The sequence below is a fragment of the Ruegeria sp. J8 genome, assembly GCF_056531925.1.
The window spans coordinates 400,812-456,274 of sequence record NZ_JBQFMR010000003.1 but is presented as its reverse complement, the minus strand read 5'-3'; the positions used below and the strand labels follow the sequence as shown (position 1 = coordinate 456,274).

At 59.9% G+C, this 55,463-nt stretch carries 62 protein-coding genes (1 of these 62 only partly in view); 25 read left to right on the top strand and 37 right to left on the bottom strand.

Annotated features, from left to right (window positions below):
- From ACR0L1_RS08935 to lpdA, 6 genes are all read left to right on the top strand, one after another.
- A protein-coding gene (locus tag ACR0L1_RS08935; RefSeq protein WP_480858324.1) for a 2-oxoglutarate dehydrogenase E1 component crosses the window boundary here: on the top strand, window positions 1-987 show its final stretch. The gene continues 1,971 nt to the left of window position 1, outside the view; 987 of the gene's 2,958 nt are visible here — the last part of the coding sequence; its start codon lies beyond the left edge, outside the window; it ends in the stop codon at window positions 985-987.
- A gap of 2 nt (window positions 988-989) precedes the next feature.
- Window positions 990-2,498, top strand: a complete 1,509-nt coding sequence (gene odhB / locus ACR0L1_RS08930) for a 2-oxoglutarate dehydrogenase complex dihydrolipoyllysine-residue succinyltransferase (protein WP_480858322.1) — start codon at window positions 990-992, stop codon at window positions 2,496-2,498.
- Between the two features lie 2 nt (window positions 2,499-2,500).
- Window positions 2,501-2,770, top strand: coding sequence for a hypothetical protein (locus tag ACR0L1_RS08925; RefSeq protein ID WP_170784916.1), 270 nt, complete (start codon window positions 2,501-2,503; stop codon window positions 2,768-2,770).
- Window positions 2,771-2,898: 128 nt separating this feature from the next.
- Entirely contained in the window at window positions 2,899-3,291 is a 393-nt protein-coding gene (locus ACR0L1_RS08920; RefSeq protein WP_170772559.1) for an MAPEG family protein, read from the top strand.
- A gap of 64 nt (window positions 3,292-3,355) precedes the next feature.
- A complete protein-coding gene (locus ACR0L1_RS08915) occupies window positions 3,356-3,745 on the top strand; it encodes an MAPEG family protein (RefSeq protein WP_480858320.1) in 390 nt (129 codons plus the stop codon).
- Between the two features lie 79 nt (window positions 3,746-3,824).
- Entirely contained in the window at window positions 3,825-5,213 is a 1,389-nt protein-coding gene (gene lpdA / locus ACR0L1_RS08910; RefSeq protein WP_480858318.1) for a dihydrolipoyl dehydrogenase, read from the top strand.
- Window positions 5,214-5,267: 54 nt separating this feature from the next.
- On the opposite strand, the gene ACR0L1_RS08905 is transcribed toward lpdA, so the two are convergent.
- The 5 genes from ACR0L1_RS08905 to ACR0L1_RS08885 form a co-directional block, all read right to left on the bottom strand.
- A complete protein-coding gene (locus tag ACR0L1_RS08905) occupies window positions 5,268-6,311 on the bottom strand; it encodes a sterol desaturase family protein (protein ID WP_480858316.1) in 1,044 nt (347 codons plus the stop codon).
- Window positions 6,312-6,394: 83 nt separating this feature from the next.
- Window positions 6,395-7,000 carry a pyridoxamine 5'-phosphate oxidase family protein gene (locus ACR0L1_RS08900; protein ID WP_480858314.1) on the bottom strand — a complete coding sequence of 202 codons (606 nt, stop codon included), beginning with the start codon at window positions 6,998-7,000 and terminating at the stop codon, window positions 6,395-6,397.
- Window positions 6,987-7,727: a lysophospholipid acyltransferase family protein gene (locus ACR0L1_RS08895; protein ID WP_170772567.1), complete on the bottom strand. Its 741-nt coding sequence runs from the start codon at window positions 7,725-7,727 to the stop codon at window positions 6,987-6,989. Before ACR0L1_RS08895 ends, ACR0L1_RS08900 begins: the two co-directional genes overlap by 14 nt.
- The gene (locus tag ACR0L1_RS08890) at window positions 7,724-8,599 is read right to left on the bottom strand and encodes a cell division protein FtsX (RefSeq protein ID WP_174819436.1); all 876 of its coding nucleotides are present in this window, start codon (window positions 8,597-8,599) and stop codon (window positions 7,724-7,726) included. Before ACR0L1_RS08890 ends, ACR0L1_RS08895 begins: the two co-directional genes overlap by 4 nt.
- A gap of 20 nt (window positions 8,600-8,619) precedes the next feature.
- Window positions 8,620-9,297 (bottom strand): cell division ATP-binding protein FtsE, encoded by a 678-nt coding sequence (locus ACR0L1_RS08885; protein WP_170773058.1) that lies wholly within the window; start codon window positions 9,295-9,297, stop codon window positions 8,620-8,622.
- A 183-nt stretch (window positions 9,298-9,480) separates the two neighbouring features.
- Between ACR0L1_RS08885 and ACR0L1_RS08880 the strand changes: the two genes are divergently transcribed.
- On the top strand, window positions 9,481-10,395 hold the full coding sequence (locus ACR0L1_RS08880; RefSeq protein WP_480858312.1) for a zinc-ribbon domain-containing protein: 915 nt from the start codon (window positions 9,481-9,483) through the stop codon (window positions 10,393-10,395).
- Between the two features lie 16 nt (window positions 10,396-10,411).
- Here ACR0L1_RS08880 and ACR0L1_RS08875 read toward each other — a convergent pair whose 3' ends face one another.
- From ACR0L1_RS08875 to argH, 5 genes are all read right to left on the bottom strand, one after another.
- On the bottom strand, window positions 10,412-12,949 hold the full coding sequence (locus ACR0L1_RS08875) for a TIGR02302 family protein (RefSeq protein WP_480858310.1): 2,538 nt from the start codon (window positions 12,947-12,949) through the stop codon (window positions 10,412-10,414).
- Window positions 12,950-12,989: 40 nt separating this feature from the next.
- Window positions 12,990-14,255, bottom strand: a complete 1,266-nt coding sequence (lysA, locus tag ACR0L1_RS08870) for a diaminopimelate decarboxylase (protein WP_480858308.1) — start codon at window positions 14,253-14,255, stop codon at window positions 12,990-12,992.
- A gap of 65 nt (window positions 14,256-14,320) precedes the next feature.
- A complete protein-coding gene (locus ACR0L1_RS08865; protein ID WP_480504480.1) occupies window positions 14,321-14,470 on the bottom strand; it encodes a hypothetical protein in 150 nt (49 codons plus the stop codon).
- A 76-nt stretch (window positions 14,471-14,546) separates the two neighbouring features.
- Window positions 14,547-14,729, bottom strand: coding sequence for an argininosuccinate lyase (locus ACR0L1_RS08860; protein WP_170772579.1), 183 nt, complete (start codon window positions 14,727-14,729; stop codon window positions 14,547-14,549).
- Entirely contained in the window at window positions 14,729-16,117 is a 1,389-nt protein-coding gene (gene argH, locus ACR0L1_RS08855) for an argininosuccinate lyase (protein ID WP_480504479.1), read from the bottom strand. Before argH ends, ACR0L1_RS08860 begins: the two co-directional genes overlap by 1 nt.
- A 21-nt stretch (window positions 16,118-16,138) precedes the next feature.
- Here argH and ACR0L1_RS08850 point away from each other — a divergent pair, with 21 nt between their 5' ends.
- From ACR0L1_RS08850 to yddG, 9 genes are all read left to right on the top strand, one after another.
- Window positions 16,139-16,705 carry a TlpA disulfide reductase family protein gene (locus ACR0L1_RS08850; RefSeq protein ID WP_170784938.1) on the top strand — a complete coding sequence of 189 codons (567 nt, stop codon included), beginning with the start codon at window positions 16,139-16,141 and terminating at the stop codon, window positions 16,703-16,705.
- A gap of 132 nt (window positions 16,706-16,837) precedes the next feature.
- A complete protein-coding gene (locus ACR0L1_RS08845; RefSeq protein WP_480858305.1) occupies window positions 16,838-17,224 on the top strand; it encodes a hypothetical protein in 387 nt (128 codons plus the stop codon).
- A complete protein-coding gene (locus tag ACR0L1_RS08840) occupies window positions 17,221-18,192 on the top strand; it encodes a sterol desaturase family protein (protein WP_480504477.1) in 972 nt (323 codons plus the stop codon). Before ACR0L1_RS08845 ends, ACR0L1_RS08840 begins: the two co-directional genes overlap by 4 nt.
- 91 nt (window positions 18,193-18,283) lie before the next feature.
- The gene (locus ACR0L1_RS08835; protein WP_170784944.1) at window positions 18,284-18,472 is read left to right on the top strand and encodes a hypothetical protein; all 189 of its coding nucleotides are present in this window, start codon (window positions 18,284-18,286) and stop codon (window positions 18,470-18,472) included.
- A gap of 87 nt (window positions 18,473-18,559) precedes the next feature.
- Complete coding sequence (locus tag ACR0L1_RS08830) at window positions 18,560-19,393, top strand: EAL domain-containing protein (protein WP_480504476.1); 834 nt, start codon at window positions 18,560-18,562, stop codon at window positions 19,391-19,393.
- Window positions 19,394-19,576: 183 nt separating this feature from the next.
- Entirely contained in the window at window positions 19,577-20,752 is a 1,176-nt protein-coding gene (locus ACR0L1_RS08825; protein ID WP_480858302.1) for an acetyl-CoA C-acetyltransferase, read from the top strand.
- Window positions 20,753-20,937: 185 nt separating this feature from the next.
- The gene (gene phbB, locus ACR0L1_RS08820) at window positions 20,938-21,660 is read left to right on the top strand and encodes an acetoacetyl-CoA reductase (RefSeq protein ID WP_480504475.1); all 723 of its coding nucleotides are present in this window, start codon (window positions 20,938-20,940) and stop codon (window positions 21,658-21,660) included.
- 298 nt (window positions 21,661-21,958) lie between these two features.
- A complete protein-coding gene (locus ACR0L1_RS08815; RefSeq protein WP_170789688.1) occupies window positions 21,959-22,906 on the top strand; it encodes a transcriptional regulator GcvA in 948 nt (315 codons plus the stop codon).
- Window positions 22,903-23,769, top strand: a complete 867-nt coding sequence (yddG, locus tag ACR0L1_RS08810; protein ID WP_480504473.1) for an aromatic amino acid exporter YddG — start codon at window positions 22,903-22,905, stop codon at window positions 23,767-23,769. Before ACR0L1_RS08815 ends, yddG begins: the two co-directional genes overlap by 4 nt.
- On the opposite strand, the gene ACR0L1_RS08805 is transcribed toward yddG, so the two are convergent.
- From ACR0L1_RS08805 to ACR0L1_RS08795, 3 genes are all read right to left on the bottom strand, one after another.
- Window positions 23,766-23,930: a YdcH family protein gene (locus ACR0L1_RS08805; RefSeq protein ID WP_170353553.1), complete on the bottom strand. Its 165-nt coding sequence runs from the start codon at window positions 23,928-23,930 to the stop codon at window positions 23,766-23,768. The two genes, yddG and ACR0L1_RS08805, sit on opposite strands and share 4 nt — an antisense overlap.
- Window positions 23,931-24,054: 124 nt before the next feature.
- Window positions 24,055-24,825: a tRNA1(Val) (adenine(37)-N6)-methyltransferase gene (locus ACR0L1_RS08800; protein WP_480504472.1), complete on the bottom strand. Its 771-nt coding sequence runs from the start codon at window positions 24,823-24,825 to the stop codon at window positions 24,055-24,057.
- Window positions 24,822-25,037, bottom strand: coding sequence for a putative signal transducing protein (locus ACR0L1_RS08795; RefSeq protein ID WP_170353555.1), 216 nt, complete (start codon window positions 25,035-25,037; stop codon window positions 24,822-24,824). Before ACR0L1_RS08795 ends, ACR0L1_RS08800 begins: the two co-directional genes overlap by 4 nt.
- Window positions 25,038-25,093: 56 nt before the next feature.
- Between ACR0L1_RS08795 and ACR0L1_RS08790 the strand changes: the two genes are divergently transcribed.
- Window positions 25,094-26,092 carry a polyprenyl synthetase family protein gene (locus ACR0L1_RS08790; protein ID WP_480858298.1) on the top strand — a complete coding sequence of 333 codons (999 nt, stop codon included), beginning with the start codon at window positions 25,094-25,096 and terminating at the stop codon, window positions 26,090-26,092.
- On the opposite strand, the gene ACR0L1_RS08785 is transcribed toward ACR0L1_RS08790, so the two are convergent.
- The 4 genes from ACR0L1_RS08785 to soxR form a co-directional block, all read right to left on the bottom strand.
- A complete protein-coding gene (locus ACR0L1_RS08785; RefSeq protein ID WP_480504471.1) occupies window positions 26,085-26,906 on the bottom strand; it encodes a 4-(cytidine 5'-diphospho)-2-C-methyl-D-erythritol kinase in 822 nt (273 codons plus the stop codon). The genes ACR0L1_RS08790 and ACR0L1_RS08785 overlap by 8 nt on opposite strands.
- A complete protein-coding gene (locus tag ACR0L1_RS08780) occupies window positions 26,896-28,608 on the bottom strand; it encodes a tetratricopeptide repeat protein (RefSeq protein WP_480858296.1) in 1,713 nt (570 codons plus the stop codon). Before ACR0L1_RS08780 ends, ACR0L1_RS08785 begins: the two co-directional genes overlap by 11 nt.
- A gap of 103 nt (window positions 28,609-28,711) precedes the next feature.
- Window positions 28,712-30,358 (bottom strand): electron transfer flavoprotein-ubiquinone oxidoreductase, encoded by a 1,647-nt coding sequence (locus ACR0L1_RS08775; RefSeq protein ID WP_480504469.1) that lies wholly within the window; start codon window positions 30,356-30,358, stop codon window positions 28,712-28,714.
- Between the two features lie 136 nt (window positions 30,359-30,494).
- Window positions 30,495-30,950 (bottom strand): redox-sensitive transcriptional activator SoxR, encoded by a 456-nt coding sequence (soxR, locus tag ACR0L1_RS08770; RefSeq protein ID WP_170772607.1) that lies wholly within the window; start codon window positions 30,948-30,950, stop codon window positions 30,495-30,497.
- An 86-nt stretch (window positions 30,951-31,036) separates the two neighbouring features.
- On the opposite strand from soxR, the gene ACR0L1_RS08765 reads away from it, so the two are divergent.
- The 3 genes from ACR0L1_RS08765 to ACR0L1_RS08755 all read left to right on the top strand — a co-directional run bounded on the left by ACR0L1_RS08765 (window position 31,037) and on the right by ACR0L1_RS08755 (window position 33,035).
- Window positions 31,037-31,417, top strand: a complete 381-nt coding sequence (locus ACR0L1_RS08765) for a VOC family protein (protein WP_170772609.1) — start codon at window positions 31,037-31,039, stop codon at window positions 31,415-31,417.
- A 139-nt stretch (window positions 31,418-31,556) separates the two neighbouring features.
- The gene (gene greA / locus ACR0L1_RS08760) at window positions 31,557-32,027 is read left to right on the top strand and encodes a transcription elongation factor GreA (protein WP_170772611.1); all 471 of its coding nucleotides are present in this window, start codon (window positions 31,557-31,559) and stop codon (window positions 32,025-32,027) included.
- A gap of 15 nt (window positions 32,028-32,042) precedes the next feature.
- Complete coding sequence (locus tag ACR0L1_RS08755; RefSeq protein WP_170772613.1) at window positions 32,043-33,035, top strand: hypothetical protein; 993 nt, start codon at window positions 32,043-32,045, stop codon at window positions 33,033-33,035.
- On the opposite strand, the gene ACR0L1_RS08750 is transcribed toward ACR0L1_RS08755, so the two are convergent.
- Genes ACR0L1_RS08750 through ACR0L1_RS08730 form a run of 5 tightly spaced genes read right to left on the bottom strand, consistent with a single transcriptional unit; the run spans window position 33,032 to window position 36,865 of the window.
- The gene (locus ACR0L1_RS08750; RefSeq protein ID WP_480504467.1) at window positions 33,032-34,297 is read right to left on the bottom strand and encodes a molybdopterin-binding protein; all 1,266 of its coding nucleotides are present in this window, start codon (window positions 34,295-34,297) and stop codon (window positions 33,032-33,034) included. The genes ACR0L1_RS08755 and ACR0L1_RS08750 overlap by 4 nt on opposite strands.
- On the bottom strand, window positions 34,294-34,785 hold the full coding sequence (gene mobB, locus ACR0L1_RS08745) for a molybdopterin-guanine dinucleotide biosynthesis protein B (protein ID WP_170772617.1): 492 nt from the start codon (window positions 34,783-34,785) through the stop codon (window positions 34,294-34,296). Before mobB ends, ACR0L1_RS08750 begins: the two co-directional genes overlap by 4 nt.
- Entirely contained in the window at window positions 34,782-35,426 is a 645-nt protein-coding gene (gene mobA / locus ACR0L1_RS08740; protein ID WP_170772619.1) for a molybdenum cofactor guanylyltransferase MobA, read from the bottom strand. Before mobA ends, mobB begins: the two co-directional genes overlap by 4 nt.
- Complete coding sequence (locus tag ACR0L1_RS08735) at window positions 35,423-35,974, bottom strand: YcxB family protein (protein WP_480858292.1); 552 nt, start codon at window positions 35,972-35,974, stop codon at window positions 35,423-35,425. Before ACR0L1_RS08735 ends, mobA begins: the two co-directional genes overlap by 4 nt.
- Before the next feature lie 3 nt (window positions 35,975-35,977).
- The gene (locus ACR0L1_RS08730) at window positions 35,978-36,865 is read right to left on the bottom strand and encodes a formate dehydrogenase accessory sulfurtransferase FdhD (protein ID WP_480858480.1); all 888 of its coding nucleotides are present in this window, start codon (window positions 36,863-36,865) and stop codon (window positions 35,978-35,980) included.
- Between the two features lie 49 nt (window positions 36,866-36,914).
- Between ACR0L1_RS08730 and ACR0L1_RS08725 the strand changes: the two genes are divergently transcribed.
- The gene (locus ACR0L1_RS08725) at window positions 36,915-37,625 is read left to right on the top strand and encodes an AzlC family ABC transporter permease (RefSeq protein ID WP_480858290.1); all 711 of its coding nucleotides are present in this window, start codon (window positions 36,915-36,917) and stop codon (window positions 37,623-37,625) included.
- Complete coding sequence (locus ACR0L1_RS08720; protein WP_170772626.1) at window positions 37,622-37,954, top strand: AzlD domain-containing protein; 333 nt, start codon at window positions 37,622-37,624, stop codon at window positions 37,952-37,954. Before ACR0L1_RS08725 ends, ACR0L1_RS08720 begins: the two co-directional genes overlap by 4 nt.
- Here the strand turns inward: ACR0L1_RS08720 and ACR0L1_RS08715 are convergent.
- From ACR0L1_RS08715 to ACR0L1_RS08685, 7 genes are all read right to left on the bottom strand, one after another.
- Window positions 37,943-38,575: a hypothetical protein gene (locus ACR0L1_RS08715; protein WP_480858288.1), complete on the bottom strand. Its 633-nt coding sequence runs from the start codon at window positions 38,573-38,575 to the stop codon at window positions 37,943-37,945. The genes ACR0L1_RS08720 and ACR0L1_RS08715 overlap by 12 nt on opposite strands.
- Before the next feature lie 21 nt (window positions 38,576-38,596).
- Window positions 38,597-38,731, bottom strand: a complete 135-nt coding sequence (locus ACR0L1_RS08710; RefSeq protein WP_170772630.1) for an aa3-type cytochrome c oxidase subunit IV — start codon at window positions 38,729-38,731, stop codon at window positions 38,597-38,599.
- Between the two features lie 66 nt (window positions 38,732-38,797).
- A complete protein-coding gene (locus tag ACR0L1_RS08705; protein ID WP_480858287.1) occupies window positions 38,798-39,358 on the bottom strand; it encodes a hypothetical protein in 561 nt (186 codons plus the stop codon).
- A complete protein-coding gene (locus ACR0L1_RS08700; protein WP_480858285.1) occupies window positions 39,345-41,183 on the bottom strand; it encodes a glycerophosphodiester phosphodiesterase family protein in 1,839 nt (612 codons plus the stop codon). The genes ACR0L1_RS08705 and ACR0L1_RS08700 overlap by 14 nt, the downstream gene beginning before the upstream one ends.
- Before the next feature lie 65 nt (window positions 41,184-41,248).
- Complete coding sequence (locus ACR0L1_RS08695) at window positions 41,249-41,698, bottom strand: DUF6173 family protein (RefSeq protein ID WP_480858283.1); 450 nt, start codon at window positions 41,696-41,698, stop codon at window positions 41,249-41,251.
- 4 nt (window positions 41,699-41,702) lie between these two features.
- Complete coding sequence (locus ACR0L1_RS08690; protein WP_480858281.1) at window positions 41,703-42,749, bottom strand: MBL fold metallo-hydrolase; 1,047 nt, start codon at window positions 42,747-42,749, stop codon at window positions 41,703-41,705.
- Window positions 42,749-44,452 (bottom strand): acyl-CoA dehydrogenase family protein, encoded by a 1,704-nt coding sequence (locus ACR0L1_RS08685; protein WP_480858279.1) that lies wholly within the window; start codon window positions 44,450-44,452, stop codon window positions 42,749-42,751. Before ACR0L1_RS08685 ends, ACR0L1_RS08690 begins: the two co-directional genes overlap by 1 nt.
- Before the next feature lie 136 nt (window positions 44,453-44,588).
- On the opposite strand from ACR0L1_RS08685, the gene ACR0L1_RS08680 reads away from it, so the two are divergent.
- Complete coding sequence (locus tag ACR0L1_RS08680; protein ID WP_480858277.1) at window positions 44,589-45,539, top strand: L-threonylcarbamoyladenylate synthase; 951 nt, start codon at window positions 44,589-44,591, stop codon at window positions 45,537-45,539.
- Here ACR0L1_RS08680 and ACR0L1_RS08675 read toward each other — a convergent pair whose 3' ends face one another.
- The gene (locus ACR0L1_RS08675) at window positions 45,540-46,094 is read right to left on the bottom strand and encodes a YqgE/AlgH family protein (protein WP_170772643.1); all 555 of its coding nucleotides are present in this window, start codon (window positions 46,092-46,094) and stop codon (window positions 45,540-45,542) included. It abuts the gene before it with no gap.
- A 157-nt stretch (window positions 46,095-46,251) separates the two neighbouring features.
- On the opposite strand from ACR0L1_RS08675, the gene ACR0L1_RS08670 reads away from it, so the two are divergent.
- Both ACR0L1_RS08670 and ACR0L1_RS08665 read left to right on the top strand, forming a co-directional pair.
- A complete protein-coding gene (locus ACR0L1_RS08670) occupies window positions 46,252-47,052 on the top strand; it encodes a protein-disulfide reductase DsbD domain-containing protein (RefSeq protein ID WP_480858275.1) in 801 nt (266 codons plus the stop codon).
- A 6-nt stretch (window positions 47,053-47,058) separates the two neighbouring features.
- Entirely contained in the window at window positions 47,059-47,478 is a 420-nt protein-coding gene (locus ACR0L1_RS08665) for an NUDIX hydrolase (RefSeq protein ID WP_480858273.1), read from the top strand.
- Here ACR0L1_RS08665 and ACR0L1_RS08660 read toward each other — a convergent pair.
- From ACR0L1_RS08660 to ACR0L1_RS08630, 7 genes are all read right to left on the bottom strand, one after another.
- A complete protein-coding gene (locus ACR0L1_RS08660; RefSeq protein ID WP_480858271.1) occupies window positions 47,475-50,873 on the bottom strand; it encodes an efflux RND transporter permease subunit in 3,399 nt (1,132 codons plus the stop codon). The genes ACR0L1_RS08665 and ACR0L1_RS08660 overlap by 4 nt on opposite strands.
- Before the next feature lie 5 nt (window positions 50,874-50,878).
- Complete coding sequence (locus ACR0L1_RS08655; protein ID WP_480504457.1) at window positions 50,879-52,333, bottom strand: efflux RND transporter periplasmic adaptor subunit; 1,455 nt, start codon at window positions 52,331-52,333, stop codon at window positions 50,879-50,881.
- Between the two features lie 106 nt (window positions 52,334-52,439).
- Window positions 52,440-52,982, bottom strand: coding sequence for a molybdenum cofactor biosynthesis protein B (moaB, locus tag ACR0L1_RS08650; protein ID WP_170772654.1), 543 nt, complete (start codon window positions 52,980-52,982; stop codon window positions 52,440-52,442).
- A 6-nt stretch (window positions 52,983-52,988) separates the two neighbouring features.
- Window positions 52,989-53,609, bottom strand: a complete 621-nt coding sequence (locus ACR0L1_RS08645) for a LysE family translocator (RefSeq protein WP_170772656.1) — start codon at window positions 53,607-53,609, stop codon at window positions 52,989-52,991.
- On the bottom strand, window positions 53,606-54,205 hold the full coding sequence (locus ACR0L1_RS08640; protein WP_480858269.1) for a metallophosphoesterase family protein: 600 nt from the start codon (window positions 54,203-54,205) through the stop codon (window positions 53,606-53,608). The genes ACR0L1_RS08645 and ACR0L1_RS08640 overlap by 4 nt, the downstream gene beginning before the upstream one ends.
- Entirely contained in the window at window positions 54,205-54,966 is a 762-nt protein-coding gene (locus ACR0L1_RS08635) for a uracil-DNA glycosylase (protein ID WP_170772660.1), read from the bottom strand. The genes ACR0L1_RS08640 and ACR0L1_RS08635 overlap by 1 nt, the downstream gene beginning before the upstream one ends.
- A gap of 10 nt (window positions 54,967-54,976) precedes the next feature.
- Complete coding sequence (locus ACR0L1_RS08630; RefSeq protein WP_480858266.1) at window positions 54,977-55,285, bottom strand: hypothetical protein; 309 nt, start codon at window positions 55,283-55,285, stop codon at window positions 54,977-54,979.
- Between the last annotated feature and the right edge of the window lie 178 nt (window positions 55,286-55,463).

Sequence of the window (55,463 nt, the reverse complement as noted above, 5' to 3'; positions counted from 1 at the left end):
CGAGGGACATTCAGCCAACGCCACTCGGGCTTTGTGCATCAGGAGACCGAGGCACGATACTATCCGCTCAACAACATCCGGGCCGGACAGTCGCACTATGAAGTGATCGACTCGATGCTGTCGGAATATGCGGTGCTGGGTTTTGAATACGGCTATTCGCTGGCCGAACCCAATGCCCTGACCTTATGGGAGGCGCAGTTCGGCGACTTTGCCAACGGCGCGCAGATCATGTTTGACCAGTTCATCAGCTCGGGTGAAAGCAAATGGCTGCGTATGTCCGGTTTGGTCTGTCTGTTGCCGCACGGGTTTGAAGGTCAGGGGCCTGAACACTCGTCCGCGCGTCTGGAACGCTTCCTGCAGATGTGCGGGCAGGACAACTGGATCGTGGCGAACTGCACGACGCCGGCGAACTATTTCCACATCCTGCGCCGCCAGCTGCACAGGACTTTCCGAAAACCGCTGATCATGGTGACGCCAAAATCACTGCTGCGTCACAAATTGGCCGTCAGCACCGCGGATCAATTCACCACCGGATCCAGCTTCCACCGGGTGCTGTGGGATGACGCGCAGCATGGCAACTCGGACACCAAGCTGGTCGCAGATGACAAGGTCAAGCGGGTCGTTCTGTGTTCAGGCAAGGTCTACTATGACTTGCTCGAAGAACGCGACGCGCGCGGGATCGACGACGTCTACCTGATGCGGATCGAGCAATATTATCCGTTCCCGGCGCATTCGCTGATCAATGAGCTTGAGCGCTTCAAAGGGGCCGAGATCGTCTGGTGTCAGGAAGAGCCCAAGAACCAGGGTGCCTGGTCCTTTATCGAACCCAACATCGAATGGGTTCTGACCCGGATTAAAGCAAAACATACACGGCCCCGCTATGTCGGCCGCGCTACTTCGGCCTCGCCCGCGACGGGTCTGGCCAGCCAACACAAAGCCCAACAAGAAGCGCTGGTTAACGAAGCGCTGAGCATTGAAGGAAAATAATGATGTCCATTGAAGTTCGTGTTCCCACGCTGGGCGAGTCGGTCACCGAGGCCACAGTTGCAACCTGGTTCAAGAAGCCGGGTGACGCAGTGGCCGTGGATGAAATGCTGTGCGAGTTGGAGACTGACAAAGTTACAGTCGAAGTGCCCGCCCCCGCAGCCGGCGTGATGGGCGAGATCGTCGCCGCCGAGGGTGAAACCGTTGGCGTTGATGCCTTGTTGGCCACTATCACCGCAGGAGAGGGCGCAGCCGCTGCTCCGGCACCGGCGGCGGCGGCCCCGGCAGCTGAGGCTCCGGCCGCATCGGGTGGCAGCGTTGACGTAATGGTTCCCACGCTGGGTGAATCCGTGACCGAGGCGACCGTGTCCACATGGTTCAAACAGGTCGGCGACGCCGTCGCGCAGGATGAAATGCTGTGTGAGCTGGAAACCGACAAGGTTTCAGTCGAAGTTCCAGCCCCCGCCGCAGGTGTTCTTGCGGAAATCACCGCGCCGGAGGGCACGACCGTTGACGCATCGGCGAAACTGGCCGTGATCTCGGGCGCAGGTGCTGTTGCGGTTCCGGCGGCTGCTCCGGCAGCGGCGGCCCCTGCAGCTGCGGCCACGGGCAAGGACGTGTCCAACGCACCTTCGGCTGAGAAAGCGATGGCACAAGCCGGTCTGTCGGCTGATCAGGTCACCGGCACCGGCCGCGACGGCCGCATCATGAAAGAAGACGTGGCCCGCGCCGTGGCAACGGCTGCCGCACCCGCGCCTGCTGCCTCTCCGGCACCTGCCCCTGCGCCGCGCGCGCCTGTGGCCGCCGATGACGCTGCGCGCGAGGAACGGGTCAAAATGACTCGCCTGCGCCAGACCATCGCCAAGCGTCTGAAAGACAGCCAGAACACCGCCGCCATGCTGACCACCTACAACGAGGTGGACATGACTGAAGTGATGGCACTGCGCAGCCAGTATAAGGACCAGTTCGAGAAGAAGCACGGCGTGCGTCTGGGCTTTATGTCCTTCTTCACCAAGGCCTGCTGCCACGCGCTGAAAGAAGTGCCCGAGGTGAACGCCGAGATCGACGGCACCGACATTGTCTACAAGAACTTCGTTCATATGGGCGTGGCCGCCGGCACGCCGACCGGTCTGGTGGTTCCGGTCATCCGCGATGCTGACAGCATGTCTTTTGCTGCGATCGAGAAAGCCATTGCCGAAAAAGGTAAGCGCGCCCGTGACGGCAAGCTGTCCATGGCTGAGATGCAGGGCGGCACCTTCACCATCTCGAACGGTGGTGTTTACGGCTCGCTGATGTCCTCGCCGATCCTCAACCCCCCGCAGTCGGGTATTCTGGGCATGCACAAGATTCAGGACCGCCCGATGGCGATCAATGGTCAGGTGGTGATCCGCCCGATGATGTATCTGGCGCTGTCCTATGACCACCGGATCGTTGACGGCAAAGGTGCGGTGACCTTCCTGGTTCGCGTCAAAGAGGCGTTGGAAGATCCGCGCCGCCTGCTGATGGATCTGTAATCATGGCAACCCATGTTCTCTGGCAGGCCGATGTGGCTGATTTCAACGCCTGGCTGACCGTGTTCCGCGAAGATCAGCCAATGCGCAAGGCGGCAGGTATCCATGACCTGCACGTCTGGCGCGATCCTGATCAGCGCGATCACGCCATCGCCATGTTTGAGGTGCGCGATCTGGACAAGGCCCGTGCTTTTCTGGATTCGCAGGAACTGGCGATGCACCACGAACGCGGCGGCGTGGCCCATATTCAAGTGAAACTGCTGAAACCAGTCTGATCTGAAAAAAACCGTGTGCGGGGTCAACTCGCACACGGGCACGCAAATACCCGTGAACCCAGCCTGCCTTCGCGCCCGGTGAATGGTAGTCGCAAGACCGGACTGAGATTGACAAAAGGATACCTATCATGTCTTCCGAGCTTTCGATTCTTGCCCTCTATGGCCTGGTGGTCATTATTGTGGTTTTGCTGAATATCCTGACTGCAATGTCTCAGGTCGGGTTGATGACGCTGGGCGGCGCACGCGATGACATGCCGCCGCTGACCGGCGTCGCAGGTCGGGTGGAGCGCGCTTTGGCCAATTCAGTCGTCGCTATGGCACTGTTTGCACCTGCCATTCTGATCCTGTCCGCCAAGGACGCTTTTACCGGCGGTACGTTGTTTGCCGCGCAGATATTCCTGATCGCGCGGATCGTTTTTGTTCCGATCTACGCGTTTGCCATTCCCGTACCGTTCCTGCGCACAACCGTCTGGCTGGCCGGATTTTTCGCAACGGCCTATCTATACCTCCAGGCGCTTTGAGGCGTTTTCGGCCGCGGCTTTGGCGACGCGGCCACTCTCAGGCCCTGCAAAATCGGATAACCAAATGACCCCCGAAATCACAGTTCTGACCCTGGCCGCCTTGCTTTGGGCCGTTCAGTTCATTGCCTATCTGGCCGTCAGCCACGGCAAAATGGATGTGAACAAGGCGATCGGGCCCCGCGACACGGAAATTGAACGGCCCGGAGCCTCGGGGCGGATGCATCGTGCGCTCAGCAACCTGACCGAAGGGCTGACCCTGTTTGCCATCGCCGCCCTCGTGATTACCGTGACAGGACAATCGACCTCATTCACCGCCACTGCTGCCTGGATTTTTCTGGTTGCACGCGTCATCTATGTCCCCGCTTATGCGCTGGGTTGGACACCATGGCGTACAATCGTCTGGCTTGTTAGCTTTTTCGCAACTGTCGCAATGCTGCTTGCGGCGCTGTTTTAATCTTGCATCTCACGCTGGTATAAGAAGCCTACGGACCCGGGCGCATGCCCTCCCCCGAGAACAACAAAGGACCATTTGAATGGCAAACTATGACGTCATCGTAATCGGAGCCGGCCCCGGCGGCTATGTCTGCGCCATCCGTTGCGCCCAGCTGGGCCTGAAAACCGCCGTTGTCGAAGGGCGTGAAACGCTGGGCGGCACTTGCCTGAATGTGGGCTGCATCCCGTCCAAGGCGCTGCTGCATGCCAGTCACCAGCTACACGAGGCAGAACATAACTTTGCCAAGATGGGCCTCAAGGGTAAAAGCCCCTCGGTCGACTGGAAACAGATGCAGGCCTACAAAGACGAGGTGATCGACGGCAACACCAAGGGCATCGAGTTCCTGTTCAAGAAGAACAAAATCGACTGGCTGAAAGGCTGGGGCTCGATCCCAGCTGCCGGCCAGGTGAAGGTGGGTGACGAGGTTCACACCGCCAAAAACATCATCATCGCATCAGGGTCCGAGCCGTCCTCGCTGCCCGGTGTTGAGGTGGACGAAAAGGTCGTCGTGACATCGACCGGCGCGCTGTCGCTGGGCAAGATTCCAAAAAAGATGGTTGTAATCGGCGCGGGCGTGATCGGGCTGGAACTGGGCTCGGTCTACAGCCGTTTAGGGGCCGAGGTGACAGTGATCGAATTCCTCAAGGAGATCACGCCGGGCATGGACCCCGAGGTTCAGAAAACCTTCCAGCGTATCCTCAAGAAACAGGGTCTGAATTTTGTCATGGGGGCTGCGGTTCAAAAGACCGAAGCCACCAAGACCAAGGCCAAAGTCACCTATAAGCTGTTGAAAGATGACAGCGAGCATATGATCGAGGCCGACACCGTGCTGGTCGCCACCGGGCGCAAACCCTTCTCGGACGGGCTGGGGCTGGACGCGTTGGGGGTTGAGATGACACCGCGCGGTCAGATCAAGGTCGGCAGTGACTGGCAAACCAACGTGCCCGGAATCTACGCCATCGGTGACGTGACCGAAGGCCCGATGCTGGCCCATAAGGCCGAGGATGAAGGCATGGCCGCAGCCGAACAGATCGCAGGCAAGCATGGCCATGTGAACTATGGTGTCATTCCGGGCGTGATTTATACTTGGCCCGAAGTCGCGAATGTGGGCGAAACCGAAGCCACGCTGAAGGAAGCAGGCCGTGACTACAAGGTTGGCAAGTTCATGTTCATGGGCAATGGCCGCGCCAAGGCGAATTTTGCCGCCGACGGTTTTGTGAAAATTCTGGCCGACAAAGAGACTGACCGTATTCTGGGTGCCCACATCATCGGCCCCGCAGCTGGGGACCTGATCCACGAGGTCTGCGTTGCAATGGAATTCGGCGCCTCGGCCGAGGATCTGGCCCTGACCTGCCACGCGCACCCAACCTATTCCGAGGCCGTGCGCGAAGCGGCTCTGGCTTGTGGCGACGGTCCAATACACAGCTAGGAACCAAAAGCGCGACTTGTTCGTACAGCGTCGCGTTTCGTTTTAGCGTAAATCCTATTCAGCAGGCTCGCGATTGTGAGGCTGCTGAGTTTCCTGCCCGGCGTCTTGTTTCCGTCGAATAAGATTCCATGCATCCCGGAAAGGAACGAAATACAGTCTCATACACGTATTTAATTCCTGGCCATTATCTTTCTCGGTTACACCAAATTTCACGTCACGATTATCATCCGGCATGACATATGTGCCGAACAACACGTCCCAAACCGGGAACATGAAGGCAAAGTTCTTGTCTAGATGATCCGGGTGACAACTGTGATGCACATGATGATGCGCCGGGGATGGGAAGACTTTGGACCAGACGCCCGGCCAACGCAGCCAAATATGGGAGTGCCGCAGATTGTAGCCCACGGCATTGAACAGGAACATCAAAAGCGGCACCCCAAGAACAACTGGGATATTCGGGTGATATCCCAATATACGGAAGGTAAAACCCGTTACGGCGCCACCCCCCAGACCAATAGCCACAAGGTAGAACAGATTGTCGATGGGGTGTTCGCGGAAGTTCGAGATTGGATGCATGACCTCGGCGCTGTGATGAACTTTATGAAACTGCCACAACAGTGGAATTTTGTGCTGTAGATAGTGGCAGTAAAAGCCAATGAAATCCAACAACAGAAAGAGCACAAACATATAGACTATGGTGATAGTGGCCCCCACCCAACCTGTGAGGTGTTTGCCATCCTCAACGGTGGAAGGATCAAACCCACCACTGGCCCAATAATAGGATACCGCCGCAGAGCCGGCCAGAAGACCTAGCAATAGGAAATGCCCAATCAGCATGTGGAAGAAGAAATATCTTACGTCCAGCCACGCTGACGGATGTCGCCAAACTTTCTTTGGAAACAGAAACCCGAAGAACGTCGTTTCTCCGTCAACCTCTGAAGACACACGCCTTTTCCGGGCATAGATCCAGAACGCGATGAGGAAAGAAGTTGCCAGATACAGGACATAAACTCGGTTATCTGGGTTAAGCGGATACAACAACACGCTTTTTGCGTGGATCAGGAACTCTTGCCAATATGTTTGCAACTGCTGCATCTAAGCCTCCGGTTTCGCTCATCCTATTTTTACGTCCGTATTTGTCCACCCGTGTGGCGATACCGTGAAATATTGTGGGCTGATCACCACATCGTTTTCTCGGCGCGCGCGCCCCATTCGGCGTCATAGCGCGCGCCGCCTTCGTCTCCGTTCGAAGCTTCGGCCAGGATCTCCCCCATCGTCGGAAGGGTGGCGCTTTCGTCACCACTGCGCCAAGTACGGGCCCGCATCAACGCACGGGCGCATTGGGTGTAGACCTCAGCGATGTCGATAACGATCACCGTGGCGGGGTGCTTGCCCTTTTTGTCAAACCGGGCGGTCAAGCAGGGATCCGCAGTCACGCGGGCCGTTCCGTTCACGCGCACCACGTTGTTGGAACCGGGCACTATGAACATCAGCGCCACGCGCGGGTCACGGACGATATTACGCAGGCTGTCCAACCGGTTGTTTCCACGCCAATCCGGCAGGGCAAGTGTCCTGTCGTCCAGCTCCAGAACCACCGGACCATCGTCGCCACGCGGGCTGCCATCCACGCCTTCCGGCCCAACCGTGCTGAGGATGCACAGCCGCGAAGCCATGATCCATTGCCGGTAAAGCGGAGTCAGACGAGGCGCAACTTTGCGCAAAGACGGTGCCGCTGGCGTGCCATAGAGTGCATCGAGCGTTTCGATATCGTCAATGTACTGCATCTAGGTCAAACCCCACTTCCTGCATCAACGCGTTCGAGCGCGTTTCGATCACCTCTTCTAGGCGGGCCAGAAACGGATCGCGGTCAACGCCGGGCTCGATCTGGTCAAGGAAATCGACGATCGCAAGGCCCGGCTTGCGCATAATGCCCGTGCGGGGCCAGAAAACACCCGCATTGGTCGCCACAGGAATGCACGGAAAGTTAAGCCCCTCATACAGCACGGCGGTTCCAACCTTATAGGGTTTGCGCGCGCCGGGCGCGACGCGCGTTCCTTGCGGGTAGATCACCAACTGGCCGGGTTCGGAAAACTCTTTGGCCACATCCTTGACCATCTTGGCCACCGCCGCGCCACGCTTGCCACGATCCACCGGGATACAGCCCAGCCGACGCGCATATATCCCGATGATCGGTGTCCACATAAGCTCGCGTTTCATGATGAACTTGGCCTGCGGCATGGCATTGAAGATCATCATAATATCAAGAAACGACTGGTGTTTTGCCCCAACAACCACTTCATCAACCGGTGGCGTGCCACGCACTTCACAGCGGATACCGACCATCCAGCTAGCCAGCCACATGGTGCTGCGCGCATAGGTCTTGCACGCCCGTCGCGCACCTTGTTTGGCAAAGATTGCATAGGGGGCGAACACGATCCCAAGAATCAGCATCCACACATAGATCACGATCATGAAGATCAGTGACCGAACCCATTGAACTGCCGCCATCACGAAAGCTCCTTCAATTTGCGCGTTGCCGCCGTCCAGGTCGCCAGAAAAGCCACGGCTGCACCGAGGATCGGGATCAGCGCCGGTAACAACCAGCCCAAACCGCGAAATCCCAGACCGGTCAGAAACCCTCCCTCATCCGAGGCTTCGGGCAATAGCAACACCCCGATCATACCGAACAGAACGCCGACCACAGCCCCAAAGAAAGCGCGATAGGTGAAACGGCGCACAAAAGCATGGGCGATGAACCGGTCGCGGGCACCGACAAGCCGCAGAACCTCGATAATCTGGGCATTGGCCGCAAGCGACGCATTAGCCGCCAGAGTAATCATTGCCGCCGTTGCCCCTCCGATCAGCAGGATCGAGATCCAACCCAAACGCCGCAGTGACATGGCCGCATCGACCAGCGGTGCGCGCCAGCGGGTGTGGTCGTCCAGAACGGCGCCCGGTGCCTCGGCCCCCAGACGCAGGCGCAGACCGGCCACATCCATGCCGGGCTCGCCCTCGATAATCTCGATCAATTGCGGTACGGGCAGCGTGTCCAGTGGCAGGTCGGACCCGAACCAGGGGGACAACAACGCGATCTGTTCCTCGGCAGTCAACGCGCGCGCCGAAGCCACACCCGGTGTTTGTGACAACACATCCAACGCGGCCTTAGTCTGGGCCGCCATCTGATCAGCCGGGGCATTGATACGCAGGGTGGCCGCACCAGCCAGTTCCGTGGCCCATCGTTCGGCCAATCGGTCAGAGGCAAGCGACAGTGCCAGTGCAAACACCGCCAGAAAGGCCATCGCGCCGGACACGAACAGGGTCAGATGCGCCGTATACCCGGTCGGGGGCACCACCCGGTCGGCCCTGCTATCGGGCAACAGCATGTTGCGAAGACTGTCTTGCGTCACAGATCAGCCCCCGCCAGTTGCACGTTGCGTTGCGAAATCCGCAGAACCCGTGCCTGCACCTGGCTTTTGGCCGCCCGGATCAGGCTAAGATCATGGGTCGCGATCAACACAGTTTTGCCCATCTTGTTCAACTCGACCAGCAGCCGCAAAAGGCGCTGCGACATGTCCCAATCGACATTTCCGGTGGGTTCGTCGGCCAGAACCACATCTGGTGACAGGATAACCGCCCGTGCCAGGGCGGCGCGTTGCCGTTCGCCGCCGGACAGCTCGGGGGGCAAAGCATCCTGCCGTGCGCCCAGCCCGACCCAGTTCAGCAACTCGTCCATATCCTCTTTCTGCGCGTTTTCACCTTTGCCGGACACCATCAGTGGCAGAGCAATGTTTTCCGCCAATGTCAGGTGATCCAGAAACCGGCAATCTTGGTGGACGACCCCAATCCGCCTCCGTAACAGAGCCATCTGATCCCGATCCAATTCCGCAACATTCTGATCGCAGGCAGTCAACCGTCCCGAAGTTGGCAACAATGCGCCATAGCAGAGCTTCAGTAACGTGGTTTTGCCCGCGCCAGACGGGCCGGTCAGAAAGTGGAAGGACCCCGGTTGCAGATGCAGGGACACATCGCTCAGCAATGCGTCACCACCATAGGTATAGCTGACATTTTCCAGCTCGATCACAGGGGCCCCCAGGTTGTTCACCGCCCTTCTTGCCCGAGCGCGGTTTATGTTTCAATCTCTGCACCGGGTCGAATTGGCGACACTTGTCGTGTGAAACCGAAAACACCCTTTGCGGTCAGGTCTTAACGGAATATCATTCCTGAAAAAACTATTATCGGGCCAATATTGTGGCCAGGAGGCAGTATGCGTCTTACATGTCCGAATTGCAGCGCCCAGTATGAGGTTCCGGACGAGGTGATCCCGGCAGAAGGCCGCGATGTGCAATGTTCGAACTGCGAAAAGACCTGGTTTCAGGCCAAGACCACCGCACCCGAACCTGACCCGGTTGTACCCGAGGTAGAGGCAAGCGAACAAGCGCCCGAGCCTCAACCGGCTCCGCAACCCGCGCCGCAGCCAGAACCCGAGCCGCAGCCAGACTCCGAGCCGCAGCCTGCACAACAACCTGCGCCGCAGCCAGAGCCAGAGGCAGCGCCACCACAGCCAGAACCAAAGCCCGCGCCGCCGCCACCTCAACCGGAACCCCAACCCACGCCTCAGGCGGCGCCCAAACCTGCGGATACCCCCGCAGGCAGCCATGTCGACCCATCGGTCTCGAGCATTCTCAAGGAAGAGGCCGCGCGCGAGGCCGATCTGCGGGCGCAAGAGGCAGAAAGCCTTGAAACGCAGACCGATCTGGCCCTGACCCCGCCAGAACCCAAACCTACGCCGGAGCCGGAACCTGAACCCGATCCGGAGCAGGCGATCCGCGAACTGACCGCCACCGAGGCCGCCAAAGACCCTGCTAAAAAAGAAGATTTGCCGGACGTGGAGGCCATAAATTCAAGTCTGCGCAGCGACGAACCTGTTGCGAAAAAGAAGCCCAAGAAAAAGAAGAAAGAACAGGTTCAGCCTTTGCCCCGCAAGGCCCCCAGCGGCGGGTTCCGCCGCGGATTCCTGCTGATGGTCGTCATTGGCGTGATCCTGTTTCTGATCTACGGCAACGCGCAACAGATTTCCGAAGCTGTCCCTCAAGCCGATCCGGTGCTGGACAGCTTTGTCTCGTTAGTTGATCAGGCGCGGCTGTGGCTACAAGCGCAGACCAGTTCAGGCGCGCAGTAAATCAGACCTTGAGAAATCAGAACCGTTCGAGCAGACGTTTGAGGTATTCAAGCTCAAGCTGCGGGCGGTCTGATTCACCGGTCCGGCGGCGGATTTCATCCAGAAGCTCGCGCGCGCGGCGATAGACGTCCTCGCCTTGAAGCATGCCTTCATCGGTCGAGATTGACCCAGACGACCCCGGACTGCGCCCCAGCGGATCGCGGTTATTGGCCTGCATATCACCGTCCTGCGTGCCTTGACCCGGTTGGTTCTGCTGGTTTTGCGCCAATGCCTCGCCCAATGAGCGCATCCCTTCGCGCAGCGCCTCCATCGCCTCGGATTGACGGTCAATCGCCTCGGCCAGATCATCGCCGCGCAGGGCCTGTTCTGCATCATCCATGGCACGACCCGCGCGGTCCAATGCGTCACGTGCGGCATCCCCTTCGGGCGTTCCGCCACCCGGCAGGTTCTGCTGCTGGCGGCCCAATTCATCGCGCAGGGCCTGTTGTCGGTCCGCCAGCGATCCCTGACCCTGCTGGCCCTCGCCCGCCTGATCCGAGCCCTGACCCTGGCCGCCTTGTCCTTCATGGCTTTCGCCGCGCCCCTGACCACCGTTGCGGCCTTCATTGCCTTGGTTTTCACCAGCCTGCGCGCCCGGATTGAACTGTTCCTGCAAATCCCGGAACGCCTGATCGCTTAGTCCCTGCTGTTCGCGCAGCGTCTCGGCCAGCCCTTCCATGGCCTGTTGGCCTTCGGATTGTTGGCCCTGACCCTGCCCCTGGGTGACGCGCATGTTTTCCATCATCTGCTGGAATTCCTCCAGCGCCTGTTGGGCTTCGGCCATCCGGCCCTGTTCCATAAGCTCCTGAATGCGGTCCATCATGCGTTGCAGGTCGTCCTGCGTCATTTGCATGCTTTCGCCATTCTGGCCGGACTGACGCTCTTCGCTGTCGCCTTCCTGTGCAAGGCGCTGAAGCTGACGCATGTACTCGTCCGTGGCCTCGCGCAGCTCTTGCATCAACTCGGCGATTTCCTCATCTGTCGCACCATTCTGCATCGCTTCGGTCAGGCGTTCTTGCGCGCGCCGCATCCGTTCCAGCGCATCGGCCAGCGTTCCATCTTCGATCTGCACCGCCAGATCCCACAGGGCCTGGGCAATCTCGGCCTGCTGCTGAGGTTTCAGACCGTATTCATTGAAGGTCTCAAGCCGCCGCAATGTCACGCGCAGCCGCAAGTATGCGGTATCCGAGCGGAAGAAGCCTTCAGGAAGGTGCGAAACCGCGCGCAACAGCTGGGAGACTCGCGTTGCGTTGTCCCGCGTCCAAAGCAGATCGCGACGTTGTTCGATGATTGCCGCCGCCAGCGGGTCAAAGAACCTGCGCGCCGGCAAAGCGGTCATGTAGGGCTCAGACTGCGTTTCCTGATCAGCCGCATCCCGCGCTGTCAGGGTGATCTTGACCGGCAAATGCGCCCAAGGGTGCTCCGAGAAGTCTTCGATCAGGTCTTCGATGAAATCAGACCGGTCGCCGGTGATCGGCATCGGTAGCTCCACCGCAATTGCCTCGCGCGGTTCGGGTTCAAGCGTCAGGCCATAGCGGCGATCGACCGAGGCCAGGTCAAGTTCAATCAGGGCCGAGCCGGATTCGACCCCATAATCATCCCCCGCTGCGAAAGGCAGCTTCATCCGCCCACCCGCCTCGGACTCGGCGATATCTGCCACCGCGATATGGGGCGGTGCGTCTGCGATGATATCCAGCGCCCAATCCCGGCCCGAGGGTCCGTCGATTTTCAGAACACCCGATTTATCGACAACGATTTCTTGTTCCGGATCGGTCGCGCCTTCGGTGCCCAGAGGCGTGGTGGTTTCAGTCAGGCTATGCGCGCCGACTTCTCCGTAAAACCGCAAAGTAATTCGGCTTCCCTGAGGAATCGACAAGGTCGGGTCGGACTGATCGGCCAGATACAATGTCGGCAGACCGGTATAACGCGGAGGCTCGACCCAGCCTTCCCAACTCGGCCCCTGTCCTGCGACAGCGGCGCCGGGGGTCATCTCGGCCACCGTACCAATACGCCAAAACGACCCGAAGAGCGTTGCGATCACCAGCGCCAACAGGGCCGAATAGCGCAGGGCATAGGGATCACGATCCGCAAGCCGCAGGTTGGGCTTCACCGGCTCAGCCTGCGCGGCACTTGCGGCCATGCGGGATTGGTGCGCCTGCCACAACGCCACAGAATCTGCATCCATCGCACCAATGGCCTGATCATCCATCAGAGCCTGAATCGGTCGCCCTGGCAGCGTCTCATCCAACCGCATCAGCGCCTCGGCCCGGCTGGGGATATGGAATCGCCTTGCGCCAATGACCAGCGCGCCCAACAGACTCAGTAATGCCAGTGCGCCGACGATCCAGACGGTTTCAACCCGTACGAAATCCTGCAATCCCAGCATCAAAGCCGCCAGAATCGCCATCAGGATCGAGAAAAACGGCCAGAAAGCCCGCCAGACCTGCTCAGCCAACATCCCTGCGTGGGTCAGCCACAGGGACAGTCTAGGGATCGGCAGGGTCTGTTTAGCCATTAAGGCGGGCCTCCGTCAGCAGGCCCGCGCGCCTATCGCGTCAGAGCCATTCGGGTATGGTATCCCGGTTTATGATTTCGTCAAAGCTCGGGCGTTCACGAATTACGGCGAATTGATCTTCGTGCACCAGAACCTCGGGGATCAATGGGCGCGTATTGTACTCACTGGCCATCACCGCACCATAGGCCCCGGCGCTGCGGAAAGCGACCAGATCACCGGCTGCAAGCGGCGGCATGTTGCGCTGTTTGGCAAAGGTGTCGCCGGTTTCGCACACGGGGCCCACAATGTCATAGGGCTGCTGTTCCACACCCGGCGCGGGCTCGGTCACGGCGACGATATCATGATGCGCCTCGTACATCGCAGGGCGGATCAGGTCGTTCATGGCCCCATCCAGGATCAGGAAATCGCGTCCCTCGCCCGATTTCACATAGATCACCTTACTGACCATCAAACCCGCATTGCCCGCGATCAGACGGCCCGGTTCGATTTCAATCTCGCAGCCCAGATGGCCCAGCGTTTTCTGGATCAAAGCTCCATATTCCACAGGTAGCGGCGGCGCGTCATTGGCACGTGTATAGGGAATGCCGAGACCGCCCCCCAGATCAAGGCGGCGGATATTATGGCCTTCGCTGCGAAGCTGCTCGGTCAGCTCGGCAACCTTGGTATAGGCCAGCTCGAACGGCTCAAGATTGGTCAGTTGTGAGCCGATATGAACGTCGATGCCAATCACATCCAGTCCCGGCAGGGTGGCGGCATGGGCATACACCTCGGACGCGCGCGCGATTGGGATGCCGAATTTGTTTTCCGACTTGCCGGTAGCGATCTTGGCGTGGGTTTTCGCGTCTACATCCGGGTTCACCCGCACGGTGATCGGCGCAATCACGCCCAAGTCCAGTGCGACCGTGTTGATCACTTCCATCTCAGGCTCGGATTCCACGTTGAACTGGCGGATGCCACCGGTCAGCGCGGTGCGAATCTCATCCGCTGTCTTGCCAACGCCCGAGAATACGATCTTGTCGCCAGGCACGCCTGCGGCCTTGGCCCGCAGATATTCCCCCCCCGACACCACATCCATCCCCGCGCCCGCCTGCGCCAACGTCTTCAGAATCGCCTGATTGCTGGCCGCCTTCATCGCGTAGCAGACAAGGTGATCCATCCCGTTCAGCGCGTCATCGAACAGCTTGAAATGCCGCAGCAAGGTCGCCGTCGAATAGACATAGAACGGGGTTCCGACCGCGGCTGCGATTTCGGAGATTGGGACATCCTCGGCGAAAAGCGCGCCGTCGCGGTAGAGAAAGTGATCCATACAAGCGCGCTTAGACCAAAAGAGGTCTGCGGATCAATGGATTCCGTACACGGCTGCGCGGGCCGTTACTTGCGAACGCCGACGCCGACCCGACCATAGCCCGAAAGCGAGATACCGGACCCGCTGGATTGCGCTTCAGGCTCGGGGCGCGGTGTGTAGGACGGATCACAGGCGGCCAGGAAAAGAACGGGCAGTAACAGTGCGATGAATTTCATATTTGTCTCATGTATCTCGATCCGATCCTGCTGATCGGGTCAGGTTTGAAAGTGCCGAATAGAGATTGACGATTAATTACAGCCCCAGGAACACGCCCAGACCGCCTTTACGCAACCCGACACCAACGCCGCCATAGGTGCCGCTGCTGCCGACGCCGATATTGGCGCTCATGGTGGGTTGGATCGGCTCGCCATCCGCACCGCACCCGGCCAGCACCGCACCAGCCGAGACCAAAAGCACCACACGTAAAATCCGCATCACACCAGCGCCTTCCACCGCTTGATCTGGGCCCGCACCTGATCGGGTGCCGTGCCGCCAAAGGATTGACGCGAGTTTACCGAATTTTCGACCGTAAGGACAGAATAGACATCGTCGGTGATATCAGCGTGAACCGATTGCATGTCCTCAAGGGTCAGATCAGGCAGGTCGCAGCCCTGGGCTTCGGCCATGGCAACAAGCGATCCGGTGACGTGATGCGCATCGCGGAACGGCAGGCCCAGCACCCTTACCAGCCAGTCAGCCAGATCGGTCGCCGTCGAGAAACCTGACCCTGCCGCAGCCGCCAAACTGTCACGGTTGGCAGACATATCCTTGACCATGCCCTCCATCGCCGCCAGCGCCAGCATCCAGTTGTCGGCAGCGTCAAAGACCTGTTCCTTGTCTTCCTGCATGTCCTTGGAATAGGCCAGCGGCAAGCCCTTCATCACCATCATCAGCGCGGTGTTCGCGCCGTAGATACGGCCAACTTTGGCGCGGATCAGCTCGGCCGCATCGGGGTTTTTCTTTTGCGGCATGATCGACGAACCGGTCGAGAAGCGATCCGACAGCGTCACAAACCGGAACTGGGCCGAGGACCAGATCACCAGTTCCTCGGCAAAACGCGACAGGTGAACTGCGCAGATCGAGGCGGTGGACAGGAATTCCAAAGCAAAATCTCGGTCGCTGACCGCATCAAGAGAGTTCGCGGCTGGGCGGTCAAAGCCCAGCGCCTGGGCGGTCATGTCCCGATCGATAGGGAAAGACGTGCCCGCAAGCGCAGCAGCGCCCAAGGGAGATTCGTTCATCCGCGCGCGGGCGTCACGGACACGGGAAAGGTCGCGGCCAAACATCTCGACATAAGCCATCATGTGATGACCCCATGTGACGGGCTGCGCCGTTTGCAAGTGGGTAAATCCGGGCATGACCCAATCGGCCCCAGCCTCGGCCTGTGTCAACAACGCCCGGATCAGCGCCAGCAGGCCGGTTTCGGCCGCATCGAACTGATCACGCACCCACAGTTTAAAATCAGTCGCGACCTGATCGTTTCGCGAACGCCCTGTGTGCAAACGACCCGCGGGCTCTCCGATCACCGCTTTCAGGCGCGCCTCGACATTCATATGGATGTCTTCCAGCGCCGTCGAAAACTGAAACGAACCGGACTGGATTTCTGACAAGACTGTGAGCAGCCCTTCCCGAATAGCCTGCGCATCACTATCACTTATGACGCCTGTGGCCGCTAACATGGCGGCATGGGCGCGCGAGCCTGCGATGTCCTGGGCTGCCATCCGCTGATCGAACCCGATCGAGGCATTGATTGCCTCCATGATCGCGTCTGGACCGGCGGCAAAGCGGCCGCCCCACATCTGGTTCGAGGATTGATCGGTCATGTAAGAAAACCCGGAGTTGATATGCGCCTATTTCGTCTGATCCCCCTTTATATGGCCCTTGCGCTGGGTGCAAATGCGGCTTTGGCCGCAGATATAGAAACTCTTAAGCCATTGCGCGAAGGCACGTTGAAACGGCTGATCCTGCACAAAGAGCCCAAGCCCAAGGCCGCTGTTGAGTTTCAGTTGGAAGATGACGGCGGTACAGCGACACTGGCCGATTACAAAGGCAAATATGTTCTGGTGAACTTCTGGGCCACGTGGTGTGCGCCTTGCCGAAAGGAAATGCCCCAGATCGCTGAGCTTCAGGAAGAGTTCGGCGGCGACAAGTTCGAGGTTGTGACACTTGCCACTGGCCGTAACTCACCTGCCGGTATCAAGAAGTTCTTCGACGAAACCGGTATCGACAACTTGCCCCGCCATCAGGATCCCGGTTCGGCTGTGGCGCGGGAATTCGGCGTGATTGCCCTGCCGATTACTGTGATCCTTGATCCCAACGGAGACGAGATTGCCCGTCTGATCGGCGATGCCGAATGGAACTCGGACAGTGCCAAGGCGATTGTCGGCGCATTGGTGGGCGGCGAAAGCTGATCGCAGTCGACTTTAAAAATGCAGTAACCGGTCCGTGCCTCGCGGGCCGGTCGTTTTCTGCGAAAGGCTTACGCAACGCCACCTTTGACACTGCCGCAGCCGACTTGCACTCTGTCCTGCGGGAGGATGGTTATGCCGCTTGGAATATTGCTGGTTCTGGTGATCGGGGGGATCGCGGGGATCACCTTGATGATGCATCTTGCGGGCAAGTCTCGTGTCACGCAGCTAACCCCGGACGTCGCAAAAGCCGCTTGGTTGCGACATGTACCCGGCGACGAGGTTGTTGATGTAACAATCACCAATGACGGCCATACGGCTTTGATCCGCACACCTGCGGGCAACGGTCTTGTTTGGTCTTTCGGCGCCGACACGGTCGCGCGACACCTTCAGGATTTCGATTGGCTGGACCACCCCAAAGGGTTCGAGGTCCGCTTTCACGACTTCGGCACGCCCCGCGTCCTGATCCACCTCGATGACACCGAGCGCAAGCACTGGCACAACCTGATGGAGCCCGCATGACCGACCAAGTCACCTTTCCGGATGCCGTTCAGTGGGCCGTGCCCTTTTTCATCGCTGCGATTCTGGCCGAGTTTCTTTGGATAGCCGTCAAAGGCAAAGGTGGCCGGTACGAGACACGCGATGCTGTAACCTCGTTGATCATGGGCGCGGGGAATATCGCTTCGGGCCTGCTGCTGGGGTTCATCGCCTATGCGTTCTTCATGTGGCTGTGGCAGATCACTCCGTTGGATCTGGGCACCTCGATCCCCGTCATCGTCCTGTGTTTTGTGTTGGATGACCTGCGGTATTACTGGGTGCATCGGTTCGGCCATCGCATCCGCTGGGTCTGGGCCAGCCATGTGAACCACCACAGCTCGCAGCATTACAACCTGACGACCGCGCTGCGACAGACCTGGACCTATACCTTCACTTTCATGATGGTCGTGCGCGCACCCTTGATATTGTTGGGGTTCCACCCGGCCATGGTTCTGTTCGTGGGCGGTCTGAACCTGATCTATCAGTTCTGGATCCACACCGAAGCCATCGGCAAGATGCCCCGGTGGTTCGAGGCGGTGATGAACACCCCCAGCCACCACCGCGCCCATCATGGCCGCAATGCGCGCTACTTAGACTGCAACTATGCCGGTGTCTTTATCATCTGGGACAAGATGTTCGGGACCTTCGTCCCCGAGCAGGAGGATGACCGCGTCGATTTCGGACTGGTCCACAATATCGGCACATTCAATCCGTTGCGCGTGGCGTTTCACGAATGGGTCGGGATCTGGCGCGATGCCTCGCAACCGGGCCTGACCCTACGCCAGCGTCTGGCCTATTGCTTTGCCCCACCGGGGTATAGCCACGATGGAAGCCGGGACAATTCCCAACAGATCAAAGCCAAGCACATCGCCCTGCACCCCGAAGATCGCGGAACGCCCGGATTCGAGCATTTCCGGGCCGACCTGCCCAAATCGCAGGCAGAACAGGCTTAAATCCGCCGATCCACACGGTTTCGTTTCTTGAATACCGATCCGAGCGGTCCATATCACATTGATACGCAGCCGCTTAACCCGGAGATCTGATATGACCCGCATCACGACCCTTTCGACCTTTCTGGGATTGGCGGGTCTGGTCGTGGCCATGTTGTCCGCGCTCAGCGGCGGTGCAGCGCCTCTTATCGCGTTTGGTTTCATTATGATGGCTCTGGGATTTGCAGGCGCAGTCATCGGGGCGGCGATTACGGTCGGTCGTGCCTGGGAGGTTGCCCGTTAGTCGGCAATCGCACCCTCATTAACCTCAAATTCACAAGTTTCGTCTGAAATCCAACCTTGACCTAAAGCGACAAAAGGCAAGGCAATCATGGCGGACAAACACCTGGCAGATTTGCCCGAAGGGTCGGACAGCCCTTTGGACGCGGCTGTGACATCGCGCGATGCCTCAACGGTTCAAATGGCCTCGGACGCCGTGAAGCACAGACAATGCAAGCTGGCCTTTCAGCCGGTGATGCAGGCCGACGCGCCGCACGGCGTCGCCTTCTACGAAGGGTTCATCCGGGTACTGGACGAAACCGGCCGGGTAATTCCCGCGCGAGATTTCATGCCACAGTTGGAAAACACGCCTATCGGTCGGGAACTGGACTGTATTGCCTTAGAGATGGGGTTGCGCACACTGGCCCGACACCCCGATATCCGCCTGTCCATCAACATGTCCGCGCGCTCGATCGGCTTCGCGCGATGGTCCCGCGTGCTGGAGCGGTTCTTGAAGAAAGACACCAGCATCGGCGACCGCCTGATCCTTGAGATTTCGGAAAGCTCGGCGATGACCCTGCCCGATCTGGTGATGGATTTCATGGATCGGATGCAACCGCGCGGTATTGCCTTTGCGCTGGACGACTTCGGCGCCAGCAATTTCAGTTTCCGCCATTTCCGAGAGTTTCTGTTCGATGCCGCCAAGATCGACGGCCAGTTCGTACGCGGCATTGCCGCCAACCGGGACAATCAGGCCCTGGTCCGCGCCCTGATCGCCGTCGCCCGCGAGTTTGAGATTCTTGTCACTGCCGAATCGGTCGAAAGGAAAGAAGACGCAGAGTTTCTTGTCGCAAATGGCGTCGATTGCCTTCAGGGTTTCTTGTTCGGCGCACCCAGCGTATCGGCGCCATGGACAGCAAAGAACATTGAACAATCAGCGGGTTGACCCGCGCGGCATTACCCAACTTCGGCCTGAGACAAGCTGACCGTTGCTGCATGTGCAGCATTGCGCTATTCCATGGACAGTTGGAGCGGGGGATCATGAGGCGCTCTGAACCGATAAGGGCCTTTCCCTATCGCCTGCGCCGTCACGTTTCCCACAGAACCTTGACGGTAAAGGATTGTCTTAATGACCAACGTAGTAATCGCATCGGCAGCACGCACAGGCGTCGGCAGTTTTGGTGGCTCGTTCGCAAACACACCCGCGCATGATTTGGGTACCGCCGTTCTCGAAGCCGTCGTCGAACGCGCTGGGATCGAAAAGGGTGAGGTCAGCGAGACCATCATGGGCCAGGTTCTGACTGCGGCACAGGGTCAGAACCCAGCGCGTCAGGCGCATATCAATGCGGGTCTTCCACAGGAAAGCGCGGCCTGGGGGATCAACCAAGTCTGCGGTTCGGGCCTGCGCGCGGTTGCACTGGGTGCGCAGCATATCCAACTGGGCGATGCGGAAATCGTCGCTGCTGGTGGTCAGGAAAACATGACCATGTCTCCTCACGCTGCCGCGCTGCGCGCCGGTCACAAGATGGGTGACATGAAATATATCGACACCATGATCCGCGATGGTTTGTGGGATGCGTTCAACGGCTACCACATGGGTCAGACAGCCGAGAACGTAGCCGAGAAATGGCAGATCAGCCGCGATATGCAGGATGAATTTGCCGTCGCCAGCCAAAACAAGGCCGAAGCCGCACAAAAAGCTGGTAAGTTCGCAGATGAGATCACGCCCTTCACCATCAAAACCCGCAAGGGCGACATCGTGATGGACAGCGACGAATATATCCGGCACGGCGCAACGATGGAGGCGATGGCCAAGCTGCGCCCCGCTTTCACCAAGGATGGCTCGGTCACGGCGGCCAACGCATCCGGCCTGAATGATGGCGCAGCGGCGACCCTTTTGATGTCGGCAGAAAACGCCGAGAAGCGTAGGATTGAACCTCTGGCCCGGATCGCCTCCTATGCGACGGCGGGCCTGGACCCGTCGATCATGGGCGTTGGCCCGATCTACGCCTCGCGCAAAGCGCTGGAAAAAGCGGGCTGGTCAGTCGACGACCTGGATTTGATTGAGGCCAACGAAGCCTTCGCTGCGCAAGCTTGCGCCGTGAACAAGGACATGGGTTGGGACCCGTCGATCGTAAACGTGAACGGAGGCGCAATTGCCATCGGCCACCCGATCGGCGCCTCGGGCTGCCGCGTTCTGAACACGCTTCTGTTCGAAATGAAACGCCGCGACGCGAAGAAGGGTCTGGCGACCCTTTGCATCGGCGGCGGCATGGGCGTCGCCCTCTGCGTGGAGCGCTACTAAGCTATTAAGCACTGAACATAGAAAGGGCGCCCCGTAGGCGCCCTTTTTTGTTACATTGGGGCTGACCCAAAGATGCGACGATATTGCCCTATGGGTTTCGATGATTCTCAACGAAACAATATTGCGCAAGATCACCTATCAAAGTAACAGCATTACCAAGACGATTTAAATTGGAGGAAGCCTAAATGGCACGTACAGCACTCGTCACCGGCGGTTCCCGCGGCATCGGCGCAGCAATTTCCAAGGCGCTGAAAGCCGAAGGGTACAATGTTGCAGCCACCTATGCCGGAAACGACGAAGCGGCCGCAAAATTCACCGAGGAAACCGGCATCGCCACATACAAGTGGAACGTGGCTGATTATGACGAATCCAAAGCGGGTATCGAAAAGGTTGAGGCCGAGCTTGGCCCCATCGACATCGTGGTCGCCAACGCGGGCATCACCCGCGACGCTCCGTTCCACAAGATGACCCCGGAACAGTGGCATCAGGTGATCGACACCAACCTGACCGGCGTGTTCAACACCGTCCACCCCGTCTGGCCCGGCATGCGCGAGCGCAAGTTCGGCCGCATCATCGTCATCAGCTCGATCAATGGTCAGAAAGGTCAGTTCGCACAGGTGAACTATGCCGCGACCAAGGCCGGTGATCTGGGCATCGTGAAGTCGCTGGCACAGGAAGGCGCGCGGGCTGGTATCACCGCAAACGCCATCTGCCCCGGCTACATCGCAACCGAGATGGTCATGGCTGTGCCTGAAAAGGTACGCGAGTCGATCATCGGCCAAATCCCGGCGGGACGTCTGGGTGAGCCCGAAGAAATCGCACGCTGCGTGGCCTTCCTGGCATCGGACGATTCGCAATTCATCAATGGCTCGACCATTTCGGCCAACGGTGCGCAGTTCTTCGTCTGATCCCAAATTCAGAATCAAAAAAGGGCTGGTCACTATGACCGGCCCTTTTTTATCCCGTAAGAACGCGCGCGCTGCGCTCAGCGGGAACCAAATAGCCACTTCACCAAGTCACCGATCGCGCGGGACCGTTCGAAATGGGCACGCCGAAAGGCGCGGGCGACAGAGGGGCTGGAGGTAGCCTCGATCATGACAAGTATCCTTTCAGTTCAGCTTTGTTTGACTTGAGATCAATATGAGGCTTATTTTCTAGAGCGACAAACGAGCTTTTTTCTGATCTCAATTAAGAATTTCTTGCCCTATGAGCGACTACCTTCCGCCGCTGACCGCCTTGCGCGCCTTTGATGCCGCCGCCCGTCACATGTCCTTTGCCAAGGCTGCTGAGGAACTGCATGTCACGCCCGCAGCCTTGTCCTTTCAGATTAAGTCGTTGGAGGAACATCTGGGACGCCCCCTGTTTCGTCGCCTCAATCGGGCGGTGGAATTGACAGAGGCTGGGCGCGCCTTAGCCCCTGGCGCGGCAGACGGGTTCGCCACATTGCAAGCCGCGTGGCAGGCCGCCCGGCGGCAAGGGAATGATACCAGTCTGACCGTTACGGCGGGCCCGGCGTTGACGGCCAAATGGCTAGCTCCCCGACTATATGACTTTGCCCGGGCGCATCCTGAGATCGACCTGAAGTTCTCGGCCACATTACGTAACATGGACCTCGAACGGGACGATGTGGATGTGGCGATCCGCTTTGGCTATGGCGGGGATGAGGGCCTGTATTCCGTGCCCGTCCGCAAGGAATGGCTGACCCCGGTGATGACCCCGGATTTGGCCGAACAATTCCCAACGCCTGAAAGCCTGCGGGAGGCGCCATTGATCTTTGACGACTCGATTGCGTTTCTGCGGCCCCCGTCTGACTGGCCCACCTGGTTTCGGGCCGTCGGGGTAGACTTCAACCCACAGCACGGCGCGCATTTTTCCAACGCGGATCATGCGATTGACGCGGCAGTTGCCGGAGTGGGCGTCGTGCTCGGTCGAAGGGCTATGATTATCAAGGATCTGGCAGAGGGCCGGTTGGTCGCCCCCTTCAAGGTCGCAATCGAGACCATGGGACGATTCCGGTTCCTGTGTCTGAAAGGGGCCGAAAGCAGACCTCAGATTGCGGCATTCCGCGATTGGTTCATGTCCGAGATTGAAAAGACTGCGCACTTATCGGATGAGTTCGAAATCATTCCTGTGGAAGAGGTACCCGCACCGTGACAAGAACGCACGCAACAGGAATCGGTTTTGTCGCCGTCCTGCTTTGGGCCCTGCTGGCCCTCTTTACGGTTGGGTCCGCGCCCACGCCGCCTTTGCTGCTGAACGCCCTATGCTTTTCCATCGGGGGGACGCTGGGATTGGTTTGGACATGGGCCACAGGCGGGTTGAGTCAGCTTCGAGAAATCCCCTGGACCACCTATCTGTTCGGGACAATCGGTCTTTTTGGCTATCATGCGCTGTATTTCTCGGCTTTGCGAATGGCCCCTGCTGCAGAGGCCGGGCTGATCGCCTATCTGTGGCCTCTTCTGATTGTTCTGCTCTCGGGGCTCTTGCCCGGAGAACATCTGCGGATCGGCCATTTGATCGGAGCCTGTCTGGGTTTCGCCGGGGCCGCCGTGATCATCGCGGGCGGGGGTAGCAGCGGTTTCCAGGCCGAACATTTGCCTGGCTATGCACTGGCACTGCTGTGCGCGCTGACATGGTCGGGCTATTCCGTGCTGTCGCGTCGTCTGGGCGACACGCCAACCAGTTCGGTCGCTGTGTTCTGTGTGGCCACGGCCGTTGCCTCGGGCCTTTTGCACATCGCCATTGAAGAGACAGTCTGGCCAGAAACCATTCTGAGCTGGGGATCGGTCATAGCTCTTGGGCTGGGGCCCGTTGGCTTGGCGTTTTATGTCTGGGATATCGGGGTCAAGCAGGGAGACATTCAAATTCTGGGCACGTCATCTTACGCGGCCCCGCTTCTGTCTACACTTGTTCTGGTGGTCGCCGGGATCGCCGCCCCAAGCTGGGGTCTGGCGATCGCGGCCGTTTTAATCACTGGCGGCGCCTTAATTGCCGCCCGGGCCAGTATGCGCCGTTAACTCGACAATCGCTCAATCTCTTCCTTGAGCCTTAGCTTCTGTTTTTTGAGCTGAGCAATGTGAAGGTCGTCGATACCAGGCGAGCGTTGTGCTTGTTCAACTTCAAGACCGAGGTTTTCGTGCTTTTTCTTAAGTTCGGTCAGGTGTGCGCTCACGCTCATGGCGGTACTCCTCTGTTGATGTCTGAGTTTCACGTAAGAAGTTGAGCACATCGTTTCCACCCTGTCACGCTGCGGGTGCATAGAAAATATAACAAATCCGACAAAATCGGCTGGTTAATGCCTGTCAGCTGGAAAATCCGGGCAAGCCAGCCCCTTCGCGCAATACGGCCGAAACTGGCGGAGTGTAACTGTCACCGTCTACCTCATGGCGCTCACCTGAATGGAGAACCAGCGGGGCATGCAGTTGAAACGCGGCTTTTCCGCCCTTTCTAGCCCTCAGAATAACCAGTTCAGCACGTCGACCAACACGGGCGGATAATGGCAATACTTCGACAGACCCCAAGCACCCCTCGCAGGCGGCCAGCATATCTGGTAACCGGTCCGCTTTCTGAATCATGTGCAGATAACCCCGGGGGGCAAGGCGTTTGGCCGCAGTCTCGATCCAAAGGTTCAACGGCGTGTTTTCACCCAATGCGGCGCTACGGCCTTCATCCGCCGCAGGGCTGTGCGCTCCGGCCCGATAATAGGGCGGGTTCGCAATAACGTGATCGAACTGGCGCTGTTTGAGATCGGACGGCAAAGCGGTCAGATCAGCCTCAAAAACCTCAAGCGTGGTGCCGTTCTCAGCGGCATTCCGACGCGCCAGATCAGCATAAGCAGGCTGCAATTCGACCCCCACAGCCTGCAGGTCTGGCACCCGCGCCAGCAGGCATAAAACGGCGGCCCCAGCACCACACCCCAATTCCAGAACCGTCTGGCCGGGCATTGAGGGTACAGATGCGGCCAAAAAAACAGGGTCCACGCCTGCGCGATACCCCTTACGGGGTTGCCGCAGGCGCACACGTCCTCCCAAAAAGTCATTTCGGGTCAGGTCGGCGTCAGCAAACAGTGTCATCGACCCAAAGGGATATCATTGTCGTGCATGACACGTTCGGCGCGGGTCAGGTCATCCGCGCGCACCATCAAGCGGCGAGGGAAGATTCCGATACCACCTTCGAGGATGCTCATATTTACGTCCATCTGAAAGCAGTCTATATCCTCGCCCTCAAGAAGAGCGGATGCAAAGGCCAGAATCGTCGGATCAGTGCTGCGCAAAAGTTCTTTCATGGGGATGGATGTAAGGGCAAGCCGACTGGGATGTCGAGCCTTGTATCAAGGGTGTGATGAATATCGACACGGTCACAAAACCGCATGAGCGTTTGGCGGAAATCCTGACGAGCGAGATGGGCGCGGTCAATGAGTTGATCCGCACGCGCATGGCGTCAGAACACGCGCCGCGCATTCCCGAAGTCACCGCGCATCTGGTCGAAGCAGGCGGCAAACGCCTGCGCCCGATGCTGACCTTGGCGGCGGCGCGGCTGTTTGGTTATGCCGGAGATCACCACGTGCGTCTGGCCGCGACGGTCGAGTTTATTCACACCGCAACCCTGCTGCATGATGATGTGGTCGACGAAAGTGCCCAGCGGCGCGGGCGGCCTACTGCGAACCTTCTGTGGGACAACAAATCCAGCGTTCTGGTCGGTGATTACCTGTTCTCCCGCAGCTTTCAGTTGATGGTTGAGACAGGATCGCTGCGGGTCCTGGATATCCTGGCCAATGCCTCGGCCACGATTGCCGAAGGCGAAGTGCTGCAAATGACCGCCGCGACCGATCTGGGCACGACCGAGGCGATTTACCTGCAGGTTGTGCGCGGTAAGACGGCGGCGCTGTTCTCGGCCGCGACCGAGGTGGGTGGCGTAATTTCCGGCGCAACCGAGGAACAGGTCAAGGCGCTTTATGACTATGGCGACGCGCTGGGGATTGCGTTCCAGATTGCGGATGATCTGCTGGATTACCAAGGCGACAGCGCAGCCACAGGTAAGAATGTGGGCGATGATTTCCGCGAGCGTAAGCTGACCCTGCCAGTGATCAAAGCTGTGGCACAGGCCACGCCCGACGAACACGCCTTCTGGGAGCGCACCATTGGGCGCGGTCGTCAGGAAGAGGGCGATCTGGACCATGCCCTTGGCCTAATGGCCAAGTACAGTACGCTTGAAGCGACGCGAGCGGATGCCTTTGGCTGGGCGAACAAGGCCAAAGAATCGCTGGACGCCCTGCCCGACCACGAGATCCGCACGCTGTTGCGTGATTTGGCCGACTACGTGGTTTCGCGCCTCAATTAAGCTGAGTCGCGCGGCACCACCAATTTGGATGGGCTGCGCCAATCTCATAAGCGGCGAAATGCGCGTCTTTCATCGTGGGGTAAAGCGCAAAACAGGTCGAACCCGACCCTGACATGCGGGCCATAAGGGCCCCTTTGGTGCCATCAAGTTCATCCAAAACGCGGGCGACTTCGGGAGCCAAGCCCGTTGTTGGCGGTTCAAGGTCGTTGCGTTGATCCCGCAACCAATCGGCGCAGAGCTCGACAGTCTCAAATTCAGGGATCTCTGCGGGCATTGGCAGGTTGTCGCGGCTTTCCAATGCCGCGAACACGCGCCCGGTGGGGACTTCGACGCAAGGGTTAACCAACAGGGCTGGCAGAGAAGGCATCGAAGCGGGTGTCAGATCGCCCCCAATGCCCCGCATCCGCATGGCCTGAGCCGCGACGCAGACCGGGATATCGGCCCCCAGCGACAAGGCCACGTCGGGCGAGACTGTCCTGCCCTGCTTTGCCGCCATCCGAAGCGTCGCCGCCGCGTCCGAGGACCCGCCCCCAATGCCGCCTCCATGCGGCAGCACCTTGTTCAGGTCGATATGCCCGGTCCAGCCCGCTGCCTGTGCGGCCTTCCAGACCAGATTGCGGTTGTCCGTGGGAACGCCATCGGCGTGTTCACCCGTCACAGCAATCGACAAATCGTTGCCCGGGGTGAACTGCAGGCTGTCGCCCACATCGGCAAAGACCACCAGCGAATCCAGCAGGTGATAACCATCCGCTCGGCGGCCAGTCACATGCAGGGTCAGGTTGATCTTGGCAGGGGCAAATGCCTCAGCCTTCATTGGCGACCTTCAGCGGCTCGGCCCCTTCTTCGACAAGAACCGCGTCCAGCCCGATTTCCAGCTTGCGGCGTATGCGATCCGGGTCAGCCTCACCATCGGTGTCTTCGGGGTCGATGAAGGACAGGGCGCGTTTCCACTGGAACTCAGCCTCGCGCGCGCGGCCAACAGCCCAGTAAACATCGCCCAAATGGTCGTTGACCACCGGATCAACCGGCATCAGCTCGACCGCGCGTTCCATATGGCCCACGGCTTCGTCATAGCGGCCTAGACGGAACAGAACCCAGCCCAGGCTGTCAACGATATAGCCACTGTCCGGGCGGGCTGCCACGGCGCGTTCGATCATGTCCAGCGCCTCATCCAGCTTTTCCTGCCGCTCGACCAGCGAATAGCCCAGATAGTTCAGCACCTGCGGGTGATCCGGGTTCAGTTCCAACGCGCGGCGGAAGTCGGCCTCGGCCTGATCCCATTGCTTGAGACGCTCATGCGAGATGCCTCGGGCGTAGTGCAGGAACCAATTGCTGCCCGCACCTTCCTCGATCAGTTCGATGGCCTTGTCATATGTCTGAACGGCCTCAGCGTAATCCTCTTGCCGCCGCTGCAAATCAGCCAATGCCACATGCACGCTGGGCAAATCCGGGCTTTGCGCGGCGAGGGATTGCAACACTTCGGCCGCGGCATCGGTTTTGCCTGCCCGGCTTAGAACCTCGGCCCGACCCAGTTCGGCGGCATGGTAGTCGCTGCTGTCAGCGGGAACCCGGCTATAAGCTTGAACCGCCAGATCATATTGCTCCAACGCATCCAACAGTTCAGCCGTCAGCAAGATCGCGTCGACATGGTCTGTGCGCAGGAACGCGGCGACCTGCGCATATAGCAGTACATAGGTTTGGGCGGCTTCGCTGCTAAGCGCGGCACCGACGGAAAAGAACACCTCGGCCATGCCATCCTTCGGGGTACGGACATGGGTAAATGGCAAGGTCTCGCCCGCGGCCAATCGCGCCTCATACCCTTCGATGGACGGATCGCTTCCGGCGGCAAACACTGTGCTGAGGAAAAGCAACGCATCTTCGTTGCGGTCCAATTGCGACAATACTTCGGTTCGGGCCAACGCGGCACGGCGGGTGAACCGCGCGACCGCATCGTTATCCGCCGAAAAGATCGCCTCGGCCCCTTCGAAGTCCCCGACTGAAGCCAGCGCCAGTGCCTTGTGGTACATCGCGAATTCGCGCAGGCCTTCCTGGGTCGAGACCCGGTCGAACTGTTCCATCGCGTTGGTCATCGCGCCCTGACCCATATGGGCCCAACCCATCATCAGACCATCGACCAGCGGCCCAACACCCTGCGTTTCCGGGTCGCGCTCCAGGAATTCGTCCAACGCGCCATCTGCGACCATATTGGCAGCGATCACCATGCGCGCCGCCTGGCTAGGCATGCCACGCTCCTCTATCGCCTCAGCGACAGGCAGGGCACGCTTGATCTCGCCCAGCGACAAGCGGGCCACGACCACGCTTTCAAGAAGTTGGTTATTTTCGGGATCAGCCTGCAGCGCTTCGGAATAATACTGCTCGGCCGCCGCGTAATCGCTTTGGAAAATTGCCTGACGCCCGGCAAGATACGCCCCGGACCCCGTGTCTGCGAGTGACGGAATGGCAAAGGTAGAAGTAAACAGCACAGCCAGTGCTGCGCGACGTAAACGGGATGCCACCGAAATCCTGCCTTGCTATTGTTGACTGCCACACAAGCTAGGGCTTCGGTCGGAAAGAGGCAATGGCCACGCCTTCACGACGCCGCCATTGCCTGTTTTTTGCTTACATGTTGGGATAATTCGGCCCGTCACCGCCCTGCGGCGTGGTCCAGGTGATGTTCTGGCTGGGATCCTTGATATCGCAGGTCTTGCAGTGAACACAGTTCTGGAAGTTGATGACGAATCGCGGGCCGTTCTCGTCTTCGACCATTTCGTAGACACCCGCCGGGCAGTAGCGCTGTGCCGGTTCATCGAACTTGGGCAGGTTGACGCTGACTGGGATCGCCGGGTCTGCCAGCTTCAGGTGGCAGGGTTGGCTTTCTTCGTGGTTGGTGGCCGCGAAGGAGACGTTAGTCAGACGGTCGAAAGACAGCACACCATCGGGTTTGGGATAGTCGATGGGATTGTGTTTGCTGGCGTCCTCAGTCGCCTCGGCGTCGTTCTTGCCATGGCCCACGGTACCGAACAGCGAAAAGCCCAGCGTATTGGTCCACATGTCCAGACCACCCAGCATCAGCGATGCGGTCAGGCCCCATTTCGACCAGATCGGTTTGACGTTGCGCACCTTCTTCAGGTCTGCACCGATAGCGCCGTCGCGTACGTCGGTCTCATAAGCGGTCAGTTCGTCACCCGAGCGGTCGGCTTTGATGGCGTCAAAGGCGGCCTCGGCTGCGGCCTTGCCCGACAGCATCGCGTTGTGGTTGCCCTTGATGCGCGGCACGTTGACCATGCCCGCCGAACAGCCCAGCAGCGCCACGCCCGGTGCCACCAGCTTAGGCATCGACTGATAGCCGCCCTCGGTGATCGCACGGGCACCGTAGGCCACGCGCTTGCCGCCTTTCAGCAGTTCGGCCACCATCGGGTGATGCTTGAAGCGCTGGAACTCCATGTAGGGATACAGGTGCGGGTTTTTGTAGTTCAAGTGCACCACAAAACCGACATAGACCTGATTGTTTTCCAGGTGATAAATGAACGATCCGCCACCCGCATTGCTGCCCAAGGGCCAGCCCATGGTGTGGGTCACGGTGCCTTCCTTGTGCTTGGCCGGGTCGATCTCCCAGATCTCTTTCATGCCGACGCCGTATTTCTGCGGCTCTTTCCCAGCTTGCAGGTCGTATTTGGCGATCACTTCCTTGGACAGCGAGCCACGGACGCCTTCCGACAGGAAGACGTATTTGCCGTGCAGTTCCATCCCCGGTTCGGTGTTGGGGCCATAGGAACCATCCGCTTCCAGACCGAAGACACCGGCGACCACGCCTTTGACTTCGCCATTCTCACCATAGACCAGCTCCGAGCAGGCCATGCCAGGGAAGATTTCCACGCCTAGCTCTTCGGCCTGTTCGGCCATCCAGCGACAGACATTGCCCATCGAGACGATGTAGTTACCGTGGTTGTTCATCAGCGGCGGCATGGGGAAGTTTGGGATACGTATCTGACCGGCTTCACCCAGCATATAGAAATTGTCTTCATGCACCGGCACGTTCAGCGGCGCGCCCTTTTCTTTCCAGTCCGGGATCAAGGCATCCAGGCCGCACGGGTCCAGCACCGCGCCCGACAGGATGTGCGCGCCCACTTCCGAGCCTTTCTCAAGCACCACGACGTTCAGATCGGCATCCAGTTGTTTCAGACGGATGGCCGCCGACAGGCCCGCAGGACCTGCGCCCACGATCACCACATCATATTCCATCGCTTCGCGTTCAATATCGGCCATCGTGGGCTCCTTAGCTAACTTTCCGAATTGGCGCTGTTTCAGCTTGGCTGGCGCAATTTTGTTTCACGGCTGATTACATGCTGAGAAAGACATAGGTCAATCGAAACACGGCGTAACAATGCCGCTATTCGACACTTCAGCCCTCAGGAGTGTCCCCCATGAGGTATCTGGGGCCGCTTCCTTTGGATTTTGCCCGGTCATCGGGATTGTAGAGCGCGCATTTGGGCAAGCTCAGACAGCCACAGCCGATGCAGCCATCCAGATTGTCCCGCAGCCGGGTCAACGTGTCGATTCGCTGATCCAGGTGCGCGCGCAGCCCGACGCTGATCTCTTTCCAATCCTGCGGCGTGGGAGTGCGGTTTCCGGGCAGGCCCGACAGCACCTGACGAATTTCCGGCAGGGACAGACCGAATTGCTGGGCGATCATAACAAAACTTAACCGCCGGATATCGGCACGCTGATAGCGCCTTTGCCCGCCCGCATTGCGCCACGGTGTGATCAGCCCCTGCGCCTCATAGTAGCGAATGGCCGACACCGCTAATCCTGTGCGCCGGGCCAAAGCTCCAATTGCCAGTCCTTCGGATACCGCCATTTCAACCTCTATAAATCTCTTGACCTAAAGTTAGGTTTAAAAATTACGGTGAGTCGGGACAAGCCTCAATTCGCAAAGGAGATCCCATGATGGCGACGCTTGAACACACCAACTTTACCGTCCGCGACCCGCAGGCTTCGGCCAAGTGGATGCACGACGTCTTTGGCTGGAAAACCCGGTGGGAGGGTCCGGCCATTGCCGGAGGATACACCGTCCATGTTGGCAGCGCGCACACCTATCTGGCGCTTTATGCGCCCAGCGATCCGAAACCGTCGTCCGAAAGCAGCTATGACATCGTGGGCGGGCTGAACCATGTGGGTGTTCTGGTCGAAGATATCGACGAAACCGAGGCCAAAGTCGTCAAGGCCGGATTCACGCCAAAATCCCACGCGGATTACGAACCGGGCAAACGATTCTATTTCGACGATGACAATGGCATCGAATTCGAGGTGATCAGCTACGCCTAGGCTGTAATCCGCATCGGGGCGATTTAGCCCCCTTGCATTTTCCACGCCATTTAGGTCAGGTAATTGACGACCCATTCATTCGCCCCGGCGCCTATTTCGTGCGGCGGGGCTAATCACTTTACGCGTGGACGACAAGAATATGGAAAAAATTCCAATGACGCCTGCGGGCAATGCCGCGCTCGCAGCCGAGCTCAAAAACCTCAAATCCGTCGAGCGCCCTGCGATCATCGAGGCCATCGCCTCGGCCCGAGAGTTGGGCGATCTGAAAGAAAACGCCGAATACCACTCGGCCCGCGAAAAACAGGGCTTTATCGAAGGCCGGATCAAAGAGCTTGAAGGCATCCTGTCGCTGGCCGACGTGATCGACCCGGCAAAGCTGTCCGGTGCTGTGAAATTCGGCGCCAAGGTCACGTTGGTTGATGAAGATACCGACGAAGAAAAGACCTGGCAGATCGTGGGCGAGTATGAGGCCAATATCGAAGCGGGTCTGCTGAACATCAAATCCCCTATCGCCCGCGCGCTGATCGGCAAGGATGAAGGCGACAGCGTCGAAGTGCGCACCCCCGGCGGCGTGCGCTCGTATGAGATCTTGACTATCGAATACGCCTGACCCCGGAGCGCACGCATGTCCGACCCCACGACAGAGCAGGAAGCCGAGCAGCCAACTTCGCTGGGTATCTATGACAAGCCCGCCTTGCCTGCCCTGACCGAGATCGAGATCGCGGCCATCGCGCTCAGCGTGATCTGGCTGATCGTTTCGGTCGTGTTTCTGGTGCTGCCCGACAAGGTCGAAGGTGGCGGCTTTGTGGTGACATTGCTGGCGGTGTTCATGCCCGTTGCGATGATCTGGGTTGCAGCGACTGCGATGCGGGCCAGCCGTATCATGCGCGAGGAAAGCACGCGGCTGCAAACCTCGATCGATGCGTTGCGCAATACGTTCATCGCCCAGCAACAGCGCAGCTCCAGCGGGTATGAGCCTGCGGTCACGCAAAAGCTGGACCAGATCGCTGAGACCGCGAAGAAGACCGAAACCGCGCTGGCCACATTCTCGACCCAACGTACTGAGCCGGTGCGAGGGAAATCGCCCAACGCAAACGGGGATCAGACCACGCTGGAACTGGGTACGCAGGCCGAAGATATCGCGCCCCCGCTCAGCAATGATGTGTTTATTCGCGCACTGAATTTCCCGGAAACCCAGGAAGATACCGAAGGGTTCAACGCCCTGCGGCTGGCGCTGAAGGATCGCAAGGCGGCGCAACTGGTACAGGCGTCTCAGGATGTTCTGACCTTGCTTAGTCAGGAAGGCATCTACATGGATGACCTGCGCCCCGACATGGCGCGCCCCGAGATTTGGCGGCAATTTGCGCAAGGCGCGCGGGGCCGATCCGTGGCGGCCTTGGGCGGCATCCGGGACCGCTCCTCTCTGGCGCTGACTTCGGCCCGGATGAAGCAAGACCCGATTTTCCGGGACGCTGCACATCACTTTCTGCGCCGGTTCGACCATATGATTATCGAGTTTGAACCCGAAGCCAGCGATGCTGATCTGACGGCCTTGGGCGATACGCGCACCGCGCGGGCGTTCATGCTGTTGGGACGGGTTGCCGGGACCTTCGATTAAAGACCGAAACTACCATAGGGGATGAACCGGACGAGGTCGCCCGGTCGGATATGGCGCGCGCCATCCTCAATCTCGACCAGGCCCTCTGCCCAACTCAGCCCGCTGATCCGGCCTGATCCTTCGGATGCAAAGACCTCGGCCCGTCCATCGCGCACACGGGCGCGCAGGTATTCGCGGCGGCCCGGTTTCTTGCGTTTCTCGAAGGCGGCGGGCACGTCGAATCCTTGCGGCTCCAGCCAACCCTCGCCTGCCAACAGACCCAAGGCAGGACGTGCAAAGATCAACGTGCAAACCAACGCGGCCACCGGGTTTCCCGGCAGGCCGAACACAGGCGTTCCGTCCCACATCCCAAGCGCCAGAGGCCGACCCGGTTTCAGTGCAATCCGCCATTCCTGTATCGCCCCTGCCTGCCGCAACAGGGCCGAGACATGGTCCTCATCCCCGGCAGACGCGCCGCCACTGGTCAAGATCACATCCGCTCGTTCAGCGGCTTGGTTCAGACAAGTCCGCAACGCCTCGCGGTCGTCGGGCACCCGGCCCATATCGACCGCCTCAAACCCCATGCGTTCCAACAAGGACAACAGCATCGGACGGTTGGCATCGTAAATCTGGCCCGGACCGGCGGATTCACCGGGTTCGACCAGTTCATCCCCCGTAGACAGAACCGCCACGCGCAGCACTTTGCGCACCGGAACCTCGGCCAGACCGGTGGCCGACAACAGCGCCAGATCGGCCGGGGTCAGGCGACGTCCGGCGGGCAGAACCGCGTCGCCCTCAGCCACATCCTCGCCTGCCTTGCGGGTATTTGCGCCGCGTTTCAGGGGTCCGTGAAATGCAATGTGCCGGTCCTGAACGGTCACGTCCTCTTCCAAAATGACGGTATCAACGCCCGCAGGCAGCGCTGCCCCGGTCAGCACACGCAGCGCATGGCCTGCGGGCACCAAGCCGTCAAACGGTATCCCAGCCGCCGCGCGCCCCGGATGTAGCGGCATCACTTGCGGCCCGTCAGGCGCGGCCCCGGCAAAGCCATAGCCATCCACCGCCGTATTGGGCTGCGGCGGATTCGAACGTTGGGCGATAACCTCCTGCGCCAGAATACGCCCTGTGGCCTGCGCCAAGGGCAGGGTTTCCACGCCCGCAACCACGGTCAGCCGGTCGCGCAGCAAGGACAGCGCGTCCTCGACCGGGGTCCAGTTCACCCCGGCAGGCAAGGCAAAACAATCGTTGCGCAAGGGCGGAGGTGTGATGTCGGGTTTGGTCATAGCCCCACCTCTTGCAGGATGAAATCGGCAATCGCCGCCGTGTCGTTCAGGTCAAAAACCGGTTGGTCGACCTTTAGCGGCGTGTCGCTGGCCACGGCGCGGATCGTCGGGTTTCCAGGGGCCATCAGAGCGTTCCCGGCCTCGGCCCGGAAGGCCTCAATCTTGGGGTGATCCTCGCGTTTGAACCCTTCGATCAGCACCAGATCGATCGGAGACAGCCGGGCCAGCAGATCCGCCATCGAAGGCTCGGGCGCACCGCGCAGTTCTTGCATGATCGCGAGACGCTGACCCGAGGCCAGCAGCACCTCGGACGCGCCCGCCGTTCGGTGGCGATAGCTGTCGGTGCCGGGCTGATCCACATCGACGCTGTGGTGCGCATGCTTAAGGGTCGAGACAGAAAACCCCCGCCCGGTGATCTCGGCAACCAAACGCTCCATCAACCCGGTTTTGCCAGCGTTTTTCCAGCCGGTGACGCCGTAAACCCTCATGCCTGCTCCAACAGTTGTTCGGCCCGCGCAAGATCGTCGGGCGTGTTGACGTTGAAGAACGGATCGAACGGGTCGGCGGGGAACAGCGCCTCGCGCCCGTCATGCTGGTCGGTCCAGATCACCACTTTGCGCAAACCGTCCTGCAACGCCGCCCGCAGATCTTCGCGCAGCGCAACGGGCCAGAGGCCAAAGGTCGGGTGCCGGTTGACACGTTTGCCACCGCCGGATTTCAGCGCCTCGTCCCCCGCGCGCGGCGTGGTGGCCAGCACAAGCGGACGGGTCTGCCCTTCGGCGGCGTCTACCAGTCTGGCCACCAGATCGCGCGGAAAAAATGGCGTGTCGGCAGCGGCGGTGACGATGCAATCGGCCCCTTCTTCGGCGGCCCAGTCCAGCCCAGCCAGAACACCGGCCAGAGGGCCCGCGAACCCTTCGACCGTGTCCGCGATCACCGGCAGGTTCAGGTCGGAAAACCGCGCGGGATCGCCATTGGCGTTCAGCGCCAGACTGTCCACCTGCGGGGACAAGCGGTCGATCACATGACCAAGCAGGCTTTGTCCGCCTATTTGCAACAGGCCCTTGTCACCGCCGCCCATCCGGGTGGCCAGACCGCCTGCGAGGATGATGCCGAGGGGGCGGGTCAAGCTGCCCTCACCGCAAAACGCCAGTTTTCAACCGTTTCAAGGAAGTTCTGAGCGTCCCCTGTGCTCAGAAGTTTCTTGGGCAGCACATAGACGAAAGCACCAGCGTAAAAGAAGAACCCAGCCTTATCTTCGATAACTTTCTCAACAGCACGCCAAGAAACATTCCAAGTTACATAGGGCGACCGCATATCCAAACCGTCTGGTGTGAATGTAAAGTCAGTTCCGCCGTTGTAAATCGGCGATGCCATCATCTGCCTGACTTTCAGCCTTCTGGAAAAACGTTCCGCAAAAAAAAGCACGCCAGCTCCAATTATCCCTCCGGATACAGGTGCAAAAAGACCTTGTGTCAGAGGGAGAGCGCCAAGCGCACGAAACGCTATGAAAGCGACAACAATTCCGCCAACAACAGCCAAAATTCCTCTTATTGAATCCAATGCCACGTAGCCCCAGTAAGCGCCTTTTCCGGTGTTACTTTGCCTGCACTTACCCATGGCTCTAACGAGGATCTTGTCGTCAATTTGTTCTGACAAGTGATATTTGTAAGTCAATGTCTACTCCGCACTCTTCCGCCTGTTTTTCTTATCCTCAACCGCCACGCTGGCCGGGTCGATGTCGCGCAGCAGGCGGTCCTCGCCCGCCAGGCACACGAACCGCTGGCCGCGCATTCGACCGATCAGGGTCAGGCCGACCTCGCGTGCGATCTCGACGCCCCACGCCGTAAACCCGGATCGAGACGCCAGCACCGGGATGCCCATCATCGCCGTTTTGATCACCATCTCGGAGGTCAGACGGCCCGTCGTATAGAGGATCTTGTCCTCGGCCACCGCGCCCTCGGACAGCATCCAGCCCGCGATTTTGTCGACCGCGTTGTGACGACCCACGTCTTCCATATAGACCAGAGGGCGACTTTCGTGGCACAGCACCGTGCCGTGAATCGCCCCGGCTTCAAGGTACAATGACGGCGTGCGGTTGATCTTGGCGGCCAAATCATACAGCCACGAGGTCCGAACCTGAACCTGTGGCAGGCGCACACCCTCGAGCCCCTCCATCATATCGCCAAAGACCGTGCCCACTGCGCAGCCACTGGTGCGGGTCTTTTTCTTGAGCTTGTCCTCATAGGATGTCTCACGCGCGGTCCGCACGACCACGGTTTCCAGATCGTCGTCATAGTCAACGCGGGTGATGTCATCATCGGCCAGCAGCATCCCCTGATTGCGCAGGAAGCCCAGTGCCAGATATTCGGGATAATCACCAATTGTCATCGCCGTCACGATTTCCTGCGAGTTGAGGAAAATGGTCAGCGGGCGTTCCTCGACCACCGAGATGTGGCTGACCTCACCATTCTGGTCCACGCCCTCGACCGCGCGGGTCAGGCGGGCAGCGCCCGGATCAGGGGCAATGAGATAGTCTGACAGGTTCTGTTCGGTGGCCAATTGCAACCCTTTCCCAAGACCGCTACTGCTGCGGATAACACCATAGGATTTAGCCATGGCAGACACCACATCCAAGTCATACTTCTGGAAGGGTTTTCGCGACGGGACGCCGTTCATCTTTGTTGCGATCCCCTTTGGTACCCTGTTCGGCGTCTTTTCGACCGAAGCCGGGCTGAACGTCGTACAAACGCTGGCTTTTTCCGCCACCGTCTTTGCCGGGGCCGCCCAGTTCACCGCCTTGCAGCTTTTGCAGGACAATACACCCACTGCGATCGTGCTGGCCTCGGCTTTGGCGGTGAACTTGCGGGTTGCGATGTATTCCGCCTCGCTGACGCCGTATCTGGGGGCGGCACCGCTGTGGCAGCGGGCCTGTGCGGCTTATCTGACGGTGGACCAGACCTATGCCTGCTCGATCATGCGGTTCGAAAAAGAGCCGAACATGACCATCCCGCAACGCATGGTCTATTTCTTTGGCACCGCAACGCCGCTGACCCCGTTGTGGTTGTTGGCGACCTATCTGGGGGCGGTTCTGGGCACGCAAATTCCCGAAAGCTGGGCGCTGGACTTTGCGCTACCGATCACCTTTCTGGCCATGATCGGCCCGATGATGCGCACGCTAGCGCATGTAATCGCCGCTCTGGTTGCCATCGTGGTCGCGCTGTTGACCGTGGCTGTGCCCTTTAATCTGGGTCTGTTGATTGCTGGCACGGCGGGCATGATCGCAGGTGCGCAGGCCGAGCTGTTTCTGGAGCGTAGGAAATCATGACCCACATCGACACGACCACCATCTGGATCATCATCCTCGGGTTGGCCGTGGGCAGCTTTGCCCTGCGCTTTACTTTTATCGGCATCGTTGGCGACCGCCCGATGCCCGCATGGCTGCTGCGGCACCTGCGTTACACGGCGGTGGCTATAGTACCGGCCCTGATCGCTCCCTTGGTGGTCTGGCCCACCGCGACCGAAGGGCAGCCAGATGTCCCAAGAATGACCGCCGCTGCGGTCACGCTGGCCGTCGGGATTGTCACCAAGAACGTGATCGCAGCCATCTTCAGCGGGGCCGCAACGCTTTACGGACTGCTCTACCTATTGGGCTGAGCTAGCCTCCAACTGGTTCAAACGCGCATTGTTGAAGGCGAGACCGGTTTGCAGATCGGCGTCGTCGTTTTCCCGGTACTCGGCGGTTTGAACACCCGGTAGCTGGGCAAATTGGTCCGACAGCTTGACGGGATAAAAGGTGGTTTCGATCTGCTCGAACCCCGGCACCTGCTGCAGTAACTGAGCCGTCGAATTGGCGCAAAACGCACCTGCAACCGGCCCTGACTGCTTGGCAAGCTGCAGGGCAATCTCGGCCTGCTGAGGGGTCACTTCGACGGTTTGGATGCGCGCATAATGCGTTTCGCGCGCATGGCTGCTGCGATAAGCGCGTTCCACGTTGGGGGTGATGCCGTACAGGACGTCGTCCTTGATCGGCACCACATCCGCCCGGAATGATCCCGCAGGGTCAAAGATCACCCTTTCACTGCCACTGATCATCAGCGACGTGTGGGCACCCGAACCCGTCCGGGTGCTGATCATCGTATAAAGGGTCAGGGTCGACGGCCCGGGATCACGATAAGTTCGCGACACGATCTCGGCCTGCTCGGCTTGCGGGCGTTGCGATCCGGTGCAGCCGGCCACTGTCACTGCCAGCAGGCAGGCCATAAAAATCCTGATCACAACCGACCCCGATTCTTGAATTTAAGAGGCGAAAACCGCCAAGAAGAGGCACAGGAAGGCAATCGCAACCACGCACCAGGTGGTGGCCTTGATAAAGCCGTCAAAGGTTTTTTCCTGAACTTTGATGTCCATTTCGCCGTGCTTGTGTTCAGCCATCTGAAAGATTCCCAATTCGCGTATTTGAAATGTTGGATAATCGAAAATCCAAGGGCTGTCACCACGTCATTCGCGCGCAGGTGCAAGAGACGGAAACACCGAACATCCCGGATACCCAAACCCCCAACGCCAAGGCAGCCCCGAGCATGGCGCACCCCCAAACCGGACCGCTGCATACATCGCCTCGGCCGTGACCGAATGGGCGGTGCGAATCTGGTCGGGAGTCATATCGTAGAGAACAGCATATTCTTGGTCGTGATCGGCGCCGTGCTGCTTGACGCAGGCGCGCAGTGTGTCATCGGCAGACAGGCGCGCGGTATAGCTGTCCTCAGCAAAAAGCCCGGCCCCTGCATTGTGATATGCGCGGTCATGGGTCACGCAGCAATATTCCCACGGCGGATGCGCCCGATAGAGCGCGCGGAACTTGGGAAAGGTTTCGGCCACGAAGCGCCAGCTTGATGACAAACCGCCAGAACAGCCGTCGGTTTCAAATGGCGCCAGAGGAGCACCGGTCGCGACTGAAATCAACGCGCGGTGGGCAGGCATTTCAAGATTGCGCAGGATGTCCTGAGCTGCGGCAGGTCCCGCCATCAATACCACAAGGATGGCTGACTTAAGGGCTTTCATCGCGCATCGTCTCGGTATCGACGGACATTCCGAAGGTGGTGGCGAACCACAACAGCAGGCGTTCAGCCGGACCCATCTCGGCACGAACGCGCAGGACCTCATTTGCCATGGCGGGGCGATCGGTGATTAACCCGTCCACACCCATTGAGGCCATGGCAGACATTTGCAGTGGATCGTTTACAGTCCAGACATAGATATCCTTGCCTGCCGCCTGAACGCTACGAACCAATCCCGGCGTTGCCATCGCTGCGTTAACGGCGACAAATTCACCCTCCAACCCGGACAGATCGCCGACGGCAGTCGCCGCCAGAACACCAGCGCGCCAATCTGGGCGCAGCTTTTTCATCTTTTGCACGGCGGGGTATTTAAGCGACATGGTGGCGATGTCGTCCTGCATGTCGAACTCTTCCACCAGCGCGGCGACGCGGTTTTCCAGATCAACGTCGTGGCCGTAATATTTCAACTCAATAATAACCTTGGATCTGCCTTTGGCTGCCTCCAGAACCTGTCGCAGGGTCGGGGTGCGTTCATCGGCGTATTCAGGATCGAACCAACTGCCGATGTCGATCTCGGCCACGTCTTCCATCGTGGCATCCCAGACCTTGGTAGGCACTCCGGCCAGTTTCATGAAATCACTGTCATGGGCCACGATTACAACGCCATCCGCCGATTCCTGCACGTCGATCTCAACCCAATCCGCGCCATCTTCGATCGCTTTTTCAACAGCAGCCATGGTGTTTTCGGGCCGCAACGCCGCCGCGCCCCGGTGTCCAATAACCTCGGCCCGGTCTGGGGCCTGAATGTTCTCAAGCAGGCCTTGCCCCAACCATAGCCCGATCAGCACCGCTACAGCGGCCGCACCGACGGCGCCCAAAAGCGGCACACGCAGGTTGCCCGGCTCTGGGTGCGGCGGTTCCGAGGTCTTGATCTCGAAAAACCCATCCAGCAACACGGCCAGAGCGCCCAGTGCAGTTGCCGCCAGGATCAGCCCGGCCAGCGACCACAGACCCGCAACGATCAGGCTATAGATCAGTGCCAGCCGCAGATGCGCCGCTCCTTGCAACGGAACCAGATCGAACAGAAGCCCTGCAACGGTTGCGATCAAACCGGCAATGACAAGGCGCAGGACAAGCCAAATCGCCAGCTCAATTTTCAACCGCCCGCGTTTACCCTCCATCCGGTTGGCGCTGATGTTAAAGGCGCTAGCCGGAGCAACCCCTTCGAACAGGACCAGATGCAGACCCAGCGCCCAGGCCGACAGCCGGCGGATCAACACCCATGCCATCGCCAACATAACTGCCCCGATCAGCCCTACCGCAATCCAGAAGGACGGAGGCTGAAAGGTCAGGTAGTAGTTGATGTCATATTCCGTCAGCGTCCACCACGCGATCAGGGCCGAGACGGCCGCGAAAGGCAGAATCAACAGCAAAACCCGCAAAATAAACCGCGCGGCAAAACTAAAGAGCGCAGGCAAGCGCGACAGGATCAAACGGATCGCGGAACTGCCCGCCCGCCACGCGTCGCTTTCCCCCATCCGCAGTGATCCGGCCATGACGGAAAACACCAACACTTCAGCCAGCAGAAAGATGCTGAGAACTGCGATCGCGACCACGAAGCCGACCGGAGACAGGATGAAAGCCGCGATATCCTGATCGGTCAGGGCGGTCTGATCGGACAGCGAGACCGCCAAGTTCACCGCAATCGCCACGCTGGGCGCAATCAGGGCCACCAGCAGCAGCCGTACGGCGATGTATACCGGCACAAAAACGTGCCATCGCGCCCATGCCCCCCTGTAGGCATTTGTAACGTCAACGAAAGTCGTCATGCCGCGCCCCTCCTGAATGGTGCACTCATTCAAGGCTGCGCAAACGTGAATTGCAAGTCAGGTAATCAGCTATCTTCCAGATCAGCCGCCAGCCTGAACCCGATCCGGTTGGCCGGTTTATCCTCGACCGATTTGGGTAGGGCGCGCAGCATCACGTTCAACTGACTGACGTGTTGCACCAGTTGCGTCCGCGCGCCCGTCGCATCCGATCCATAAAACGTGATCATATCCGGGTCGAAATAGCCCATCCCTTCGATCCGCATCACGCCAGCGTCGCCACCGGTAAAGCCCATGGCAACTTCGTGGTCGGCATCCAGCGTCTTTTCGAAATTCTGGATATAGAGGATCAACCGCTCGTAAGCCCATTGCGCGGGGCTTTTGGTCTCGACCGGTTTCTGCAGCGTGTTGGGCAACTCCTGTGCCCCGGATTGAGCGTCAGGATTGGCATGGACCTCGTAGCATCGGGGAAGGGCTGCGGATTCTGCCGCCTCGGCCGAGGTATCGATCTTGTCCATGGTTTTACCCTTTGCGCTGAAACTCCCACGCCCCGTCTGCGCGCCGCGTCCGGGTCACCGCTCCAATGTGATAGAGATGGTTCAGATGTGCAACTGACTCGACCAGCGCCAGCCCATATTCGCCGTTGCCGATCTCTCGTTTGAACAGGGGCGGAAAGCACTCGGCGGCGGTTTTAGGCGTGTTCAGAAAATCGGTCAGACGTTCCAGCGCGCTGTGATGGTTGTTGATCAATTGCTTCATCCGCAGCGGCAGCCCGGTAAAGGGCAGTTTGTGCCCGCCCAGCGCCAGATGATCGGGCTGCGCGAGGCCCTGCAAACGCTCGCACGCGTCCAGCCATTCGGCCACCGGGTCTGCCAGCGGCTCGGTGACGTAGACCCCCAGATTGGGGCTGATCGAGCTGAGGATCTGATCCCCGGTGATCACCAGATTGTCGTCGCGGCTCCAGAAGGTGGCATGTTCGGGCGCGTGGCCATTGCCTATATGCACGTCCCAGTCGCGCCCACCCATGCGGATCACGCTGCCCTGCTTGATCCGGGTAAAGCCCAGTGGCATCGGATAGACCGTGTCGCAGAAGTTAAAGGGCCGTTCGGTCATTCGTTTGGCCAGGAAATCCGAATCCATGCCGGCGCTGCGGTAATAATCCAGCGTCTCGTTCGGCCAAGTTTCCTGGACGTCCAGTTGCAGCATTCGGGAAAACAGCCAGGCGGTGCGGGTCGTGACCAGTTCGGCCCCGTGTTCGGACTGAAACCAACCGGCGTTGCCTACGTGATCAGGATGGTGATGTGTGACGACCACCCGTTTGACTGGCTTGCCAGCCAACGGACCGGCCATCAGGCCGGTCCAGATGCGCCGGGTCTTGTTCGAGGACAGCCCCGTGTCAATCACCGTCCACCCATCGCCGTCATCCAGCGCATAGACATTGACGTGATCCAGCGCCATAGGCAGAGGCAGACGCATCCACAACACGCCTTTGGCAATCTCGATCGCTTCACCTGGTGCCGGAGGCTCGGGCCAAGGATAGCGGATCGTCAGCGCGGTATCTCCATCCATCAGGCCACCAGTTCATCTACGTCCATTGCGTAGATGTCGTCAGCGCCATTCTGCGCCTGCGCCAACAAACCGGCACATTCAGGCAGCAGCGCGTTGATATAATAACGCGCCAGCTTGAACCGAGGTCCATCGGCCGCAGCCAGCGCCGCCTTGAGGTGAAAATGTCCGCCCAACACGCGCGCAAACGCATGAAGATAGGGCACCGCACCGGCAAAACGGGTGTTCATATCGCTCTGCGAAACCAGCCATTCGGTGGTTTCACGCAAGCTTTCGGTCGCTTCCCAAACCGGGCCCGCAAGTTCGGGCATGGTTGCGCGGGCCTTTTCGGCGTGATCTTCGATCTCGTCCAGCAGGCGACCCGCCGCCTCGCCGCCATCCATCATCTTGCGCGCGACAAGGTCCATCGCCTGAATGCCGTTCGTGCCTTCGTAAATCGCGGTCACGCGCACATCGCGATAGAACTGCGCCGCGCCGGTTTCCTCGATAAAGCCCATGCCGCCATGCACCTGAACCCCTGTTTCCGAAACCCGCATTCCGGTTTCAGTGCCAAAGACCTTGCTGATTGGCGTCAGCAGCGCTGCGCGCGCCACCCAATCAGCATCCCCGGTGGCTGTGGCCATGTCGATGGCCGCAGCGTTGGCCAGCATGATTGCACGCGCCGCAAAAACATCGGCACGCATACCCATCAGCATCCGGCGCACATCCGCATGGTCGATGATGGTGCCCGAGGTGGTCTTGCCCTGCTTACGTTCCTGCGCATAGGCCAGTGCGTGCTGATAGGCCCCTTCGGCCGCACCCACGCCCTGCCCGCCGACACCCAGACGAGCGTTGTTCATCATGGTGAACATCGCGGCCATACCGCCATGTTCCTTGCCCACCAGCCAACCGGTGGCCCCGTCATACTGCATTACACAGGTCGGCGAGCCGTGCAGACCCATTTTATGCTCCAAAGAAACCACCTTCAGGTCATTGGCCACGCCGGGGTTCCCATTCTCATCCGGCAGGTACTTGGGCACCAGGAACAGCGAAATCCCTTTGGTTCCGGGCACACCGTCGGGCAGACGCGCCAGCACCAGATGGCAAATGTTCTCGGCAAAATCGTTATCGCCCCACGAGATATAAATCTTTTGGCCCGAAACCGCATAGGTGCCATCACCGTTGGGCTCGGCTTTGGAGGTCAGAGCACCCACATCTGAACCGGCCTGCGGTTCGGTCAGGTTCATTGTGCCCGACCATTCACCTGCGATCATCTTGGGCAGATACAGTTCTTTCAAGCTGTCGCTGGCGTGATGTTCCAACGCCTCGATTTGGCCCTGGGTCATCAAAGGGGCAAGTTGCAGCGACAGACAGGCGGCCGACATCATCTCGTTAACAGCCGTGGTCAGGGTCATCGGCAGGCCCATACCACCATATTCCGGGTCAGCGCTCATCCCGATCCAGCCGCCTTCGGCAATTGCTTTCCAACCGTCGCCATAGCCCGGCGAGGTGCGCAGAACGCCGTTTTCCAAGCGCGCGGGCTCCAGATCGCCGGGGCGTTGTAGCGGGGCCATAACCTCTTCGCACATCTTGCCCGCTTCGGTCAGAATTGCGCTCACCACATCTTCGCTGGCTTCCGAAAACCGGTCCGTCGCCGCGATCTGATCGAACGCGACGCCGTGGCGGAACAGGAACTCATAGTCGGAAACGGGAGCGCGATAGGGCATGGCTTCACCTCGGGGCTTTCAATGGGTCTCAAACGGCAGGGTTGGAAAACCCGGCACCCGCCGTTATTCATCTGGATTTAGACGATTAGGTACCTGTCCCCATGATACAAGCAATCGAAACGCGGCGTCACCCCTCATGATCCCCAACGGAACCCTCGAACTGTCCGCCGACCCGACCGGAATTGCGCAGGCGGCGGACCTGCTGCGGCAGGGTCTGCTGGTCGCCTTCCCGACCGAGACTGTCTATGGGTTGGGTGGCGATGCTTGCAACGGTGAGGCGGTCGCAAACATCTACGCGGCCAAGGGACGGCCCAGTTTCAATCCTCTGATCGCGCATGTCGCCTCGGTTGAGGCGGCACAGCGCTTCGTGCAGTGGTCGGATCAGGCCGAAGCACTTGCGCATGCCTTCTGGCCCGGCCCGCTTACGCTGGTGCTGCCCCTGCGCGCAGATCATGGCGTGTCGTCGCTGGTCACGGCCGGTTTGGATACGTTGGCGGTGCGGGTTCCGGCCCATCCTACAGCGCGCGCCATTTTGACGGCGTTTGACGGCCCCGTGGCCGCCCCATCTGCCAACCCTTCGGGCCAGATCAGCCCAACCACCGCCGACCACGTACGCGCCGGTCTCGACGGGCGCATCGCGGCCATTTTGAATGATGGTCCCTGTGGCGTAGGCCTGGAGTCCACAATTGTCGGGCTTGCAGGTGAGCCAACCCTGCTGCGCCCTGGCGGCGTGGCCCTGGACCAGATAGAACATGTCTTGGGCACTGAGCTTCACCACCATCAACCCGGTGGCATCTTGACGGCGCCGGGTCAGCTGCAATCGCATTACGCGCCGGATTCCCCGGTTCGCCTTGAGGCTGATCAGGCGCAGGGGGATGAGGTTTTGCTGGGTTTCGGCGCGGTGGATTGCGATCTGAATCTGTCGCCCACTGGCAATCTGACCGAGGCCGCCGCCAACCTGTTTGCCGCCCTGCACAAGCTGAACGATACCGGACGCCCGATTGCGGTGTCGCCGATCCCCTCTGTCGGGCTGGGTGTAGCCATCAATGACCGCCTGCGCCGCGCCGCCGCGCCGCGAGATAGCTGATCAGGCGCGCCCGGCGCTGGCCGACAGCGTCAGCGGATCAACACCAAGGGTCGCCAGCGCGGCCTCCCATTTGTCATCATCGGGCACGTCGAACACCAGTTTCGAGGTCGCATCCGTGGTCAGCCAGCCATTCATAGCGATCTCATCCTCAAGCTGACCCGGACCCCAGCCGGAATAACCCAACGCCAGGGTCGAATTCAGCGGCCCACGCCCCGAAGCCAGATCTTCGAGCACATCCAGCGTCGCCGTCATACTGAAATCATCCGAGATCTTCATCGAATGCAGATTGGCGTCATAATCCGCACTGTGCAGGACAAAGCCACGCGACATCTCCACCGGACCACCGAAATGCACCAGACGTTCGCCGACAATCGGAATACGGCAGGGGATATTGAGCTGGCTCAGCAGGGTCTTGATCCGCAGGTCTGCCGGTTTGTTGATAATCAGGCCCATCGCCCCGTCATCGCCATGGCTGCACATAAACACCACCGAATGATCGAAACGCGGATCGCCCATGCCAGGCATCGCAATCAACAGTTTTCCGGTTAGGTCCATAAAACGACATCTCTTGCTGAGTCACCTTCAACAATGGCCCCTGCGGACGGGCATTGGCAAGGGATCACAGCAGTTTTCCGCAGATTTCATTCAGGTGACCGGAACGTGACTTGGAATCTGCGCTGCAACCGCGCATTTATATATTATGAACGCGCATATGACATTTTCAGCGGTCGCTTTGACCCTCATCCTCGGTGCGGCCGGTGCGGCCACGGCCGAGGTCAATGGCCCTGTGGCTGAACTGGACATTCTGGATGGTGGACGCACCGCCAAGGGCACCTATCTGGGCGCCGTGCGGGTGACGTTGCAGGACGGATGGAAAACCTATTGGCGCGCGCCAGGTGATGCGGGTATCCCGCCTCAGTTCGACTGGACCAGTTCGGACAATGTCGGGGATGTGTCGATCACGTGGCCCGCACCGGATATCTTTGACCAGAACGGCCTTCAATCTATCGGCTACGAGGACCAACTTGTCCTGCCGGTCGAGATCACGCCTACCAACCCGGCAAAGCCCGTGCATCTGAAAGGCACAATGGACTTGGGCATATGCAAGGATGTCTGCATTCCCGAACGGCTGGGCTTTGACCATACGCTGAACGCTGATGCCGGGCGCAACCCCACCATCGCCGCAGCGCTGGCTCAGCGCCCTTATTCGGCGAAAGAGGCACGGGTGTCCGGTGCGCATTGCAGCCTGACCCCCACCTCGGACGGGATCAAGATAGAAGCACGCGTGACCATGCCCTCGGCCGGAGGGCAGGAGATCGCGGTTATCGAGCCCGGCGACCCAACGCTCTGGGCTTCGCAGCCCTACACTTCGCGTCAGGGCGATACGCTGGTTGCGACCTCTGAAGTCGTCAGCGCCTATGGGGCCGCTTTTGCTCTGAACCGGTCTGCAATTCGGATCACCGTTCTGGGCGAAAACCATGCCGTCGACATTCAGGGGTGCAGCGCAGGCTGACCCGGCATGACCCAAACCCCCAAAATCGGTGCGCTGGCCGTTGTCGTGCATGCCGGGCAGGTTCTGCTGGTCCAGCGTGGCAAACAGCCTGATGCCGGGATGTGGGGGTTTCCCGGGGGTCATGTCGAATGGGGCGAAACCGTTCTGGAGGCCGCCCGGCGGGAATTGCTGGAGGAAACCTCGGTCAACGCGCGCCCACTACACTATCTGGACAATCTGGACCTGCTGCGCAGGGATGCCCGAGGCGCGGTTCTAAACCATTATCTGCTGGTCGGTGTGGCCTGTGAGTATATCTCGGGTCAGCCTGCCCCAGGCGATGACGCACGGGATGCGCAGTGGTTTCCGCTGGATCAGATCCAACGCGGCGACCTGCCGATGAGCGACCGGGTCCCCGACCTTCTGACAACCGCCTTGCGCCGGGGCTAGGCCATGCGCCCCTTGAGCCGCGCATAGAACAGGCCGGACAGCGCGATACTTATCACTAAAATCATAGCAGCCCCTGCGACAAAGGCCCCAAGCCCCATATTCAACGCCGCGATTCCATCTTCGGCCCCGTAAAGACCAGCCAACATCGATATCGGTGCTCCAGTGGCCACGGGCCAGACCATGGTCAGCCCGAACCAGACCAGCAACACAAACCCCGTTGCCGTCAGCATCGCCTGTACGACCCGATCCGGGGCACGCAGGGCGCGGCGCATGGCGGTCATCGGGCGCGACAGGTCGTTCAGAATCGCCAGCAGCGCCGGAACCAACAGCAGCACCAACAGCATCCCGAATGCCAGCCCATAGACCAGCGTGATGACAGTCGGCTTCAGGAACTGCGCCTGTTGCGAGCCCTCATACAGCAAGGGTGTCAAACCCAGAACCGTGGTCAGCGTCGTCAGCATGACCGGTCGCAACCGGTCGGCGGTGCCTTCGATGATCGAGGGCACAAGCCCCCTGTCCTGCTGATAGGCATCAATGGTCGTAACCAGAACAATCGAGTCGTTGATGATGATCCCGGTCATTCCCAACAGACCGACAACCGTAAACATGCTAAGCGGGACATCCCAGATGTAATGCCCCCAAATGGTGCCAACCAGACCGAACGGAATGATCGCCATGACCACCAGTGGGCGCGTCCAACTGGCAAAGACCCAGGCCAGAACCAGATAGATGCCGGTCAGGCACAGGATCAGACCGGTGCGCGCCTCGGTCAGGAATTCATCTTCTTGTTCGCTGAGGCCAGCCATGGTCCATTCCACTTGCCGTTCAGCGGCTATATTGGGCAGGATCTCTTCTTGCATGGCACGCGCGATCTCGGCGGCTTGGGCAGGATCGTCTTCCGAGATATCCCCGTTGACCGAAATCACCCGCAGCCCATTCTCGCGCCGCACGGTGGAAAAGCCAGACTTGCGCTGGACCGAAACGATATCGGCCAGCGGCACATAGACCCCATCCGGCGTACGCATCAGCGTGCGCTCCAGAAAATCGGCGGTTAGCTCCCCTTCAGGCAGTTCAACCCTGATCTCAGCGCTGCGAGGGCCATCGGGGAAGGTCGCGGCCTCGATCCCGTTTAGCCGGTCACGCAGAACACGGCCAAGCGTTTCGATGCGGAAACCCAACGCTTGCCCCTGTGCCGTCAGATCGAGGATGTATTCTTCTTTGTCATAGGCCAGATTGTCTTCCAGCGCGGACACTTCGGGGTATTTCGACAGTTCAAGTTGCAGGTCCTCGGACGCCGCCTTGAGCGTGTTCACATCCGCTCCGGAAAACTGCACGTCGATTGCATCGCCGCCCGGTCCTGACCGCCATCCCCTAAAGCTGAGCAATTCGACCTTCGGATGGCGCGGGACGTAGTCCTGAAGTTCTCCGATGAACTCAAAGCCGGAATAGGGGCGCAGGTCGGCATCGATCAGTTCGATCGAAATCCCGCCCAACAGATCTGAATCCTTGCCGTCCGCCGCAGCCAGTCCGAACCCGGCGGTGCCGCCGACCTCGGCCAAAACGTATTCGATGGGGTTGCGGCCGTGGCGCTCTTCGTAGATCTGCCCCATCTCTTCGACCGCGATCTGCAACTGCCGCATCATCGCCAGCGTGTCCGTGCGGGTCGCACCCTCGACCATGATGAAATTACCGGTGACCGAGCCACGTTCGGGCGCGTTAAAGAACCGCCAGTTCACGTCGCCCTTGATGAACAGAGCCACCTGGCTGGCCAACACCATCACCATGGCGGCCACCACCACATACCGTCCGGCGACGGCCCATGCGATAACCTTGCGGAAGACATGATCCCGCACCCAGCGGAAGCCGCGATTGACCACGCGGTTGGGCAGATCGTACCAATGCTCCTTGGCCGAATGCGCAATCGCATGGGCCATGTGGTTCGGCAGGATCAAGAAGCATTCGATCAACGAGGCGATCAGCACCGCAATCACCGTGAAGGGGATATCGCGGATCAACTCGCCAAACCGACCTCCAATCGCGGTCAGGCCGAAAAAGGCAATCACCGTCGTCAGCGTCGCGGCAAAGACTGGCATGGCCATCCGCCGCGCGGCGCGTTCGGCGGCGACCATCGGCGGCTCGCCAAGTCGTCGGGCACGGAAATCGGCGTGTTCGCCCACCACGATGGCGTCATCCACGACAATACCCAGCGTGATGATCAGACCAAACAGCGAGACCATGTTGATCGACAACCCGCCGATATACATGAAGGCAATCGCCGCAGACATCGCCACCGGAATCCCCGCAGCCACCCAAAAGGCGATCCGCGCGTTGAGGAACAGAAACAGCAGGCACACAACCAGCCCCAACCCGACCAGCCCATTGTCGATCAATATATCCAGACGGTCGGTGATGGCCTGCGCACGGGTTCGGATCAGCTCGACCGTGACACCTTCGGGCAGACTGGCCTGCATTTCGGCGACCACGTCTTCGACCGTGTGCTGAATTTCAATCGCATCCCCCAGGTTCGAGCGGTCAACCCGCACCGACATGGCCGGGTTTTCGCCGACGAAATAGCTGCGATCGCGGTTCACGCCCTCGACCCGGATCTGCGCCACATCGCCGATCAACAGCTTCGAGCCATCGTCGAAATTACGCAGTGGGATGCCCTCAATCTGCTCGGGGTTCCGTTTTTCGGTACCTGTGCGGATGCGCGCATTGGCCCCGGTCACATCGCCTGCGGGGTTTGCTGTGACCTCGGCAGCGACGGCTTGTGCAATCTCGGACAGGGTGATGTCATTGGCGATCAGTTGCGCGGTAGGCACCTCGACCACGATACGCGGCGCAGCAAGGCCCCGGATCGTGGTCCGCGTGACGCCCACGGCAAACAGGCGGTTGATCAATTCATCGGTGAACTTTGCCAACTGATCCGGCGCGACCGGCCCTGTCACAACCAGATCGGTCACCCGATCGCGCCAAGCCCCGCGCCGAATAGTCGGTTCGTCCGCATCTTCGGGCAGGTTGGTCACGCCATCAACGGCAGTTCTGACTTCTTCGACCGCGCGCGACATATCCCAGTTAGGCTCGAACTCCAGCCGAATGCGGGCATTGCCCTCGCGCGACGTCGCATCTGTGCTGGCCACGCCCTCAACCGCCAACAGTGCCGGCTCCAGCACCTGAACAATCCCGTTATCCACGTCTTCGGGGCCCGCGCCTTCCCACGCGACATTCACGTCGACCCGTTCCAGGATCACATCTGGAAAGAATTGCGCCCGCATGTTTGGGGCCGCCGCGATGCCCAGAACCACCATGACCAGCAACAGCAGGTTGGCGACGGTCCTATGGCGGGTGAAATAGCTGAGTATTCCACTCGCCGCACCGGGGATTTCGCGCATCATCGCGCCTATCCTCCGGCCCGGTTTTCAATTCGCTGCACCAGCGAGGCGGGGACTTTAGGCTCGCTCAATTGAGTCAGCACGCGCTCTTTCATGTCCTTGGGCATCCGGTCGCTGGCTTCGACCTGGGCCACAAGCTGTGCCCGCTGTTCGTCAGACAGTTCGACCAAGCCCGCATCCGCTCCGGCGCTCGCCTCAACCCGCAACGGGCGCACACGTACCCCCGCGCCCAGCAGCGGCGTGCGGCCAATTACGACCTCTCGCCCTTCCAAGCCTTCGCCACGCAGCAGAACCTCATCCCCCTGACGGCGGACCAGTTGCACAGGCAGCGCCTCAAGCCGGTCATCGGGGCCCAGTACCAGAACCGTCCCCACCGCATCCAAAGCAGACGAAGGCAGGCGCACCACATTGTCCAGCGGCTGTTCCTGCACAGTGACGGTCACGAAATCCCCCGGCTTGAAGCCCGAGGCCCCGTCAAGCCGCGCATAGATCAGACGCCCGGTCTGCCCTTCCCCGGCAGACCCACTGTCACGGCTGATCTGTCCCTGTGCAGTTAGATCCGCGCCCGTGACCTCAAGCGAGACCGTGACCGGGGCCGAGATCAGATCGCCATTTGCATCCAAAAGACGCACGAACTGCGCAGTCGAGACGCGAAAAGCGACCTCCAGCGCGTTGGGGTCCACAAGTTCGGCCAGCTTTTCGTTGGCCGCAACCAAACGCCCTTCGACCAGCGTGACATCCGTCAGCGTTCCACCAAACCGGGCGTGGATGGTCATATCGCCCAGATCACGTTCGGCGGCTTCAAGCGCGATACGGGCGCGAGACAGCAGTGTCGTCGCCTGATCCACCCGCGATTCCGCCTGCGCCAATGCGATACGCCTGGCCAGAACTGCTTGCTCGGCCGCGGCTGCTGCAAGTTCCGCATCATCCGCCGCCGCGACAGAACCAACACCCCGAGCCAGAAGGTCCTGCTGCCGTTTCATCGCGCGGTTTCGCAATTCAACCTGCGTTTCTGACGATTTCAACTCATCCTGCGCCAACAGAAGCGAACGCTCGGCGTCACGTTCTTCGAACTGGGCATCCAGCAAATCCGATTTGGCGCGATCAAGGGCCGATTGCGCATTTGCCGGGTCCAACTCGACCAGCACTTCGCCTGCGGTTACCGCACCGCCATCCTCGAAATCCTCAGACAGGGCAACGACCCGCCCACCCAGCGCCGCGCGCAGTTCCAACCGGCGACGGCTTTGAACCTCACCGAACGCTTCCAGATTAGGGGTGACGGTTACAAACTCGGCCGGGCGTACGGATACGGCAAAGATGCGTTCACGAGCCTGCGGCGGGCGATCTTCGCGGGTCAGCACTTCTTGCACGGCCCCCGCGATCATCTGGGCCGCAACAAACAGCAGCGCCAGCGTCACGGACGCCAGAAACACACCGACAAGGCTCTGCCTCAGAAATCGCATGTTGCACTTACCCCGGTTGCATCAAGCCGCCACCTACAAAAGGTAGCCGGGCGGTCAAAAATGCCAAGCCACAAAGCGGTTATAAAGTGTTGAACGTGCGAGCAGTCTACTTCCGTCGCAGATGTTCGTCCAATCTGGGCATTATTTCTACAAAATTGCAGGGACGGTGGCGATAATCGAACTGCTTTTCCAGAATCGCATCCCAGGCGTCCTTGCAAGCACCGGGGCTGCCGGGCAGCGCAAACAGATAGGTGCCACCTGCCACGCCGCCCGTTGCGCGGGACTGAACGGCCGAGGTGCCGATCTTCTCCATCGAGACAATCGTGAAGACGGTGCCAAAGGCCTCAATCTCTTTTTCGTAGACGTCCCGATGCGCCTCGACCGTCACGTCACGCCCCGTCAGCCCGGTGCCGCCGGTCGAGATCACAACGTCGATCTCGGGGTCGGCAATCCAAGTGCGCAGCTGATCTGCGATCTGGGCGCGCTCATCGCGGATGATTTTGCGATCCGCCACCGAATGGCCCGCCTTTTCGATCCGGTCCACCAAGGTTTGGCCCGAACGGTCCTCATCCAGTGAACGGGTGTCCGAGACGGTCAGGACCGCAATCCGAACGGGAATGAAATCCATGGTTTCATCAATGCGTGACATCTTGCGTCAGGCCCTTTCCAGAATAGCAAGGCGGATCGCCAGAGCAGTGAAAATCCCGCCCGTCACCCAACCAATGATACGTGAGGCGCGCGGGTTCGAAATCAGCACTCGCCCAGCGCCTCCAGCAAAAATCCCCACCAGTCCGTTCACCACGAACCCACCCAGCGCGATGATCACGCCCAGGATGAGGAATTGCGGCAGGATCGGTCCGATGGCCGGGTTCACAAATTGCGGGATAAAGGCCAGCACGAACAGGATCACTTTGGGATTGGTCAGGTTCACCACCATCCCGTCCCGAAACGCATAGCGCGCCGGTTTAGCAGGCGCATCCGCAGACACAGCCCCATGTCGGATCGCACCCCAGGCCAGATACAGCAGATAGGCCACACCCATCCAGCGGATCACGTCGAACAACCATGGCAGAGCAGAAACCGCAGCCCCAAGCCCAAGCCCGGCCAACAACACATGCACCATCAGCCCCGTCGAAACTCCGGCACTAGCGACCAGCGCGGGTTTTGCTCCGGATTTCAAACCCTGCCCGAAACAGAACATCATGTCCGCGCCGGGCGTAAAGTTCAGCGCCATTGCCGCCGGGATGAAAGCCAATAGAGTGACTGTTTCGATCATATCTCAACCTCGAACCAATTCACGCGCGGCCCAAGATTGGCGATCTGTGTCTGCCCTAGCGTGCCGCGATAGCCCCAGCTGTCGTGGATGTGCCCATGTAGCGACATCTGCGGTTGCAACCGTTCGATCGCATCTCGCACCGCGGTCGACCCAACCGCATCACCGGTCGAGGTCACATCGCCATAGCCTTTGGGAGGCGAATGCGTGATCAGAACTTCCGCCCCTTCGCACCGGTCCAGCAACTCAGCGGCCTCGCCCTCGGACAGGTCACAGGACCAGTCTCCGAACGGCGTCGGCGGCACGCCATAGCCCAGACCGAACAGGCGCAACCCGTCCACAGTCATACTTGTCCCGTGCAGGACATGAACGCCATGCGGCGCGGCAGCGGTCAGTTCCTCGGCGCTTTCGGCGTTGCCGGGCACAAGAACCAGCGGAGCGGTGATGCCGGACAACATGTCCATCGCCTCACCCAGACCCTGCCGCATGTTGCAATAGTCCCCGGCGCCGATCACCAGATCGGCCTCGGTACTCGCAGCAACCAGTTCGGAGGCGCGGTGACGTGCCATATGCAAGTCAGAAAAGGCCAGAATGCGCATCACTTACCCTCCAGCCGAGCTTTCAGTTCCAGCAGATCGGCCCAGGCCTGTCGTTTGGCCTGCGGCTGGCGCAGCAGATAGGCAGGGTGAAACATGGGGATCACCGGCAGATCCAGCGCCTGAGCCCATTGCCCGCGCAGCCGGGTGATACCTCGTTTGCCCAGCACTGCCTGACAACTTATATTGCCCATGACCACCAGCACGTCGGGCTTGGCCAGTGCCACGTGACGTTCCAGAAACGGCTTCATCATCCCGATCTCTTCGGGCTTGGGGTCGCGGTTCTGCGGCGGCCGCCATGGCAGCACGTTGGTGATGTAGACGTTTTCCCGCCGATCCAGATCAATCGCCGCCAGCATACGGTCCAACAACTGACCCGCGCGGCCTACGAAAGGTTTGCCCTCACGATCCTCGTCCCGGCCCGGAGCCTCACCGATGATCATCACCCGCGCACCCGGCGTGCCATCGGCAAAAACCAACTGTCGCGCGCCGCGCTTCAACTCGCAATGATCAAACCCGTCCATCGCCGCGCGCAACTGATCCAGCGACCCCGCCGCTGTGGCCGCGGCCTTGGCAACCGCCACAGGATCGACCTGTTTGGGCTTTGCAGGCGCGGCCTGCACCTCCGGCTTTTTGGCTTTGGGTGCGGTATCGGGCAGCGCATATCGGTCAACCGGCGCGTCGCCAATTGCATCCGTTGCGCCCAGTTCGATCTGCCAATCCAGCAGCGCCCGCGCGGTGTAATAGTCCAAAGCCGATTCCATGCCCCTCAATCTAACCAGCTTTTGACCGAGGGAAAGCGAATAGCACTTGATCGCCCGCCCTGCCGCGCCGACCATTGTCGCATTCATGTTGACCCTTTTGCGATTCTTTCTGGTTGCCGTGTTGCTGATCCCCTTCAGCAGCCCAAGCTTTGCGCAGATAAATGACCGCCTCGGCATTCAAACCCCAGGCATCAATAACCGCAACGGCCTGTCGCAACGCAACCGGGTTCAGGACCGCGTCAACCAATGCCGCGCGGGGCAATTGCGGTGCGGGCGCAACTGCTGTCCGGTCGGGCAACGCTGCGGTTTTGACGGACATTGCATCCCACCCGGCGGCACCTATTGCGGCGGCGGGTTTTCCTGCGGTCCGTTCGAGCGTTGCATCGGCAGTCGCCGTTGCGCCCCAAAAGGCGAGAACAAGTGCCGAACAAGCCTGGATTGTCCCAGTGGCACCTCGTGCAACGGGCGCGGTGAATGCGAAGCGATCCAGCTGGAGT

Coding starts and splice junctions, on each gene's coding strand:
- odhB (WP_480858322.1), top strand. CDS start 990: ATGTCCATTGAAGTTCGTGTTCCCACGCTGGGCGAGTCGGTCACCGAG.
- ACR0L1_RS08925 (WP_170784916.1), top strand. CDS start 2,501: ATGGCAACCCATGTTCTCTGGCAGGCCGATGTGGCTGATTTCAACGCC.
- ACR0L1_RS08920 (WP_170772559.1), top strand. CDS start 2,899: ATGTCTTCCGAGCTTTCGATTCTTGCCCTCTATGGCCTGGTGGTCATT.
- ACR0L1_RS08915 (WP_480858320.1), top strand. CDS start 3,356: ATGACCCCCGAAATCACAGTTCTGACCCTGGCCGCCTTGCTTTGGGCC.
- lpdA (WP_480858318.1), top strand. CDS start 3,825: ATGGCAAACTATGACGTCATCGTAATCGGAGCCGGCCCCGGCGGCTAT.
- ACR0L1_RS08905 (WP_480858316.1), bottom strand. CDS start 6,311: ATGCAGCAGTTGCAAACATATTGGCAAGAGTTCCTGATCCACGCAAAA.
- ACR0L1_RS08900 (WP_480858314.1), bottom strand. CDS start 7,000: ATGCAGTACATTGACGATATCGAAACGCTCGATGCACTCTATGGCACG.
- ACR0L1_RS08890 (WP_174819436.1), bottom strand. CDS start 8,599: ATGCTGTTGCCCGATAGCAGGGCCGACCGGGTGGTGCCCCCGACCGGG.
- ACR0L1_RS08880 (WP_480858312.1), top strand. CDS start 9,481: ATGCGTCTTACATGTCCGAATTGCAGCGCCCAGTATGAGGTTCCGGAC.
- ACR0L1_RS08875 (WP_480858310.1), bottom strand. CDS start 12,949: ATGGCTAAACAGACCCTGCCGATCCCTAGACTGTCCCTGTGGCTGACC.
- lysA (WP_480858308.1), bottom strand. CDS start 14,255: ATGGATCACTTTCTCTACCGCGACGGCGCGCTTTTCGCCGAGGATGTC.
- ACR0L1_RS08865 (WP_480504480.1), bottom strand. CDS start 14,470: ATGAAATTCATCGCACTGTTACTGCCCGTTCTTTTCCTGGCCGCCTGT.
- ACR0L1_RS08860 (WP_170772579.1), bottom strand. CDS start 14,729: ATGCGGATTTTACGTGTGGTGCTTTTGGTCTCGGCTGGTGCGGTGCTG.
- argH (WP_480504479.1), bottom strand. CDS start 16,117: ATGACCGATCAATCCTCGAACCAGATGTGGGGCGGCCGCTTTGCCGCC.
- ACR0L1_RS08850 (WP_170784938.1), top strand. CDS start 16,139: ATGCGCCTATTTCGTCTGATCCCCCTTTATATGGCCCTTGCGCTGGGT.
- ACR0L1_RS08845 (WP_480858305.1), top strand. CDS start 16,838: ATGCCGCTTGGAATATTGCTGGTTCTGGTGATCGGGGGGATCGCGGGG.
- ACR0L1_RS08840 (WP_480504477.1), top strand. CDS start 17,221: ATGACCGACCAAGTCACCTTTCCGGATGCCGTTCAGTGGGCCGTGCCC.
- ACR0L1_RS08835 (WP_170784944.1), top strand. CDS start 18,284: ATGACCCGCATCACGACCCTTTCGACCTTTCTGGGATTGGCGGGTCTG.
- ACR0L1_RS08830 (WP_480504476.1), top strand. CDS start 18,560: ATGGCGGACAAACACCTGGCAGATTTGCCCGAAGGGTCGGACAGCCCT.
- ACR0L1_RS08825 (WP_480858302.1), top strand. CDS start 19,577: ATGACCAACGTAGTAATCGCATCGGCAGCACGCACAGGCGTCGGCAGT.
- phbB (WP_480504475.1), top strand. CDS start 20,938: ATGGCACGTACAGCACTCGTCACCGGCGGTTCCCGCGGCATCGGCGCA.
- ACR0L1_RS08815 (WP_170789688.1), top strand. CDS start 21,959: ATGAGCGACTACCTTCCGCCGCTGACCGCCTTGCGCGCCTTTGATGCC.
- ACR0L1_RS08805 (WP_170353553.1), bottom strand. CDS start 23,930: ATGAGCGTGAGCGCACACCTGACCGAACTTAAGAAAAAGCACGAAAAC.
- ACR0L1_RS08800 (WP_480504472.1), bottom strand. CDS start 24,825: ATGACACTGTTTGCTGACGCCGACCTGACCCGAAATGACTTTTTGGGA.
- ACR0L1_RS08795 (WP_170353555.1), bottom strand. CDS start 25,037: ATGAAAGAACTTTTGCGCAGCACTGATCCGACGATTCTGGCCTTTGCA.
- ACR0L1_RS08790 (WP_480858298.1), top strand. CDS start 25,094: ATGAATATCGACACGGTCACAAAACCGCATGAGCGTTTGGCGGAAATC.
- ACR0L1_RS08785 (WP_480504471.1), bottom strand. CDS start 26,906: ATGAAGGCTGAGGCATTTGCCCCTGCCAAGATCAACCTGACCCTGCAT.
- ACR0L1_RS08775 (WP_480504469.1), bottom strand. CDS start 30,358: ATGGCCGATATTGAACGCGAAGCGATGGAATATGATGTGGTGATCGTG.
- soxR (WP_170772607.1), bottom strand. CDS start 30,950: ATGGCGGTATCCGAAGGACTGGCAATTGGAGCTTTGGCCCGGCGCACA.
- ACR0L1_RS08765 (WP_170772609.1), top strand. CDS start 31,037: ATGATGGCGACGCTTGAACACACCAACTTTACCGTCCGCGACCCGCAG.
- greA (WP_170772611.1), top strand. CDS start 31,557: ATGGAAAAAATTCCAATGACGCCTGCGGGCAATGCCGCGCTCGCAGCC.
- ACR0L1_RS08755 (WP_170772613.1), top strand. CDS start 32,043: ATGTCCGACCCCACGACAGAGCAGGAAGCCGAGCAGCCAACTTCGCTG.
- ACR0L1_RS08750 (WP_480504467.1), bottom strand. CDS start 34,297: ATGACCAAACCCGACATCACACCTCCGCCCTTGCGCAACGATTGTTTT.
- mobB (WP_170772617.1), bottom strand. CDS start 34,785: ATGAGGGTTTACGGCGTCACCGGCTGGAAAAACGCTGGCAAAACCGGG.
- ACR0L1_RS08725 (WP_480858290.1), top strand. CDS start 36,915: ATGGCAGACACCACATCCAAGTCATACTTCTGGAAGGGTTTTCGCGAC.
- ACR0L1_RS08720 (WP_170772626.1), top strand. CDS start 37,622: ATGACCCACATCGACACGACCACCATCTGGATCATCATCCTCGGGTTG.
- ACR0L1_RS08710 (WP_170772630.1), bottom strand. CDS start 38,731: ATGGCTGAACACAAGCACGGCGAAATGGACATCAAAGTTCAGGAAAAA.
- ACR0L1_RS08705 (WP_480858287.1), bottom strand. CDS start 39,358: ATGAAAGCCCTTAAGTCAGCCATCCTTGTGGTATTGATGGCGGGACCT.
- ACR0L1_RS08700 (WP_480858285.1), bottom strand. CDS start 41,183: ATGACGACTTTCGTTGACGTTACAAATGCCTACAGGGGGGCATGGGCG.
- ACR0L1_RS08695 (WP_480858283.1), bottom strand. CDS start 41,698: ATGGACAAGATCGATACCTCGGCCGAGGCGGCAGAATCCGCAGCCCTT.
- ACR0L1_RS08690 (WP_480858281.1), bottom strand. CDS start 42,749: ATGGATGGAGATACCGCGCTGACGATCCGCTATCCTTGGCCCGAGCCT.
- ACR0L1_RS08685 (WP_480858279.1), bottom strand. CDS start 44,452: ATGCCCTATCGCGCTCCCGTTTCCGACTATGAGTTCCTGTTCCGCCAC.
- ACR0L1_RS08680 (WP_480858277.1), top strand. CDS start 44,589: ATGATCCCCAACGGAACCCTCGAACTGTCCGCCGACCCGACCGGAATT.
- ACR0L1_RS08675 (WP_170772643.1), bottom strand. CDS start 46,094: ATGGACCTAACCGGAAAACTGTTGATTGCGATGCCTGGCATGGGCGAT.
- ACR0L1_RS08670 (WP_480858275.1), top strand. CDS start 46,252: ATGACATTTTCAGCGGTCGCTTTGACCCTCATCCTCGGTGCGGCCGGT.
- ACR0L1_RS08665 (WP_480858273.1), top strand. CDS start 47,059: ATGACCCAAACCCCCAAAATCGGTGCGCTGGCCGTTGTCGTGCATGCC.
- ACR0L1_RS08660 (WP_480858271.1), bottom strand. CDS start 50,873: ATGATGCGCGAAATCCCCGGTGCGGCGAGTGGAATACTCAGCTATTTC.
- ACR0L1_RS08655 (WP_480504457.1), bottom strand. CDS start 52,333: ATGCGATTTCTGAGGCAGAGCCTTGTCGGTGTGTTTCTGGCGTCCGTG.
- moaB (WP_170772654.1), bottom strand. CDS start 52,982: ATGTCACGCATTGATGAAACCATGGATTTCATTCCCGTTCGGATTGCG.
- ACR0L1_RS08645 (WP_170772656.1), bottom strand. CDS start 53,609: ATGATCGAAACAGTCACTCTATTGGCTTTCATCCCGGCGGCAATGGCG.
- ACR0L1_RS08640 (WP_480858269.1), bottom strand. CDS start 54,205: ATGCGCATTCTGGCCTTTTCTGACTTGCATATGGCACGTCACCGCGCC.
- ACR0L1_RS08635 (WP_170772660.1), bottom strand. CDS start 54,966: ATGGAATCGGCTTTGGACTATTACACCGCGCGGGCGCTGCTGGATTGG.
- ACR0L1_RS08630 (WP_480858266.1), bottom strand. CDS start 55,285: ATGTCCGTCAAAACCGCAGCGTTGCCCGACCGGACAGCAGTTGCGCCC.